This window comes from Rhodospirillales bacterium (assembly GCA_028824295.1).
Taxonomy (GTDB): Bacteria; Pseudomonadota; Alphaproteobacteria; order TMED109; family TMED109; genus VXPW01.
In genome coordinates this window covers 1-48,621 of sequence record JAPPED010000012.1, presented here as the reverse complement: position 1 = coordinate 48,621, position 48,621 = coordinate 1, and the positions used below count along the sequence as shown (strand labels likewise).

At 65.0% G+C, this 48,621-nt stretch carries 42 protein-coding genes; 22 read left to right on the top strand and 20 right to left on the bottom strand.

The window, feature by feature from the left end; genetic code table 11:
* The 3 genes from OXH60_06095 to OXH60_06085 form a co-directional block, all read left to right on the top strand.
* On the top strand, positions 1 to 1,921 hold a 1,921-nt coding region (locus tag OXH60_06095; protein MDE0711688.1), incomplete at its 5' end, for a glutamate synthase-related protein.
* Between the two features lies 1 nt (position 1,922).
* Positions 1,923 to 3,341 (top strand): glutamate synthase subunit beta, encoded by a 1,419-nt coding sequence (locus OXH60_06090; protein MDE0711687.1) that lies wholly within the window; start codon positions 1,923 to 1,925, stop codon positions 3,339 to 3,341.
* 60 nt (positions 3,342 to 3,401) lie between these two features.
* The gene (locus tag OXH60_06085; protein ID MDE0711686.1) at positions 3,402 to 4,256 is read left to right on the top strand and encodes an alpha/beta hydrolase; all 855 of its coding nucleotides are present in this window, start codon (positions 3,402 to 3,404) and stop codon (positions 4,254 to 4,256) included.
* A gap of 78 nt (positions 4,257 to 4,334) precedes the next feature.
* Here OXH60_06085 and OXH60_06080 read toward each other — a convergent pair whose 3' ends face one another.
* Entirely contained in the window at positions 4,335 to 4,751 is a 417-nt protein-coding gene (locus OXH60_06080; GenBank protein ID MDE0711685.1) for a HEPN domain-containing protein, read from the bottom strand.
* Positions 4,752 to 4,753: 2 nt separating this feature from the next.
* A complete protein-coding gene (locus tag OXH60_06075; protein MDE0711684.1) occupies positions 4,754 to 5,317 on the bottom strand; it encodes a nucleotidyltransferase domain-containing protein in 564 nt (187 codons plus the stop codon).
* Between the two features lie 307 nt (positions 5,318 to 5,624).
* Here OXH60_06075 and OXH60_06070 point away from each other — a divergent pair, with 307 nt between their 5' ends.
* The gene (locus OXH60_06070) at positions 5,625 to 6,380 is read left to right on the top strand and encodes an SDR family oxidoreductase (protein ID MDE0711683.1); all 756 of its coding nucleotides are present in this window, start codon (positions 5,625 to 5,627) and stop codon (positions 6,378 to 6,380) included.
* 222 nt (positions 6,381 to 6,602) lie between these two features.
* On the opposite strand, the gene OXH60_06065 is transcribed toward OXH60_06070, so the two are convergent.
* From OXH60_06065 to OXH60_06055, 3 genes are read right to left on the bottom strand one after another with little or no spacing between them, the layout of a single operon-like run.
* Positions 6,603 to 6,803, bottom strand: a complete 201-nt coding sequence (locus OXH60_06065; GenBank protein MDE0711682.1) for a hypothetical protein — start codon at positions 6,801 to 6,803, stop codon at positions 6,603 to 6,605.
* Positions 6,800 to 8,797 carry a TRAP transporter permease gene (locus OXH60_06060; GenBank protein ID MDE0711681.1) on the bottom strand — a complete coding sequence of 666 codons (1,998 nt, stop codon included), beginning with the start codon at positions 8,795 to 8,797 and terminating at the stop codon, positions 6,800 to 6,802. Before OXH60_06060 ends, OXH60_06065 begins: the two co-directional genes overlap by 4 nt.
* 15 nt (positions 8,798 to 8,812) lie before the next feature.
* Complete coding sequence (locus tag OXH60_06055; protein ID MDE0711680.1) at positions 8,813 to 9,772, bottom strand: TAXI family TRAP transporter solute-binding subunit; 960 nt, start codon at positions 9,770 to 9,772, stop codon at positions 8,813 to 8,815.
* Positions 9,773 to 10,064: 292 nt separating this feature from the next.
* On the opposite strand from OXH60_06055, the gene OXH60_06050 reads away from it, so the two are divergent.
* From OXH60_06050 to tolB, 16 genes are all read left to right on the top strand, one after another.
* Positions 10,065 to 12,014, top strand: a complete 1,950-nt coding sequence (locus OXH60_06050) for an AMP-binding protein (protein ID MDE0711679.1) — start codon at positions 10,065 to 10,067, stop codon at positions 12,012 to 12,014.
* Entirely contained in the window at positions 12,011 to 12,808 is a 798-nt protein-coding gene (locus OXH60_06045; GenBank protein ID MDE0711678.1) for an ABC transporter ATP-binding protein, read from the top strand. Before OXH60_06050 ends, OXH60_06045 begins: the two co-directional genes overlap by 4 nt.
* 13 nt (positions 12,809 to 12,821) lie before the next feature.
* Positions 12,822 to 13,712: a branched-chain amino acid ABC transporter permease gene (locus OXH60_06040; protein MDE0711677.1), complete on the top strand. Its 891-nt coding sequence runs from the start codon at positions 12,822 to 12,824 to the stop codon at positions 13,710 to 13,712.
* 10 nt (positions 13,713 to 13,722) lie between these two features.
* The gene (locus OXH60_06035; GenBank protein MDE0711676.1) at positions 13,723 to 14,787 is read left to right on the top strand and encodes a branched-chain amino acid ABC transporter permease; all 1,065 of its coding nucleotides are present in this window, start codon (positions 13,723 to 13,725) and stop codon (positions 14,785 to 14,787) included.
* A 22-nt stretch (positions 14,788 to 14,809) separates the two neighbouring features.
* Positions 14,810 to 16,135 carry an ABC transporter substrate-binding protein gene (locus tag OXH60_06030; protein ID MDE0711675.1) on the top strand — a complete coding sequence of 442 codons (1,326 nt, stop codon included), beginning with the start codon at positions 14,810 to 14,812 and terminating at the stop codon, positions 16,133 to 16,135.
* Positions 16,135 to 16,977, top strand: a complete 843-nt coding sequence (locus OXH60_06025; protein MDE0711674.1) for an ABC transporter ATP-binding protein — start codon at positions 16,135 to 16,137, stop codon at positions 16,975 to 16,977. The genes OXH60_06030 and OXH60_06025 overlap by 1 nt, the downstream gene beginning before the upstream one ends.
* 184 nt (positions 16,978 to 17,161) lie before the next feature.
* Positions 17,162 to 19,477 (top strand): 4Fe-4S binding protein, encoded by a 2,316-nt coding sequence (locus tag OXH60_06020; GenBank protein MDE0711673.1) that lies wholly within the window; start codon positions 17,162 to 17,164, stop codon positions 19,475 to 19,477.
* Positions 19,478 to 19,861: 384 nt separating this feature from the next.
* Positions 19,862 to 20,617 carry a YebC/PmpR family DNA-binding transcriptional regulator gene (locus OXH60_06015; protein MDE0711672.1) on the top strand — a complete coding sequence of 252 codons (756 nt, stop codon included), beginning with the start codon at positions 19,862 to 19,864 and terminating at the stop codon, positions 20,615 to 20,617.
* A 32-nt stretch (positions 20,618 to 20,649) separates the two neighbouring features.
* Complete coding sequence (gene ruvC / locus OXH60_06010) at positions 20,650 to 21,165, top strand: crossover junction endodeoxyribonuclease RuvC (protein ID MDE0711671.1); 516 nt, start codon at positions 20,650 to 20,652, stop codon at positions 21,163 to 21,165.
* On the top strand, positions 21,162 to 21,752 hold the full coding sequence (ruvA, locus tag OXH60_06005; GenBank protein MDE0711670.1) for a Holliday junction branch migration protein RuvA: 591 nt from the start codon (positions 21,162 to 21,164) through the stop codon (positions 21,750 to 21,752). The genes ruvC and ruvA overlap by 4 nt, the downstream gene beginning before the upstream one ends.
* Positions 21,749 to 22,825, top strand: coding sequence for a Holliday junction branch migration DNA helicase RuvB (gene ruvB / locus OXH60_06000; GenBank protein ID MDE0711669.1), 1,077 nt, complete (start codon positions 21,749 to 21,751; stop codon positions 22,823 to 22,825). Before ruvA ends, ruvB begins: the two co-directional genes overlap by 4 nt.
* Positions 22,815 to 23,261 carry a tol-pal system-associated acyl-CoA thioesterase gene (gene ybgC, locus OXH60_05995; protein MDE0711668.1) on the top strand — a complete coding sequence of 149 codons (447 nt, stop codon included), beginning with the start codon at positions 22,815 to 22,817 and terminating at the stop codon, positions 23,259 to 23,261. The genes ruvB and ybgC overlap by 11 nt, the downstream gene beginning before the upstream one ends.
* A 20-nt stretch (positions 23,262 to 23,281) precedes the next feature.
* Positions 23,282 to 23,992: a protein TolQ gene (tolQ, locus tag OXH60_05990; GenBank protein ID MDE0711667.1), complete on the top strand. Its 711-nt coding sequence runs from the start codon at positions 23,282 to 23,284 to the stop codon at positions 23,990 to 23,992.
* Positions 23,989 to 24,432, top strand: coding sequence for a biopolymer transporter ExbD (locus OXH60_05985; GenBank protein MDE0711666.1), 444 nt, complete (start codon positions 23,989 to 23,991; stop codon positions 24,430 to 24,432). Before tolQ ends, OXH60_05985 begins: the two co-directional genes overlap by 4 nt.
* Before the next feature lie 4 nt (positions 24,433 to 24,436).
* On the top strand, positions 24,437 to 25,402 hold the full coding sequence (locus OXH60_05980; protein MDE0711665.1) for a cell envelope integrity protein TolA: 966 nt from the start codon (positions 24,437 to 24,439) through the stop codon (positions 25,400 to 25,402).
* A 26-nt stretch (positions 25,403 to 25,428) separates the two neighbouring features.
* Complete coding sequence (gene tolB / locus OXH60_05975) at positions 25,429 to 26,763, top strand: Tol-Pal system beta propeller repeat protein TolB (protein ID MDE0711664.1); 1,335 nt, start codon at positions 25,429 to 25,431, stop codon at positions 26,761 to 26,763.
* A gap of 478 nt (positions 26,764 to 27,241) precedes the next feature.
* Here the strand turns inward: tolB and OXH60_05970 are convergent, their stop codons facing one another.
* Positions 27,242 to 27,523, bottom strand: coding sequence for a HigA family addiction module antitoxin (locus OXH60_05970; protein ID MDE0711663.1), 282 nt, complete (start codon positions 27,521 to 27,523; stop codon positions 27,242 to 27,244).
* Positions 27,524 to 27,546: 23 nt separating this feature from the next.
* Positions 27,547 to 27,807: a type II toxin-antitoxin system RelE/ParE family toxin gene (locus OXH60_05965; protein ID MDE0711662.1), complete on the bottom strand. Its 261-nt coding sequence runs from the start codon at positions 27,805 to 27,807 to the stop codon at positions 27,547 to 27,549.
* 365 nt (positions 27,808 to 28,172) lie between these two features.
* On the opposite strand from OXH60_05965, the gene OXH60_05960 reads away from it, so the two are divergent.
* Positions 28,173 to 29,828 carry a BCCT family transporter gene (locus tag OXH60_05960; protein ID MDE0711661.1) on the top strand — a complete coding sequence of 552 codons (1,656 nt, stop codon included), beginning with the start codon at positions 28,173 to 28,175 and terminating at the stop codon, positions 29,826 to 29,828.
* A 394-nt stretch (positions 29,829 to 30,222) separates the two neighbouring features.
* Here OXH60_05960 and OXH60_05955 read toward each other — a convergent pair whose 3' ends face one another.
* The 12 genes from OXH60_05955 to OXH60_05900 all read right to left on the bottom strand — a co-directional run bounded on the left by OXH60_05955 (position 30,223) and on the right by OXH60_05900 (position 45,296).
* Positions 30,223 to 31,605, bottom strand: coding sequence for a branched-chain amino acid ABC transporter permease (locus OXH60_05955; protein MDE0711660.1), 1,383 nt, complete (start codon positions 31,603 to 31,605; stop codon positions 30,223 to 30,225).
* Positions 31,602 to 32,618, bottom strand: a complete 1,017-nt coding sequence (locus OXH60_05950) for a branched-chain amino acid ABC transporter permease (protein ID MDE0711659.1) — start codon at positions 32,616 to 32,618, stop codon at positions 31,602 to 31,604. The genes OXH60_05955 and OXH60_05950 overlap by 4 nt, the downstream gene beginning before the upstream one ends.
* A 6-nt stretch (positions 32,619 to 32,624) precedes the next feature.
* Positions 32,625 to 33,329: an ABC transporter ATP-binding protein gene (locus OXH60_05945; GenBank protein ID MDE0711658.1), complete on the bottom strand. Its 705-nt coding sequence runs from the start codon at positions 33,327 to 33,329 to the stop codon at positions 32,625 to 32,627.
* Complete coding sequence (locus OXH60_05940) at positions 33,326 to 34,117, bottom strand: ABC transporter ATP-binding protein (protein ID MDE0711657.1); 792 nt, start codon at positions 34,115 to 34,117, stop codon at positions 33,326 to 33,328. Before OXH60_05940 ends, OXH60_05945 begins: the two co-directional genes overlap by 4 nt.
* A 95-nt stretch (positions 34,118 to 34,212) precedes the next feature.
* Positions 34,213 to 35,394 carry an ABC transporter substrate-binding protein gene (locus OXH60_05935; GenBank protein MDE0711656.1) on the bottom strand — a complete coding sequence of 394 codons (1,182 nt, stop codon included), beginning with the start codon at positions 35,392 to 35,394 and terminating at the stop codon, positions 34,213 to 34,215.
* A gap of 728 nt (positions 35,395 to 36,122) precedes the next feature.
* Positions 36,123 to 37,841 (bottom strand): gamma-glutamyltransferase, encoded by a 1,719-nt coding sequence (locus OXH60_05930; GenBank protein ID MDE0711655.1) that lies wholly within the window; start codon positions 37,839 to 37,841, stop codon positions 36,123 to 36,125.
* Positions 37,842 to 38,253: 412 nt separating this feature from the next.
* Positions 38,254 to 38,586, bottom strand: coding sequence for a hypothetical protein (locus OXH60_05925; protein MDE0711654.1), 333 nt, complete (start codon positions 38,584 to 38,586; stop codon positions 38,254 to 38,256).
* Positions 38,587 to 38,761: 175 nt separating this feature from the next.
* Positions 38,762 to 40,435, bottom strand: a complete 1,674-nt coding sequence (locus OXH60_05920) for a thiamine pyrophosphate-binding protein (protein MDE0711653.1) — start codon at positions 40,433 to 40,435, stop codon at positions 38,762 to 38,764.
* 411 nt (positions 40,436 to 40,846) lie between these two features.
* Complete coding sequence (locus OXH60_05915) at positions 40,847 to 41,161, bottom strand: hypothetical protein (protein MDE0711652.1); 315 nt, start codon at positions 41,159 to 41,161, stop codon at positions 40,847 to 40,849.
* A 561-nt stretch (positions 41,162 to 41,722) separates the two neighbouring features.
* Positions 41,723 to 42,625: a MurR/RpiR family transcriptional regulator gene (locus OXH60_05910; GenBank protein MDE0711651.1), complete on the bottom strand. Its 903-nt coding sequence runs from the start codon at positions 42,623 to 42,625 to the stop codon at positions 41,723 to 41,725.
* A gap of 387 nt (positions 42,626 to 43,012) precedes the next feature.
* Complete coding sequence (locus OXH60_05905; protein ID MDE0711650.1) at positions 43,013 to 44,395, bottom strand: UDP-glucose/GDP-mannose dehydrogenase family protein; 1,383 nt, start codon at positions 44,393 to 44,395, stop codon at positions 43,013 to 43,015.
* Between the two features lie 580 nt (positions 44,396 to 44,975).
* Positions 44,976 to 45,296: a cupin domain-containing protein gene (locus tag OXH60_05900; GenBank protein ID MDE0711649.1), complete on the bottom strand. Its 321-nt coding sequence runs from the start codon at positions 45,294 to 45,296 to the stop codon at positions 44,976 to 44,978.
* Between the two features lie 205 nt (positions 45,297 to 45,501).
* On the opposite strand from OXH60_05900, the gene OXH60_05895 reads away from it, so the two are divergent.
* The gene (locus OXH60_05895) at positions 45,502 to 45,999 is read left to right on the top strand and encodes an SRPBCC domain-containing protein (protein MDE0711648.1); all 498 of its coding nucleotides are present in this window, start codon (positions 45,502 to 45,504) and stop codon (positions 45,997 to 45,999) included.
* Positions 46,000 to 47,199: 1,200 nt separating this feature from the next.
* On the opposite strand, the gene OXH60_05890 is transcribed toward OXH60_05895, so the two are convergent.
* The coding region (locus OXH60_05890; protein ID MDE0711647.1) for a rhodanese-like domain-containing protein at positions 47,200 to 48,621 on the bottom strand (1,422 nt) is incomplete at its 5' end.

The following is a 48,621-nucleotide window of genomic DNA, read 5'->3' as shown; positions in this document are numbered from 1 at the left end:
GCTGGCCATCGCCATGAACCGCATCGGCGGCAAGTCCAACACCGGCGAGGGCGGGGAGGAAGTCGACCGGTTCGTGGTCCGGCCCGACGGTGACTCGATGCGCTCGGCGATCAAGCAGGTCGCGTCAGGGCGGTTCGGGGTGACCACCGAGTACTTGGTCAACTCCGACGACATTCAGATCAAGATCGCCCAGGGCGCGAAGCCGGGTGAAGGCGGTCAGCTTCCGGGCCACAAGGTCGATGCCGTGATCGCCAAGGTGCGGCATTCGACGCCCGGCGTGGGGCTGATCTCGCCGCCACCGCACCACGACATCTACTCGATCGAGGATCTCGCGCAGCTGATTTTCGATCTCAAGAACGTCAATCCGGGTGCGCGGATCAGCGTGAAGCTGGTGGCCGAGGTGGGTGTTGGGACCGTGGCCGCCGGCGTGTCCAAGGCCCGGGCCGATCACGTGACGATCGCCGGGTACGACGGCGGCACCGGCGCCAGTCCCCTCACGTCCATCAAGCATGCCGGGTCCCCTTGGGAGATCGGCCTTGCGGAAACCCAGCAGACGCTGGTCCTCAACGGCCTGCGCGGCCGCATCGCGGTGCAGGTAGACGGCGGCCTGAAGACCGGACGCGACGTCGTGATCGGCGCCATCTTGGGCGCCGACGAGTTCGGCTTCTCGACGGCTCCGCTCATCGCCGCCGGCTGCGTGATGATGCGGAAATGCCACCTGAACACCTGCCCCGTGGGGATCGCGACCCAGAACCCGACCCTGCGCCGCCGCTTCACCGGCACGCCCGAGCACGTGATTCGGTATTTCTGGTTTGTGGCCGAAGAGGTCCGCCAGATCATGGCCCAGCTCGGAATTCGACGGTTCCACGACCTGATTGGCCGCACCGACCTTCTCGATACGGCGCGCGCGCTCGATCACTGGAAGGCGAACGGTTTCGATTTCACGCGGCTCTTCCACCGCCCCGACGTGGGGCCCGAAATCGCGCGCTGGAACTCGGAGACCCAGGACCATCCGATCGACGACATCCTCGATCGCCGTCTCCTCGAGGCCGCCGCCGACACCATTGAGCATGGGACCCCGGCCGAACTCGAGTTTCCCATTCGGAACACGGACCGTACGACCGGCGCCATGCTGTCAGGCAGGATTGCCGCCAGGCACGGCCATGCGGGCATGCGGGAGAACACGCTCTCGGTCCGCTTCCGCGGCACCGCCGGGCAGAGCTTCGGCGCCTTTCTCGCGCGCGGGGTGGCGTTCGAGTTGCAGGGCGACACCAACGACTACACCGGCAAGGGGCTCTCCGGCGGCCGGCTTGCGATCTATCCCGCCCCGGACAGCGGCGTCGTGCCGGAGGAGAGCATCGTGGTCGGAAACACGGTGCTCTACGGTGCGATTTCTGGCGAGTGCTATTTCCGCGGTATTGCCGGGGAGCGGTTCGCGGTCCGCAACTCCGGCGCCGTAGCCGTCGTCGAGGGCGTAGGGGACCACGGCTGCGAGTACATGACCGGCGGCGTGATCGTTTGCCTTGGAGCGACGGGATGGAATTTCGCCGCAGGGATGTCGGGCGGCCTCGCCTACGTGCTTGATGAAGACGGGAGGTTTGCCGACAGGTGCAATCAGAGCATGGTGGAGTTGGGGCCGGTGCCGCGTGATTCCGGGACGGTTCTCGCGGACGGGAACGGTCTTGAGCTGGAACCCGTGCTGGCCGACATGCTGGCTGACGACGAGCGTCGCCTGTACACGCTGATCGCACGCCATCGACACTTCACCAACAGCGCACGCGCGGCGCACCTGCTTGCGAACTGGGATGACGTGATCGGCAAGTTCGTCAAGGTGCTTCCGGTCGACTTCCGGGCGGCTCTGACCCAGGCCAGGGCGGCAGACCAGGCCGCTGCCGGGACGCAACCCGCGGAACGGCTCTGACATGGGAAAGGTTACCGGCTTCCTAGAGTTCGAACGGCGCGAACGGGCCTATCGGCCGGTCACCGAGCGGATCGGACACTTCCGCGAATTCGTGGAGCCGCTCGTGGATTCGGAGCTGCAAGTCCAGGGTGGCCGGTGCATGGACTGTGGGATCCCTTACTGCCACCAGGGATGTCCGGTCAACAACATTATCCCGGACTGGAACGATCTCGTGTACCGGGGCGACTGGAAGCAGGCGGCAGACGTGCTGCACTCGACCAACAACTTCCCCGAGTTCACGGGGCGAATCTGCCCGGCGCCATGTGAGGAATCGTGCACGCTGAACATTCAGGACGTGCCGGTCACCATCAAGACGATCGAATGCGCGATCGCGGACCGGGCCTGGGAAGAGGGCTGGATCGAACCCCAGCCAGCCATCGTTCGGACCGGGCGGACTGTGGCGGTCGTGGGTTCGGGCCCGGCCGGGCTGGCTGCCGCGCAGCAGCTTGCCAGAGCAGGCCACGCGGTGACCGTCTTCGAAAAGAACGAGCGGCCGGGCGGGCTACTCCGTTACGGCATTCCCGACTTCAAGATGGAAAAGTCGCATATCGACCGTCGGATCGAGCAGATGGAAGCGGAGGGCGTGGAGTTCCGCTGCGGTGTTCATGTGGGACACGACGAGACAGCCTCGGTCCTCGCCGCGACCTTCGACGCAGTCCTGCTGGCGGGCGGCGCTGAACACCCGCGCGACCTGGAAGTCCCGGGCCGCGACCTCGACGGTGTGCATTTCGCGATGGACTTCCTGACGCAGCAGAACCGCCGGATCGGCAGCGACCCGCGCAACTGGCAACGAGACATCCTGGCCGCCGGGCGCCGCGTCATCGTCATCGGTGGCGGGGATACCGGGTCGGACTGCATCGGCACCTCGTTCCGCCAGGGGGCGGCATCGGTGACGCAGCTCGAAATCCTCCCGATGCCGCCGGAGCATCCTGACAAGGGTGCAACGTGGCCGCATTGGCCGCTGCGGCTGCGCACGTCGTCGTCGCAGGCCGAAGGGGCGGAGCGAGACTGGTCGGTCCAGACGCGCGCGCTGGCCGGTGCTGACGGTCGGGTTCGCGGTCTGCAATGCGTGCGGGTGGACGAGCGCTTTCAGCCGGTGGCCGGGACCGAGTTCGAACTCGAGGCCGACCTCGTACTGCTGGCCATGGGCTTTCTCGGCCCGGTGCAAAAGGGCATGCTGGATGAGCTGGACGTCGACCTCGACGCACGCGGCAACGTCAAGGCTGACACCGAGAGCTACCAGAGTTCGATCGGCAACGTGTTCGCGGCAGGCGACATGCGTCGCGGGCAATCTCTGGTGGTCTGGGCCATTCGCGAGGGACGGCAGGCGGCCCGGTCGATCGACCAGTTCCTGATCGGGCGCACTGACCTGCCGAGGTAACGCCAGCCCGAAGCTTCCCGCTCGGCGGCCCGTTCTGCACCGCCCTCAGGATCCGCCGGCATGAACGGCAGCAATGTTAGTTTCGCTCGTCGAACGGTGCTGCCGCTGGTCGGCACCGGTTTTGCCGTATTCGTTGGGGTGTGCGCGGTGCTCTATCTGCTGCAGGAGCGGCTGATTTTCTTGCGGGCGCCGCTGCTGGAGGGCGATCGCCGGGCCGTGGCGCTCCTGTCGGACACCGAAGAGATAGAGATCGAGGCGGAGGACGGTACCCGGCTTCACGGCTGGCTCCGGCACACGACGGGCGATGCGCAGCCTCGCGGCCTGGTGCTCTATTTCGGCGGAAACGCGGAGGAGGTGTCTGGGCAGTTCCACGATGCCGAAGCGCTCGCGCCGTGGTCGTTCGCCGCCATCAACTACCGCGGGTACGGGCTCAGCGAAGGACGCCCGAGCGAGGTGTCGCTGACGGCCGATGCCCGGGTCATCTTCGACTGGTTGGCAAAGCTGGACGGTGTCGATCCGAACCGGATCGTGGTGTTCGGACGCAGCCTCGGCACCGGGGTCGCGGTGCAGCTCGCTGCCGACCGTCCGGTGCAAGCTGCTGTCCTGGTCTCCCCGTTCGACAGTCTCCGCAGCATCGCGCAAAGCCACTACCCGTTTGTGCCGGTGTCCCTGCTCCTCAAACACCCGTTCGATTCGCTGGCCCGCGCACCCGCCATCCCGACGCCCGCGCTGGTGCTGGTGGGCGCCGACGACCGACTGGTCCCGCCCCGGTTGTCGCAGCGCCTGTACGACGCCTGGGGCGGCCCGAAGCAATGGATCAGCGTCCCCGACGCGGACCACAACGACCTCCACGTTCAGCCTGGCTACTGGCCCGCAATTCACGCATTCCTGAACGCCCATTCGTCCGGGCGTTGACCTGTCGTCCGTTTGATGGGGATCGGGCGCCGCCGTGAAGGTCGGTGCTCCCGGTCGGAGGTCCGGTACGAGCCGGTATCAGTCCGGCGTGCCGAACACCGAGGCAACGGTGTCGACGACGAAGCGCGCACCGGCGAGCGCCCGGCAGGCGTCCTGTTTCCCGTAGAACTCGGAGGGGACGAGGTCCTCCGCGCCGTAGAATGCGAGTTCTCGGTCGCGGCGCAGGTCGCGGGAAATCGCGGCCATCCTGTCGACGTGCGCATGGACGGATTCGGGTAGACGTTGGCGTTCGCTGGCCAATATGGCCGAGACATCGTGAAGGCGCGGCGGTTCGATGCCGGAACTACGCAGCAGCCCCTTCAACGCGAGCTCAACCGCTTCCTGCGATTCGCGTACGACATCGGCCCAGCTACCGGCACCGTGCAGTACCTCAATTGCCTGAACGCGAACGACGGCACGCCGAACATAATCCGCTGCAAGTCCCCGGTTACGCATCGTCAAGCGACCTCCGTCCAATACCCTTGTCCGTGCACGGTTCGTCGGCGGAGCCGCCCTGCCGCCAGCACGCGTCTCACTGCCGCCAGGTGTGCGGAAAGGCGGAGTTCACGTTCGATCAGCACCATGCCGTCGATCGCCACCTCGGCCCACAGCGCGGACGGTGGCCGTCGGCCGGTCGGCAATCGGGTGAAATGCGGGTCGACGGGCCGTCCTTCCCACCTGACCGGCTTTTCATCCCACTTCCGGTACAAGGTGCGGGCGATCGGGACGTTCTCGTCGGCCACGACCAGCACATCGACATCCGAGGCGTCGGTGGGTTCGCCGCGGGCCCAGGATCCAAAGACTGCCATTCCAATCAGCGCACCCCCGATCACGTCGTTCGCGCGCTGAAGCGCTGCAGAGGCCGCCGGGAAGTCGAGGAGCATGCCCATGGGGTGGGCGAGGCGCCGCGCGCAAAAAGCGTTGAGCGAGAGCCCGTGTGCGGCCGCTGCCTGCCGCAGGGCGGCATGCAGAGATGGATCAATACGGAGCAGGAACCGTCCTGAGCATGCATCGTGGGCCATGACAGTCTCGTATGATATCACCTGACCTGAGGGATGATACTACCAGTTCGACTGGACCATGTCAGGGCTGCGGTTACAAATCTGCCGGGCGGGCGTTCAATCCCGTGAACGGACGCTGTCACAGCGAATGTCGCGGGGCGATCCCGTCGGGAGCCAACAGCACCGGACTCGTGCGGTTACGGCTCCTATAGTGCGCGGTCGAACCGCCCGCTGAGGCAGGAGCCAGCCCTGACCGCTCGGGACGCGACCACGTCGGCGCGGGCACGAATCCGGGGCGGCGAGGCCGACACGATCGAAAGGAACCGCCATGGCAACGAAGGAATTTGAGGGACGTACGGCGCTCGTCACGGGCGGGTCCCGCGGGATCGGCCGAGCGACTTGCGTGCGGCTGGCACAGGAAGGCGCACGGGTCGCCATCAACTATGTCGGCCGGGAGGATGCCGCAGCGGAGACCCGTCGGTTGGTGGAAGCGGAGGGGGTGGCGGCGATGACCGTCCAGGCTGACGTGTCAGACCCGGCGCAGGTCGAGGCCATGGTGAGGTCTGTGGAAGCAGACCTCGGGCCGGTCGATCTCCTGGTCGCCAACGCCGGGATCGCCGATTCGGTTCCGCATACCAAGCTCACGTACGACATCTGGAAGCGGACCATGGCCGTCAACGTGGACGGCGTGTTTCTGTCCGTCATGGCGGTCAAGGACGGCATGCTGGAGCGCGGATACGGGCGGATTGTGTGCATCGCGTCGATCGCCGGGCTATTTAGTCGACCGATGATGATTGACTACGCGGTATCCAAGGCGGCAGTCGTCGGTATCGTCCGCAATTTCTCGGGCGCCCTGGCGCCCGCGGTGCGGATCAACGCGGTGGCGCCGGGTCTCACGGACACGGACATGGTGGCGGGTTCAGATCCTGTCTGGCGGCAATCGGTGATCGACAATACCCCGATGCAGCGCATGGGCACGGCCGACGAAATTGCACAGATGATCTTGTTCCAGTTGTCCGACCGGTCGAGTTTCTCCACCGGGCAGACGATGGTCGCGAGCGGGGGGCGCATCACCCTGCCGTAGCGCTGCGGCAGGGAGGCCGATCCGCACCGGGGTGTGTCAGCCGATCGCAGGACCCTGCCGCACGGCCTGCTGCGGGGCGGTCGGGTCTGTGGATGTCGGCTGGTGGCAGGACCGCCTGGTCTTCCAGCTGGTTGGTGCTGGTCGGGGCGTGCCGAAGACCGTGTCGGGCAGGGTGTGCGTGCTCGTCGTACGAAGGGCGTTCTCTGCCCGGCCGGATCCCGGTCAGGTGTCAAAGGGCTCGCGCGTGACGCGTTCTCCCTTGCGATAAGTCGCCAGGATGATGACCACCGTCACTACGGCCAGCCCGAGCAGCACGCAGATGAACACGATGAATTCTCGAACGTGGATCTTCGCGTAACCCAGGTAGGCGAGGACCGCGAGGATTCCCGCCCAGAGCAGCCAGTACAGCAGGGCGCGCCTCATGGCGATGGTGCCGAGCGCAGGAGCCCGCGCCTCCTCCCCAGGGCCACGAGGACCAGAACCGTTCCCCCGATTGCCACCAGCCACCACGCCGGCAGGCCTGCGATCACCGCCTGTGGCGGCAGGAAGAGCAGTCCGCCGGTGACGACCAACACGATTCGCAGCGCGGGCGGGAGCGGCCCGCGGTACCATCCTTCCAGCGCCAGGGACAGGGACCAGACTCCGGCCAGCGCAAGCGGCAGGGATATTGCGGTCATCCAGACCGGTCCTTCCAGAAGCAGCGACGGGTTGTACACGAATGCGAACGGCACCAGGTACTTGGCGATTCCGATACGGGCGGATTCGACCGCGGTCGCCATCGGCGGTGCGCCGGCGACCGCGGCTGCAGCGAAGGAGGCCAGCGCCACGGGTGGTGTAATGGAGGATACGACGCCGAAGTAAAGGGCGAAGAAGTGCGCGGCGATGGGCACGACGCCGATTTCGATGAGGGCGGGAACAACCAGGGCGGCGACGGTGATGTAGACCGCCGTGGTGGTCATGCCCATGCCGAGGATGATCGCGCCGACAGCGGTGAGGAACAGGAGAATCGGCAGGCTCCCCCCGGCCAGGTCGATCACGGAATAGGTGAACTTCAGGCCCAGTCCCGACGTGAAGATCGAACCGATGATGATTCCGGCGCAGGCACACGCGATGGTCACCGGCACGGTGTTCCGCACGCCGGTTTCCAGGGCCGCGAACAGGTCCACGGCTGTCATGGCCGTGTCACGCCGGAGAAAGCTCAGGCCGACCAGCGCGATGATCGACCAGAACGCCGCAAGCATCGGCGTGTAGCCAGCGAACAGGAGGCCAAGGAGGACACCCAGGGCCAGCAGCAGGTGCCATCCCCGGGCGAGGACCTCACGGAACTTCGGCAGCTGGTCGCGATCGATGCGACCAATCCCGTGCTGCTCGGCCTCCAGATGCACCATGAAATACACGGTTGTGAAGTAGAGAACCGTCGGAATGATCGCGGCGACGATGACCCAGAGGTAGCTGATGTGCAGGAACTCGGCGACTAGGAACGCAGCTGCGCCCATGATCGGTGGTGTGATCTGGCCGCCGGACGACGCGCAGGCCTCCACCGCCCCGGCAAACCGGGGTCGGTAGCCGATCTGCTTCATGAGGGGGATCGTGAACGGCCCGGTCGTCACGACGTTGGCAACGGCGGATCCGGAGACCGTCCCCAGGCAGCTGCTCGCCACCACGGACGCCTTGGCGGGGCCGCCGATTCGGTGGCCGGTCAACGACACCGCGAAATCGATGAAGAACCGGCCCGCGCCCGAGCGCAGCAGGATCGCGCCAAAGAGGATGAACAGGAGGATGTACGTGGACGCCACGTAGATGGGGATCCCGAAGATCCCCTCGGTGCGCATGAAGACGAAGTCGACGAACTTTCGGAACGAGGTCGGTGGCCCGTACAGGAAGCCGGGAAAGTGGGGCGTGTACAGGGCGTGTGCCACGAAGAAGCCTGCTACCGCCACCATGGCCAACCCGACCATCCGGCGGGTCGCTTCGAGCACCAGGATGACCATCAGCGTGCCCACGGCCATGTCGGTGTCGGTGATGTCCCCCTGACGCATGAGGAACGCCTCGAGATCGAACAGGGTGTAGACCTGCACGAAGATGCCGAGAGCGGCGAGGGAGAGATCGGCGGCGAACCCCATCATCCGGCGCGTGTTGCCCGGATCGCCCGGCACCACGACCGGATCAAGCGGCGAGGCGCGGCCGAGCGGCCGCAGGAGGAACGCGAGCACCAGCATGACCACCAGGTGGGTGGAGCGGAAGGCTCGCGATTCCGGAGTTCCGAACAGCGCGCAAAAAAGGTGGAACAACGCCAGCGCGATGCTGAGCGCTGCCACCGTGCAGGCGACCGTCCGGGCAAGGTTGGCGCCCGGGTGTCGGAGCGCCTGTTCAAGAAGTGACAGGTTGTCGGGGCCGGAGCGTTCCCGTCCGCTCATGGTGTGCCGGCCCTGCTAGGGGAGCAGGCCGTGTTCCGTGTAGTAGCGTTCCGCCCCGGGATGGAGCGGGATGATCGCTGCCTGCAGGGCATCTTCCCGCCTGGCGTTTTTCCAGGTCGGACTCACGGCAGCGAGATCCGCATGACGTTCCCACAGCAGGCGGGTCACGCCGTAGACCACCTCTTCGGGAACATCCTTGTTGACGATGAGGACGGTCGTGGCCCCTACGGTCGGCACGTCGCCGGACTGGTCCTCATATGCCTCCTGCGGGATCACGCTGTCGACGTATCCGGGATTCTCGGCGAGAAAACGCGTACGAACGTCATCCTCGACTGGCAGGAACCGGATTCCCACGCTGAAATTGAGATCGATGAAGGACGCCTGCGGGACGCTGGTGAGGCCGGAGAAGGCGTCGATGTGCCCGTCGCGCATCAGCGCCACGGAATCGCTGTACGACACGTGGTGCACCGTGCCGCCGTTGGCGCGAACGTCGTCAACTCCGAACCCGTAATAGGAAAGGAGCAGCTGCACGGCCTCGAAACCGGACCAGCGGGCCTTGCCGGGGCTGATATTGCGATCCTGTAGATCGAAGTAGGACACAATGTCGGAGTCGGCCGGCACCGCGGTTTGCAGGGCGGCGGGATACAGCGTCGCGACGAACCGGAGGTTGGGGTGCTCCTTGCCGGAGCGGTCAACGCCGGAGAAGGCGCGGTAGACGGTGTGCCCGTAACTGAAGCCGATCTCGGCGTCGCCGCGGTTGATGTCCTGCACGTTGGCCCCGCCGCCGCCAGGGGCATTGGACGTCACCACTTGGTCAAGGCCGGTACCGACGATTTCCATGAGCTTGGCGCCGAGGGGGTACCAGTTCCCGCCAGCCGGCCCCGAGACCATGCGAAGAAACGTGTCGGCCGCCCAGGCTGGGCCGGTTGCGACGGCCACGCCCACCAGTAGGAGGGCGGCGAAGAAGCGGGTCATGGAAGCGGGACCCTCCGGTTCAGGGCAGCGATGCTCGCGCAGACCGCACGCAAGTGCAAGCTACAGTGTTTTCGCCCGCATGACGGGCTCTATCCGTGGAAAACCAAGGGCCTGTGTGGTAGACACATACGCTGGCTGTGGCATCGCCATCTGGGCTGATTCCGGGCCGGCCCCCACCGAGCCCAAGCATTCCGCCACGGGTCCGGGCCACAACTTCGCGGGCCAACGAGAATCGTGTTCCTGCAGTGCCATCGCCACTGCAGGCCTCTCCCCCTCGCACGACGCAGAGACTATGGCTGGAAAACCCGCTGCAAACACATTCCCGAGGCTTCTGCGGGCGAACGCCGAACACCTGGGTGATCGGCCCGCCTACCGCGAGAAGGAATTCGGGATCTGGCAGACATGGACGTGGTCCGAGGTTGCCGAGGAGGTGCGGCACCTGGCGCTCGGGCTCCGCTCTCTTGGCCTCGATCGCGGCGACCGCTTTGCGATCATCGGGGACAACCGGCCGCACCTCTACTGGTCGTTCACTGCCGGTCAGACCATCGGTGCCATACCCGTTCCGTGTTACCAGGATTCGGTCGCCGAAGAGATTGCCTATGTTTGCGAACATGCCGGCGTGCGGATTGCCGTGGTCGAGGATCAGGAGCAGGTCGACAAGCTCATTGAGGTCCGTGACCGCCTCCCCGAATTGCGGGCGATCGTCTACACCGACCCGCGTGGTCTTGAGCGGTACGACGAGGTCGAAGGACTGGTTAACCTAGCTGCCGTCGCCGAGGCCGGGAAGGGTCTGCATGGCCGGGACCCCGAAGACTACGAGCGGGAAGTCGCCCGCGGCCGCCCCACGGATATCGCGGCCATCCTCTACACGTCCGGCACCACCGGCCGACCCAAAGGGGTGCTGCTCACGCACGCCAACCTGATCGAGCCGGCCCGGCGCGCGGTCAAGTTCGACAGCTTGACCCACAGCGACGAGGTGCTGGCCTACCTGCCAATGGCATGGGTGGGTGATTTCGTGTTTTCGATCGCGCAGTGCCATATCGCCGGGTTCTGCGTGAACTGCCCCGAGTCGCCGGAGACCGTGCTGACCGATCTGCGCGAAATCGGCCCGACCTACTACTTCGCCCCACCGCGCATCTTCGAGAACATGCTGACTTCCCTCATGGTCCGCATGGAGAATGCCGCCCTGGTCAAGCGTCGCCTGTTTTCCTACTTCCTGGGCGTGGCCCGGCGCGTTGGCTGCGACATTCTTGACGGGAACCGGGTCAACCCGCTGCAGAGACTGCAGTATGCGGTGGGCGATCTGCTGATCTACGCACCGCTCCGCGACGTACTCGGATTGGGCCGCATCCGCGTGGCCTACACCGCCGGCGAGGCGATCGGGCCTGATGTGTTCCGTTTCTTCCGGTCGCTGGGGATCAACCTCAAGCAGCTGTACGGCCAGACCGAAGCCTCGGTCTACGTGACGATTCAGGCCGATGCGGAAGCGCGGGCCGACACGGTCGGCGCCACGTTCCCCGGGGTCGAGGTCCGAATCCAGGACCAGGAGGTTCAGTTCCGCGGCGATGGCGTGTTCCAGGGTTACTACCGGGACGACGATGCGACGGCGAAGTCAATGACCGAGGACGGCTTCGTGCGAACCGGGGATGCGGGGTACTTCGACGAAGCCGGGCACCTGCGGATCGTCGACCGGGCCAAGGACGTGGGAGCGCTCACCGACGGTACGCTGTTCGCACCCAAGTTCATCGAGAACAAGCTCAAGTTCCACCCGTGGATCCGCGAGGCGGTGGCCTTCGGGCACGAGCGCGACATGGCCTGCTGCATGATCAACATCGACCTTGAGGCGGTGGGCGACTGGGCTGAGCGCCGCGGTATCGCGTACTCGGGATACACCGATCTTGCACGGCAAAAGGAGGTGTATGAGCTGGTGCGCGGTGCGATCCGCGAGGTAAACGCCGACCTCGGCGCGGATCCGGCGCTGCGCGGCTCCCAGATTCGACGCTTTCTCGTCCTCCACAAGGAACTCGACGCCGACGACGGCGAACTCACCCGAACCCGAAAGGTCCGTCGGACCGTGATCGGTCAAAACTATGGCGAGCTCGTGGAAGCCTTGTACGCGGGTCGGGACTCTTGCCGCGTAGCGGCCGAGGTCACCTTCGAGGACGGCCGGCGGGGGACGATTGAGGCCGACGTGCAGATCTGGGACGTGGATGAAGCCGCTCCCGTGGCGGCGGCGGCATGAAACGCGAGATCGGCAGCGGCCCTCCGGTCACTGCGCTCGAGAACATTCACCTTTCCTTCGGCGGCCTGCGGGCACTGCAGGATGTGAGCGTGGCGGTCCAGCCGCGCGAACGGCTCGCAATTATCGGGCCGAACGGCGCCGGCAAGAGCTCGCTATTCAACATCATCAGCGGCATCTACACCGCTTCTTCCGGTGTCGTTCGCCACAAGGGCGAGGAACGGCCACCACGCATGAAACCGTATGAGGTCGCCCGTCTCGGTATTGCGAGGACCTTCCAGAACATCGCGCTGTTCCCGGGCATGTCGGCGCTCGACAACATCATGACGGGGCGCAACAGCCTGATGCGCCGCGGCATCCTCAGCGAGGCCTTGCAGCTGGGGTGGGCGCGCCGACAGGAAATCGAGCATCGGCGCCGGGCCGAGGAAATCATCGACTTCCTGGAGATTCCCTCGGTCCGGAGAACTCCCGTCGGCGAGCTCCCCTACGGGATGCAGAAGCGGGTGGAGCTCGGCCGGGCCTTGGCGGCGGAACCGGAGCTCCTGCTGCTCGATGAACCGATGGCCGGCATGAACCTCGAAGAGAAGGAGGACATGTGCCGGTTCATCCTGGACGTCAACGAGATTCATGGCACGACCCTGATCCTCGTCGAGCACGACATGGGCGTCGTGATGGATATTTCCGACCGGGTGGCCGTGTTCGACTACGGCCGCAAGATTGCCGACGCCGCTCCCGACGACGTGCGCCGTGACCAGACGGTGATTGACGCGTACCTCGGAACTGCGCACGAGCACTGAGACCGGACGCGTGATGGACGAGCTTTACTTCTTCCTCGAGGTGCTGATTGGCGGCCTGCTGTCGGGCACGCTGTACTCGCTTGTCGCCCTCGGTTTCGTGCTGATCTACAAGGCATCAGGCATCTTCAACTTTGCCCAAGGCACCATGGTGCTGTTTGCGGCGCTGACCTTCGTGGGCGTGCTGGAGCTGGGTGCGCCGATGCTGCTGGCAGCCGTGATCACGCTGGCCGTGATGGTGGTGCTCGCCTTCGCCGTGGAACGTTTTGTGTTCCGACACATGGTGAACCAACCCCAGGTCATCCTGTTCATGGCGACCATCGGGCTGGCCTACTTCCTGGAGGGCCTTGGCCAGACCGTCTGGGGTACGGAAGTGCACGTCCTCGATCTCGGAATTCCCGATCGGGGTTTGTGGCTGGGGCCCATTCTGGTCAGCCACTTCGATTTGGTCGCCGCCGCCGTCGTGGCCCTCCTCGTGGCCGGGCTGGGCGTGTTCTTCCGCACCACCACGATGGGGCGGGCGCTTCGCGGCGTGGCGGATGACCATCAGGCGGCCCTGTCGATCGGCATCCCCCTGCATCACGTTTGGGTCGCAGTCTGGTCCGTGGCGGGGTTCGTGGCCCTCGTGGCCGGCCTCGTGTGGGGCTCCAAGCTCGGCGTGCAGTTCTCCATCTCACTGGTGGCGCTCAAGGCGATCCCGGTGATGATCATCGGCGGCTTCACCTCGATCCCGGGCGCAATCGTGGGCGGCCTGATCGTGGGGGCCAGCGAGAAGCTGGCCGAGGTGTACTTGGGCCCGTTCGTGGGTGGCGGGCTGGAAAACTGGTTCCCGTACATGCTGGCGATGCTCGTGCTGATGGTGCGGCCCGAGGGCCTCTTCGGCGAAAAGATCATCGAACGCGTGTGAGGATCTGAACGTGTTTTACCGCGAGACCGGCCAGTACAAGACGACCTACGCCGCTGATCGCGCCATCTTCCCGATCCGCCAGGACCGGATCGGGATTGCCATTCTCCTGGTGGTGGCGTTCGTGGTGATTCCACTCTTCGCCAACGAGTACTGGCTGCGTTCCGTGCTGACGCCTGTCCTGGTGTTTTCGCTGGCCGCGATCGGCTTGAACATCCTGACCGGATATACCGGGCAGCTGTCGCTGGGAACCGCGGCGTTCATGGCCGTGGGCGCCTTTGCAGCGTACAACCTCGAGGTACGCGTGCCGGAGGTGCCGTTCCTGGTGTCCTTCGTCGTAGCGGGGCTGGCCGCGGCCGGGGTCGGAATCCTGTTTGGACTCCCGTCCCTCCGCATCAAGGGGTTTTACCTGGCGGTCGCCACCCTAGCCGCCCAATTCTTCATCGAATGGCTGTTCACGCACGTCGGCTGGTTTACCAACTACTCCACTTCGGGCGTGATCACCGCGCCGCCAATGACCCTGCTCGGCTACAGCTTCGAGAGCGCGGTGTCCCGCTATCTGCTGACTCTCTGCATCGTGGCCGGGATGGCGATCATGGCCAAGAACATGGTTCGCAGCGAACTGGGGCGGGCCTGGATGGCAGTGCGCGACATGGACGTCGCGGCCGAAGCCATCGGAATCAACCTCATGGCAACGAAGCTCACCGCGTTCGCGGTCAGTTCGTTCTATTGCGGCGTGGCGGGTGCGCTCTGGGCGTACGTCTATCTCGGGACCGTCGAGCCGCAGGCATTCGACGTGCTGCGTTCGTTCGAGATTCTGTTCATGGTGATCATCGGCGGGCTCGGCAGCATTCTCGGCTCATTCCTCGGCGCGGCGTTCATCGTGCTGCTCCCAATCTTCATCGCCAACGCGAGCGGCGTGTTCGGTAGCGCGCTTTCCGCGGAAACCATTGCCCATCTTGAGTTCGTCATCTTCGGCGGCCTGATCATCCTGTTCCTTGTCGTCGAGCCTCTCGGCCTGGCGCGGCTGTGGCAAATCGTCAAGGAAAAGCTCAGACTCTGGCCGTTCCCTTACTGATTGAGAAAATCGGGAGTAAGCCATGCACAAGTGCATGTTTGTTGCCTTGGCCGCCTTGGTCTTGGCGGCGCCGGTGCCGGCAGTGGCGCAAGATCAGTCCGGCGACGGCGCCGAGCAGTTCATCCCCATCACCAGTTACCGGACGGGTCCGTATGCGGTCGGTGGAATCCCGTTTCAGGACGGGTTCGTCGATTACCTGAAGATGATCAACGCCCGTGACGGCGGTATCGAGGGGGTGCGGATCGCCTGGGAGGAGTGCGAGACCGCTTACAAGCCGGACCGCTTTGTCGAGTGCTACGAGCGGTTGAAGAATCGGGGCGAGCGCGGCGCGTCAGTCTTCAACCCGCTGGGCACGCCGCTGACTTACGCGGTCATCGACCGGTTGCCGGCCGACAAGATCCCGCTCATTACTCTCGGATACGGCCGCACCGACGCAAGCGACGGACGGGTATTCCCGTACGTGTTTCCGCTGATGGTGAACTACTGGAGCCAGAACACCGCCAAGATCCGTTACATCGCGAGCCTGGAGGGCGGCTTCGAGAACCTGGACGGGCTGAAGATCGCCAACGTCCACCACGACTCGGCCTACGGCAAGGAGACGGCGCCGGTCCTGGCGAAGCAGGCCGAGCGCTACGGCTTCGAGGTGCAGCATTTCCCGGTCGTGCACCCCGGCATCGACCAGAAGGCCGTCTGGCTGAACGTGCGGCGCTATCGGCCGGACTACGTGATTCTCCGCGGTTGGGGGGTCATGAACCAGACCGCCCTGAAGGAGGCTGCCCGCGTTGGGGTACCCGCCGACAAGATCGTCGGCGTCTGGTGGTCCTGCGCCGAGCAGGACACGGTTCCGGCTGGTGACGCGGCCGTCGGCTACACGTGTTCGACCTTCCACAACAACGGGACCGACTTCCAGTTGATGCAGGACATCATCACGCACGTGCACGATGCCGGCGACGGCACGGGTCCTCGCGAGGCGGTCGGCACCGGCTTCTACAACCGCGGGGTCATCAATGCCTTCGTGACCGTTGAGGCCATTCGCACGGCGATGGGCGAGTTCGGTGCCCGGGCGCTCAGCGGTGAGGAGGTACGCTGGGGGATCGAGAACATGGACCTCACCGACGCCGACATAGCGGCCGCCGGCGCCACCAACCTGGTGCCGCCGATCAGCGTGAGCTGCGCCGACCACGAGGGTGGCGGCAAGGTCCTGTTCGTGCGATGGACGGGTGAGTCCTTCGAAACGGCGTCCGACTGGCTGGAGCCCGATCGTGACCTGGTGCGCGGGATGATCGAGGAGTCGGCCGCGAAGTACGCCGCCGAGAAGGGCATCACGCCGCGGACCTGCGAGTCCTGATGACCGACGCCGCGACAGCGACGGGCCCGGATGACGCGTCCGGCCCGCTGCTGTCGGCCAACAACATCGAGGTCGTCTACAACCGGGTGATCCTCGTGCTCAAGGGTGTGTCCCTGAGCGTGCCCCGCGGCGGGATCACGGCACTGCTCGGCGCCAACGGCGCCGGCAAGACCACGACGCTGAAGGCCATCTCCCACATCCTGAAGGGGGAGAGGGGTGAGGTCACCCGGGGCAGCATCGTGTACGACGGCACGGAGACGGACTCGCTCACCCCGTCCGATCTCGTGCGGAAAGGCCTCGTGCAGGTCATGGAAGGCCGCCACTGCTTCGAGCACCTGACGGTCGAGGAGAACCTCCTGTTGGGGGCGTACACCCGCAGCGAAAGTCGGGCGGAACGACGGGAGCAGTTGGACAAGACCTACGCCTATTTTCCGCGGCTCCGAGACCGCCGGCACACGCAAGCGGGCTACATCTCGGGCGGCGAGCAGCAGATGACTGCGATCGGCCGGGCGCTCATGGCGCGCCCGCGGATGATCCTGCTCGACGAACCGTCCATGGGGTTGGCGCCGCAGTTACTGGCCGAGATCTTCGGCATCGTCGACCGTCTCAACCGGGAGGAGAAGGTGAGCTTTCTCCTTGCCGAGCAGAATACCCATGCCGCGCTCAAGCATTCGGACTACGGTTACATCCTCGAGAACGGCCGGGTCGTCATGGAAGGCGCGTCCGAGGAGCTCACCGAGAACTCCGATGTGAAAGAGTTTTACCTGGGCCTTGGCGAGTCGGGCCGGCGAGGGTTCCGGGACGCCAAGCACTATCGCCGCCGGAAGCGCTGGCTGTCATAGACGATTGCCGGCGGGTCGAGAAAGCGGTAACGCCGGAGCTAGGACCGCAAGCGGGCCCACTGAGGCTATATTCTGGTGCGAGGCCGAGTCGTCTTGGAACGCGCATCCAGACAGCTGTCCGACATCTCCTGCACGAAGGAGTTTGCTCTCGGCCTTGCAGGATCCGACAAGAGGGGGTTCGGGGATGCCAGGTACTACTGTTGCCGGACACGGCGGCTGCCGTGGGCGACTGCTTGCGGGCGCGGGCTTGCTCCTCCTCGTGCTGCTGCACGCTTGGCCGGCGTCGGCGCAAGGTCCCACGATCCTGCAACAGGCCAAGGAGGACGAGCCCGAAGAGGCCACGACCGCGCCCGGCACGGACTCGTTTCTTGCGACCTACCTGAACGACGAAACGATCCAGTACGTGTTCCCAGGTGCAGATTCGTTCGAACTCGTTCCGGGCGATTTTCCAAGTGCAGACGTCTACCAGGGCGGCCAACTCGTGGGGTACGTGTTCGAGACGTATGACACGGTGCGCGGATTGGGCTACTCGCGGCGGCCATTTCATCTCATGGTCGGCGTGCGGAAGGACGGCGTGCTCTCGGGCGTGCGGCTGCTCGCCCACGTGGAGCCGATCGCCATCCTCGGCCGGACGGACGAGGACTTTCACCAGTACCTGACGCAGTACACCGAGATCGACACCGCCCGCGGGATCAGCATGCGGCTCGGGCTGTCGGATTCGGTCCTGGAAGGCGAGGCGATCGCCATGCGCGAGACCGCCGGCGACACGTCGGATCTCGTGCCTGTCGACGCCATCTCCCGGATCACGACCTCGTCGCTTCTGTTCATGGACGCCATCATGCGTGGTTCACGCAAGGTCATGCGTGACCGGGGGTCCGTCCTGTCCGCGGATGACCTGGGTCGGGTGCTTGATCTCGAGCAGATGACGGCACAGCCGTGGGCGTCGCTGTTGGAGGACAGCTCCATAGCCTCCCGCACGGTTACGGTCGGGGAACTCGAGGCTGCGCTTGAAGGAGACGCCAACACGGCGCTCCCGAGGTCGGTCCGATACGCCGGCGCAGATGAGCCGGTTGCCGAGGTCTATGCGGCGTTCGTTACCCCGGCCGGTATCGGCATCAACATCCTTGACCGTCGTTGGTACGACCAGTACGTGTCCGCGGGCCGTTCGGTCGGGGACGTGGTCATCTGGGTCGGCTTCCGCGGGCCGATTGGTTTCCGGGACACGCGCGCCACTGCCGTCGCGCCGGAGGTGTACGACAACCTCCGCATTCGCCAGGATGATCGCACGATCGCGCTGACGCCGGAACTCTTCAAGGCGCTTCCCTTCCACCACATCGCCGAGGCTCCCACCCTGGACGACCAGGGATTGTTTTATTTCGCTCCCGGGACCGGGCCGGATCCCACACGACCATGGAGCCTGGAGTACGTGGTCGACGGTGACCTGGCCCGGGGGGCGCCGGAAGACGCCGTGCCGGCGTCCGCGGTCTTCCCGGTCACCTACGCCATCCCGGCCCGTTACGTGCGTGCCGAACCGCTGCCGCTGCCACCGGTGGAGACCGCTGCGGCTGCGCTGGACAGCGGACTGGACTGGCAGGGCATCTGGCGTGACCAGCCCGTGACCGTGGCGCTGGGGTTTGCGACGGCGCTCGCGGTCATCCTGACACTCACCTTCCAGCGCTTAATCGTGCGCAACCGCACCCTCTATCGGGTCATCCGGATCGGTCTCCTCGTCTGGATCGTCGGCTGGCTCGGGATCGTGGCGGGAGGGCAGCTCACGGTCCTCCACCTCATGAACGTCGTCCAGGTTCCGTTCTACGGCGGCGGGTTCGCCGGATTTCTCGCGGAGCCACTGATCACGATCGTTGGCATTGCGGCACTGGTGACCCTGCCATTCTGGGGTCGCTCGCTCTTCTGCGGCTGGCTGTGTCCCTACGGAGCCATGCAGGAACTGCTGGGTCGTCTCGCGCGGACGTTCCGGGTCCGGCGGCCGCACATACCGCCGCTCTGGACCAAGCGACTCTCCGGCGTGAAGTACGCGGTTCTGGCCGTCCTCCTTGTGCTTACGTTCGTGGATTTCGAGTGGGCGGCGTGGGCGGCCGGCATCGAGCCGTTCAAGACCGCGATCACGCTCCGCTTCGACGCGCCGACGGCGGCGGTGCTGTGGGCGGGCGGGCTCCTGATTCTCGCGCTGTTCGTGGAGCGCGCCTTCTGCCGCTTCTTGTGTCCCCTTGGTGCCGGCCTCGCGATCCTCGGCCGGATCCGGGTGTTCTCGTTCCTCCGGCGCCGCCCCGAGTGCGGCAGTCCCTGCCAGGCCTGCGGGCCCGTCTGTCCCACCGGCGCCATCGACCGGTCCGGCAAGATCAACATGAGCGAATGCTTCTACTGCCTGGACTGCCAGGTCCTGCACGACGACAAGACCCGTTGCCCACCACTCGTCGCGCAACTGAAGGCGCGAGCCGCCCGGCAGGACACCCCGAGACCGGCCCACGCGCCGGCCTAGCTGGCGGGCCTCGCTGGATCGACGGGTGACCGGCGGTCCGGATCGGCAGCGAGCATGGCTGGCGAACGACCGGAAGCTCGAGAGCGGCGACGCCGTCCACCTGACTGACGGCCTCTGCCATAACGCGGGGCGAGACCTCCGGCGAGCGCGCGGTGCGCTGCATTCGTTCCACGAGTGCGGCGCCGCCTTTCTTGGCGGGCGATTGTCAGGGCAGGGAGGGGACGCCGGAACGGGGGAACGCCCGAAGCGGGCCAGGTATCGGACCGCGGGTCCGAGGCAGCGGACCGATGGCAGGTCCATGGCGCTTCGTGAGGCCCGTGGCCAATGGTCGTATGATAAATTTCGTCGTTGACGTCAGCATTGCAGGAACTTGTCGAAAAGCTCATGGCCGGTCATTCGCAATTCAAGAACATCATGTATCGCAAGGGCGCGCAGGACGCCAAGCGGTCCAAGATCTTTTCGAAGCTCTCGCGCGAGATCACGGTCGCCGCCCGGTCCGGACTCCCGGATCCCGACAAGAATCCCCGGCTCCGCACCGCGGTGCTGGCCGCTCGGGCGGAGAACATGCCGAAGGACCGCATCGAGCGGTCGATTCAGAAGGCGCAGGGTCCGGCGGCGGGAAGTGACTACCAGGAGGTCCGGTACGAGGGCCATGCCACGGGCGGTGTGGCCGTCATCGTCGAGGCCCTGACCGACAACCGGAACCGAACGGTCTCGGAGGTGCGCGCGGCCTTCGGAAAGCATGGGGGCACGCTCGGGGAGACCGGCAGCGTCGGTTTCGCCTTTTCGCGTCAGGGAGTGATCCGTTACGCGGCCGACACGGCCGATGCTGACAGCATGCTGGAAGCCGCGGCCGAGGCCGGTGCCGACGATGTGATTTCCGGCGCCGACATGCACGAGGTTCGGACCGAGTCGGACACGTTCGGCGCGGTTAGGGATGCCCTGAGCGAGCAGTTCGGAACCCCGACCAGCGCTCGTCTGGAGTGGGTCCCGCACACGATGGTGCCGGTGGATGAGCATCAGGCGCGGACGCTCTTCCGCATGATCGAGGTGCTGGAAGACAATGACGACGTGCAGTCCGTCTCCGCCAACCTGGAAGTGTCCGACGAGGTCCTCGAGAAACTGCGAGAATCCACCTGACTCGGGCGCGCACAACGGATCCCTGACGCGCTGTGCCCGAGCCTATGCGTTTGATCGGTCTGGATCCGAGTCTGACCCGTACCGGCTGGGGGATCATCGATGTGAAGGGCCGGAACTTCGCCTTTGTGGCGTCGGGGGCAGTCCGGACCAACCCGAAGCAGACGATGGCCGAACGCCTGGGGCACCTCGATTGCGAGCTCGGCAAGGTGCTCGAGGCGCACGGCCCCTCGGAGGCCGCACTCGAGCAGATCTTCGTCAACCGCAACCCGCGGTCGACACTGGCACTCGGGTTGGCGCGCGGCGCCGTGTTCGTGTCCGTAGCCCGGCGCCAGATGCCCGTGCACGAATACGCGCCGGCCACGGTCAAGCGGGTTGTGACCGGACAGGGCAATGCGAGCAAGGAGCGGGTGGCCGCACTGGTCCGGGCATTGCTGCCAAAGGCCACCCTGGAGACCCATGACGCGTCGGACGCCCTGGCGGTCGCGATCTGCCACGCGAGCCACGCCCGGTCGCACGCGAGGCTTGTCATCACGGGTGGCTGCCCGTGATCGCCAAGCTGCGGGGCATTCTGGATTCGACGGGGGACGGCTGGGCCTTGATCGACGTGGGCGGAGTCGGTTACCAGGTGACGTGCACCCGCCGCACGCTAGGCTGGCTGCTCAGTGCCCGGCCGGAGGCGGAAGTCCTGGTGCATACGAGTGCCCGCGACAATGCGGTCGAGCTCTTCGGGTTTCGGAACGATGCCGAGCGAAGCTGGTTCCGGGCCCTGCTTACCGTCCAGGGGATTGGTGCCAAGACCGCGCTGGCGACACTTGACGCGCTGGCGCCTGCCGAGCTCGAACAGGCCGTGGCCGCGAGCGACGCCAAGGCCATCGCGCGGGCCGAAGGGATCGGCGCCAAGGCCGCCTCGCGCATCCTCTCGGAACTCAAGCACCGCGTCGGCACCCTTCCGACCGCTCCCGACGCTGGCCCGGGCTCCGATGCAAACGCCTACCGCGATGCCGTCGAGGCTCTCGTTGCCCTCGGGTACGGGCGACTTGAGGCGGTGGGGGCGCTGTCGAGTGCGCAGGCGCAGCATCCCGATGTCAGTGCGGAGGTTCTCGTCAGGCATGCGCTCCAGGCAATAGCCCGATGAGCGGGGGCGAGCCTGTCGACGCGGTGCGGGTGGTGGCTGGCGGACCGCGACAGTCCGCAGACCGAGCGCTCCGGCCCACCCGGTTCGATGAATTTGTCGGGCAGGAACGCAATCTCGCGAACCTTCGAGTGTTCATCCAGGCGGCAAGCACGCGCGGCGAGGCACTCGACCATGTCCTGCTGTACGGGCCGCCGGGTCTCGGCAAGACGACCCTCGCGCACATCATCGCGGAGGAGCTCGGGACCGGCATCCTGGCGACGTCAGGTACGGCACTCGGGCGGCCGGGCGACCTCGCCGCGATCCTGACCAACCTCGACCCGCGCGACGTCCTGTTCATCGACGAGATTCACCGGCTGCCCGTCACCGTGGAGGAAACCCTCTATCCGGCCCTTGAGGATTTCCGCCTCGACATCATGATCGGACGCGGCCCGAGCGCCCGCACCATGCGAATCGAGCTGCCGCCGTTCACGGTCGTCGGTGCCACCACCCGCGTCGGGCGCGTCTCAAACCCGATGCGTGAACGGTTCGGCATTCCGTTTCACGTCAACTTCTACAGACCGGAGGAACTGCAGCAGATCGTTGCCCGCGGCGCCGCGCTCCTCGGCTTGGACCTTGCCCCGGATGCCGCCGCCGAAATCGCCAGACGGGCACGCGGTACGCCTCGGGTGGCCGCGCGGCTGCTCCGCCGCGTCCGGGACTTCGCGACGGTCCGGGGCGCAAATGCGGTCGTCAAGGACGATGCCGAATCCGCACTGGAGCAGCTTCACATCGACGCCGACGGGCTGGATGCCTTGGACCGCCGCTACCTCGACTGCCTGGTCCGAAGCTACGAAGGCGGGCCGGTCGGGATCGAATCGCTGGCCGCAGCGCTCTCGGAGGAAGTCGAGACGCTTCAGGACGTGGTGGAGCCGTTTCTCCTGCAGGCAGGCTTTGTCCAGCGGACCGCAGCCGGACGTGTCGCGGCCGGATTGGCCTGGAGGCGGTTGGGCCTGAAACCGCCCCGTCCGGGGACCATTCCCGGATTGTTCCCGGCGGATGCTGCCGCCGAAACTGGCTCTGCCGATGACGGATGATGCTGTTCCGACAAGCGGTTGCTTTCGGAACGGTACGCATATCCTGCCGATCAGGGTCTATTTTGAAGATACCGACGCAGGTGGCATCGTTTATCATGCGGGCTACCTCCGCTACGCGGAGAGGGCCCGGACGGAGATGTTGCGCTGCCTCGGCATCGAGCACACGCTCATGCTGGCCGAGCTCGGCGTGTTTTTTGTCGTTCGCGAGATGCATGTGCAATTTCACGCCCCGGCTCGCCTTGACGACGCGCTCGAAGTGCATACCAGAACGGATTCCGCAAGCGGGGCCAGGCTGCGGCTTTCGCAAACCGTTTGTAGTCGAGACGTGGTGCTGGTGGAGTTCGCGCTGACCTTGGCCTGCGTGACAAGGGAAGGGCGCCCGCGTCGCTGGCCCGCTCGCGTAGCAGCGGCAATTGCCAACTTGACCCGACCGTAATTCCGGACATCTTCAGGTACATGGACGAATTTCTCACCACCACGGGTGACATCGATCTGACGATCTGGGGCTTGGTGCTGCAGGCCGACATCGTGGTAAAGGCCGTACTGGTCGTGCTGGTCCTGGCCTCGGTCTGGAGCTGGGCGGTGATCATTCAGAAGATGGGCCGACTGCGAATTCTCAAGCGCAAGGCCAATCAGTTCGAGCAGACGTTTTGGTCAGGGGGCTCGTTGGAGGAGCTGCACCGGCATCTCCAGAGCCGCCCCGATCACCCGCTGGCCGCGGTGTTCGTGTCCGGCATGAACGAGTGGCAGCGGTCGGTCACGCAGACCGAGCGCCAACGGACCATTGCGGCGGGCCTGAGTGAACGGATTGGACAGGTGATGCACGTTACCGTCACCCGGGAGATGGACGCCCTCGAAAGAAACGTCGGCTTCCTCGCGACGGTCGGCTCGACGGCACCGTTCGTCGGTCTCTTCGGGACGGTCTGGGGGATCATGAACAGCTTCCAGTCGATCGCCGTGAGCCAGGACACGTCGCTGGCCGTGGTGGCTCCAGGCATCGCCGAGGCCCTGTTTGCAACGGCGCTCGGACTGTTGGCCGCCATCCCGGCGGTGGTGGCGTACAACAAGATCTCGAGCGATCTGAATCGCTATGCCGCACGTCTCGAAACGTTTGCGAGTGAACTCGGCGCGCTGCTGTCGCGACACATTGACGAGAACGAAACTTGAACATTGATCCGGTTCAGCACAAGGCGCGTCTCGGGCGGGGCACCCGGGCCCCCATGTCGGAGATCAACGTCACCCCGCTCGTCGACGTGATGCTCGTCTTGCTCGTCGTATTCATGATCACCGCACCGCTGCTGACCACGGGTGTGAGCGTCAACCTCCCCGAGGCAGATGCGGAACCCATCCCCGGCAACGATGAACCCATCGTCGTGACGGTACAGGCCGACGGGCGGGTGCTGCTGCTCGATACACCGATTGAGATCGAGACCTTGGCGGCCAAGCTGGCCGCCATTCAGGAGGCCCGGTCCGGTCAGCGGGTGTTCGTACGCGGCGACCGGGATGTAGACTACGGACGGATCATGGAAGTGATCGGACTCATTTCGGCGTCAGGCCGGCATCGCGTGGCACTGGTCACGGTCCCGCCCAATTCCGACGGGCCCTGACGCCGTGGGCCGGAGTGTCTTTCTATCGGTCCTGTTGCACGCTCTATTCGTGACCTTGGCAGTGGTGGGCCTGCCAACGTTGTCGCGGCCGATCGTGCTGCCGCCCTCGATCGACGTGGAGGTGGCGCAGGCTCTCGAACCCGTGCTGGAGCCGGCAGAGGCGCCGCCTCCGCCGGCGATGCCGCAGCGGGAACAGAATCCGGCGGATCCGGCGCCCGCACGACCGCCGGAACCGGTCGCAGCGGCCAGCCCGCCGGAACCCGAAGCCGTCGAGGCGCCCGTTGACGACACCCCGCCGCCGCCGCCCAAACCAGCACCGGTAGCGGTGGCGCCTCCTGCTCCCCCGCCGCCCAGCCCCGAACCGCCAGCTTCGGAATCGGCGCCACCGCCACCCGCGCCCACGATGGTCGAGCCGGAACCCGTAGAACCCGAACTCCCGGAACCCATGCCCCCGCAGGTGGCGCAGGCTGATCCTCCCCCCGCGCCGGCTGCGCCACCCCCGCCATCGCGTTTCGACGACATGCTCCGTGACCTTTCCGAACGAGAACCTTCACCGCCGGAAGCCGGGGAGGCCGAGACCAATCTGGAGGAAACGCTGGAGCGCCTCGCGGCACTCGAACCGGTGCCACGGCCGGTCGCGCGCGACACACCCGAAGACCGCTTCGCACGGGCCCGGATTTACGGCTTGATTCAGAGGCAGATCCAGGCCAACTGGAGGCGCCCTCCGGCACTGCAGGAGGTCGACGACATGGTCGTGAGCCTGGACTTCCAGCTGCAGCCGGACGGCACCATCCACGATCTTCACATTTCGGATGCGGAACTCGACCGGATCGATCGGAATGCGCTCCTGCGGCCGCTGCTTGACAGTGCCCAGGCCGCGATCCTGAGGACTGGCAAGATCACCGGGCTGCCGCCCGAGGAGTACCCACTGTGGCGGCGCGTGCGGTTAAACTTCCGTCCACCGCGCTAGCCCGCCAGGTGTTCTCGATGCCACGCATGTCAGCTTTTTTCCGTTTCACGGCGCCGTTCGCCGTCCTGCTTGTTGCCGGCCACTCTGTGCTGGCGCAGGAAGGGCCGCTGGAAATCGATATCACCGAGGGGCGGATCGAGCCCGTTCCTTTCGCCCTGACACTCGATGTGGAAGGAAATCTGTTGGCGACGGATGCCGGCGACATCGGTGATGTCGTCGTCAACGACCTCCAGAGTTCGGCTCTTTTTCGGCAGATCAATCCGGAAGCGTACATGCAAAGCGCGGCGGACGCGGCAGAGCAGCCGCGGTTCCGCGACTGGCGGATCATCGATGCTCAGGTGCTCATCGCCGGGTCGGTTCGCGATCGGGGTGACGGGACGATCGAGGTGGCGGTCCGGGCTTGGGACGTCTATGGCGGCCGGGAGATGGTCGGTGTCCGCCTGAATGGACCCTTGGCGCTCGCACGCCGGATGGCGCACGTGCTGGCTGATCGAATCTATACCCGTGTCACGGGTGAGCCCGGGTACTTCGATACGCGCATCCTGTACGTGGCCGAGTCGGGGCCGGCGACGGAGCGCGTCAAGAGGCTCGCGATCATGGATCAGGACGGGGCCAACCACGAATACCTCACAGATGGATCGCATCTGGTTTTGACGCCGCGCTTCTCGCCCGACGGAAATGGAGCGCTGTACTTCAGCTACCAGGGCCGGGAGCCGAGCGTGTTTCGATACGATCTGGATGCCCGCAGAAGCGAGGAACTGGGGCAATTCTCCGGCATGTCATTCGCGCCCCGGTTCCACCCGGAGGGCACTGAGGTTGCCATGTCGTTGGCACGCGAGGGTGTGACCAACGTCTTCACATTGGATTTGGCAACCGGTGATCTTCTGCAGCTGACCCGCGGCCGCGCGATCGACACGTCGCCGAGCTATAGCCCCGATGGAGACAGGATCGTCTTCAGTTCCGACCGATCGGGGCGACCACATCTGTTCGTGATGGATTCCGGAGGCGGTGTGGCCCGCCGGATCAGTTTCGGAGAGGGAAGCTATACCACTCCGGTCTGGTCTCCCCGCGGCGACTACATTGCGTTTACGAAGTCGGTGAAGGGACGCTTCTATATCGGACTCATGCACCCGGACGGCACCGGCGAGCGGCTGATCGCGGACGGCTTTCTGGTGGAGGGTCCCAGCTGGGCGCCCAATGGACGTTTGCTGGCGTTTGCGCGAACTGAACCGGCTCCGGGCAGCGCCGACACGATTCGGATCTACACGATCGACATCACGGGCAACCGGGAACGCGAACTCCCGACCCCCACTGATGCTTCAGACCCCTCCTGGGGCCCCTATCAGGCGACCAGGTCGTAAAGCACCACTTGGCCAAGGCTCGCGCGGCTCGAAGCCAACCGATCAGCCTCCTATCGCCTGTCATCCGCTTGACGGTGTCACGTGTAACGGCGCCCGTCATGAGTACGGCTCCGTGGCGCGGGCGGGTGACCGAAATCGAAACCGCGCCGAAGGTCCGGGGGTCTTGGACGGAAAAGCGGTGCGCACCGTCCGAAGGTTGAGCAAATTGCCGCGGGTCCGCTCGGAAGAGGCAATATGTGTGCGGATGCTGTCGCCAACGCGAGACCCTGACTCTCTCACCGAGTCGGTCACGAGGTGCGCGTAGCGTTTGGCCTGAGGTGACGTCGTTCGGACCAGCGTGGTTGGCCAACTGCCCGGCAAGCGGGGCAGGCAGCATCAACTCGCGCTATGCGATGGCAACGAAGCTGCGCACCAGATCGTCTGGCGCGCAATGCCCGATCGGCATGACGATGACGGCAATGCCGGCTGCGGGTACGCCCTAGGCGGCAGCGATGCGCTCGACCTGGATCGTCCGTTCGAGATCGCGTGACTGCGCGAGGTCGAAGGCCAGCTGCATCCCAAGCCAGGTTTCCGGTGTGGACCCGAACGCTTTCGACAGGCGGTAGGCCATCTCGACTGAGACCGAAGCCTTCTCGTTCACCAGATTGGATAGCGTTTGCCGCCCGACACCGAGCCGCCGTGCCCCTTCCGTGACCGACAGACCCAGAGGCTTCAGGCAATCCTCACGCACGATGGCTCCGGGATGGACAGGGTCGCTCATTGCCATGGCAGAACCTCCTAGTGCTAATCCACATAGTCGACATCCACGACATCGCCGTCATCAAACCGAAAGGTCACCTGCCAATTGGCGGAGACCGCCACCGCATGGTGACCGCGGAGGCGGTGCAGGCGATAGCCCGGAAGATCCATCGCTTCCGGGTTCGTGCTTCGGTCCAAAGCAGTCACGATTCGCAAGAGTTTCGCGAGGTGCTCGGGCGCCACTTTGCTTGACTGCCCGCGCTCATATAGTTCCTTCAGTCCGCGATGTCGAAACGACCGGATCATGTTTCAATTGTACGTTGTCCATCGACAGTACTCAATTAAGGGAGGTCAGCCGAGCGAGCACCTGGAGGACGAGCGGCGCTAGCTGCGGCGGCGTTGAGCGGGCGCTGCGGCCAAACCGGCCAGGCGGCGTGGCCAGCGGATGGGTCCCCGCACCGGCAGGCCGTGCACACCGGGTTCGATGGGACCACGTCTTCGTCGTGACCTGTCTCGGGCTTGCTCGAAAGAAGCAATATCGCTGCCGATGCGATTCCGCCAAGCGCCATGGGCAGTGGCCCCAGGTCTGCGGGAGAAGCTCCGCCTGCGGATGATTCCTTGGTTCCGCCGCGGCCGACGATGTACTGTGTCGACGGAAGTGGAGCGTGGACATGACGACACACCGAAGTCTGGTAGCCCAAGCGGGCATCTTCAAGGGACTGCACGGCGGGATGGGGCTGGCATCCAAGGGCATGGTGATCGCCTTCGTGGTCTTTACCGCCCTCAACGTGGAATTCGCCAACAGCATTTATTCGGCCGTGCGCGGATGGATCGAGTCGGCGCTCAACTGGTACTACGTGTCGGTGCTGCTGATTACGCTCTTCGTCTGCGTGTACCTGATGTTCAGCCGGTTTGGAAAGATCAGGCTCGGTAGCGATGACAGCCGGCCCGAGTTCTCCAACTTCTCGTGGTTCGCGATGCTGTTCTCGGCAGGCGTGGGTATCGGCATTCTGTTCTTCGGCATCGCCGAGCCGATGTTCTATTTCGACAATTCGGAGCCGTGGGGCTATCCCAACAACCCGTTTGCCGACATAGCCGGCTTTACCCAGATGAGCGAGCAGCGCGCAGTCGCTGCGATGCGCGTGACCTATTTCCACTGGGGGTTCCACGCCTGGTCGCTCTACGTGATCGTTGGCCTTTGTCTGGCCTACTTCGGTTTCCGCAAGAAATTGCCACTGACGCTGCGCAGCGCGCTGCACCCGGTCATCGGCGACCGGATTTACGGGCCGGCTGGCCACGCGGTCGATCTGCTGGCCGTGTTCGGCACCGTGTTCGGTGTGGCCACCTCGCTGGGCCTCGGCGTGTCGCAAATGGCGGCCGGGCTCAACTACTTGTTCGGAATCGATCCGGGGATCGTCACGAAGATTGTCCTGATCGCCGTGATCTCGGCCGTTGCAACCCTTTCGGCCGTCTCAGGGGTCGGAAAGGGAATCCGCATCATCTCTGAGTGGAACATCTGGCTGAGCATCGCGCTGCTGGCCTTCTTCCTGTTCGGCGGTCCGTTCAAGTGGCTGATGGGTTTCTTTGTCACGACGGCGGGTGATTACCTGTGGAACTTCATTCCGATGGGCTTCCAGACCTTCAACGATCAGGGGACTGCAGCGTGGCAGGGGGGCTGGACCATCTTCTACTGGGGATGGTGGATTTCCTGGGCTCCCTTCGTCGGCATGTTCATCGCACGCATCAGCCGCGGCCGAACCATCCGCGAGTTCATGCTGGGCGTGATGTTCGTGCCGACCACGATCGCCTTCTTCTGGCTGTGCATCTTCGGCGGTTCCGCCATCTATCTCGAGCTGAACGCCCAAGGAGGCGTCGGCACCGCCGGTATCGCCGATCTGGTGCGCAATTGGGACCTGCCCGGGGCACTCTACGGCACGATCGACAAGGTGACGTCCGTCAGCTGGCTCAACTGGATCATGGCGGCCCTGGCGACCTTCCTGCTGGCGACTTGGTTCATCACCTCGTCGGATTCCGGGACACTGGTGATCACGACCATGCTTTCCATGGGCGACGATCACCCGCCGCAGCACTTCCGCATCGTCTGGGGTCTGGGTGAAGGTCTGGTCGCCGCCATCCTGTTGCTCGCCGGCGGACTGGTGGCGCTGCAGACGGCGTCCATCGCCGCGGCCCTGCCGGTCAGCGTGGTCCTGCTGCTGATGACCTACGGAATCGTCAAGTCGCTCCACGAGGACCCGAGCGAGGTCAAGACGCCATCCGGGGAACGTGCCGCCGACGGCACGCGCATGGCCCAGGAACTGCACGCTTGACGAGGCGAATGGAGTTGATCGACCCAGCGTAGCCTCAGACCCGTATCGCGGTCCTCGACGTCAGGCACCAAGGAGCGCCCCGCAGCCGGCCAACGGTGTGGGGCGCCCGGGGTCCCTCGGCAGATCCGGTCACGCGTGCTCTTTGTGCCGGATCCGACCACAGACGGCTTGGGCTCAGGCCCCCATGTGCCGGTTGGCCGTCGGCCAGCCTCGGGACACCGGTGGCAGTGTCGGGGAACGCATGATGGGTCGCAACCCGGATAACAGCGGGCGTGGCCGACGTGCTCGGGCTGCAGCCAGGACCGGTTGGTGCCCGGATTGTCGCGCGTGGGAGCGGAGCGTTTCGGCGTCAGGCCTCTCCTCGCGACGGTCCGTTCGGTAGGCGCGAGGATGTTCAGGAAGAAAGAGGTCGTTGACGGCCCACCGTTTCCGGCACGACGCCACGCGGGGTGAAACGCATCACGAGCAGCAGGATCACGCCCATCAAGATGGGCCGAACATGCGCCGCGGCCTCGACCAGGTGGACGCGGAAAGGATCGTCCGGCGCCATCGCTGCCGTCAGGGTCGCGACCGCCCACAGTGCGACCGGCTCGGCTTCGATCCAGCTCAACCAGACGATGAACCCGCCAAGCACCGCGCCGAGATTGTTGCCGGATCCCCCGACGATCACCATCACCCAGATCAGGAAAGTGAACCGCAACGGGATGTAGCTGGTGGGCGTGAATTGGCCATCAAGAGTCACCAGCATTGCGCCTGCAACGCCAACCACGGCTGAGCCAAGCACAAAGACCTGCATGTGGCGCCGGTAGACATCCTTTCCCAGCGCCTCGGCGGCAGTCTCGTTGTCGCGGATCGCGCGCATCATCCGTCCCCACGGTGAACGGAGTGCCCGCTCGCTGAGCAGCAGCACGACCAGGAGGACGGCGGCGAACAATCCCGCGTAACAGAGCTTGACGAAGATGCCGGAGGCCTCGACCACCAGTTCGCGCAGCAGGGCGGCGGATTCCGACTCGGTCAATGCGGCGAGCCTGTCCCGGTTTAGCGAGTGCACCAGGTCCTGGAACCAGTCCGCTCGCTGGAGGCCGATTTCATAGGGTACCGGGCGGTCGAGCCCGGTGACGTTCTTCACCCCCCGGGCGAGCCAGTCCTCGTTCTTCAGTACCGCGATCACGATCTCGGAGATCCCGAGCGTGGCGATCGCGAAATAGTCCGCGCGTAGGCCCAGCGCCACGCGGCCGATCGCCCAGGCGGCGCTCCCGGCAAACAACCCGCCCACTGCCCACGACATGACAATGGGAAGACCGAGCCCGCCGAGATAGCCGGTGGAAGACGGGTCGATGGCTTCGATCGCCTCCACCGCCGGATTGAAGAAGGCGCTGATCGAGAAGTATCCGACGAGGGCCGCCACCGCCACTGCGGCGGTGCGGAGGGCGCCGGCCGGCAGCCGTTGGCAGGCAAGCCAGATCAGCGCCACCGTCAGACACGCCACTCCGGCGGCGAGCAGCAGGCTCGCGCCGCCCGCCGAAACGGCCTCATGGACCGGCGGCTGCGAGACCACCACCGCGGCCAGACCCCCCAATGCGGCGAACGCCATCGTCCCCACGTTGAACAATCCGGCGTAGCCCCATTGGATATTGACGCCAAGCGCCATCACCGCCGAGATCAGGCATAGGTTGAGCACCGCCAGACTGACCGACCAGGACTGGCCCAGGCCGATGGACAGGAGCGCCGCCGCGACCACGCCGAAACCGATGGCGGCGCGAGCGTTCCCGCTCATGAGCTACGCCCCCGAAACAGCCCAGTCGGCCGCCACAGTAGAACCACGACCAGGATCACGAATGAGACCGAGAGCTTGTAGTCGGTGGAGAGGAGTTGCACGAGGCCAACGGGACGCATGTCGTCAGGGAGGAGATAACCCAGGAACTTCTTGTAGGGGTAGGTGAGCGCGATTTCGGAGAAGGCGACCAGAAAGCCGCCCGCAATCGCACCGTGCGGCTGTCCGATTCCACCCACGATCGCGGCAGCAAACATGGGAAGCAGGAGCTGAAAGTAGGTAAACGGCTGAAAGCTCTTGTCGAGCCCGTAGAGTGTGCCGGCAACCGCGGCAAGCGAGGCCGCGATGGCCCAGGTCAGCAGGACCACCCGGTCCGGTTCGACGCCCGAAAGAAGGGCCAGGTCCTCGTTGTCGGAGTAGGCGCGCATCGCCTTGCCGGCGCGGGTACGGCGCAGGAACCAGAACAGCGCCGTGACCGCGATGACTGCCAGGGCCAGGGTCAGGACCTGGGATGTGCGGATCGATAGCCCCTCGGCAAGGCCTGTCAGAGTCTTGAACTCGCGCGCGTTGATCAGGTAGCGAGCGCCGTCCGAAAAGGATCGGTCATCCGGGCCGATGACCACCCGGACGACACCGTTGAGGACGAACATCACACCAACCGAGGCAATGGCCAGCACCATCGGCGCGCTGCGTCTCAGACGATAGAACCGGAAGACCGCCCGGTCGGCGGCCAGGCCGACGGCGATGGTCGCGGCGATGCCAAGGGGAAGGGCCAGCAATGCGGTCGGCAGGAGGCCCAGCCCGACGTCCCACGCCTGCAGCTGCCACGTCAGCATGATCACGACCATCGTGCCGAACGCCATCAGGTCCCCATGGGAAAAGTTGGCGAAGCGCAGTATCCCGTAGACGAGCGTGATCCCGAGCGCGCCCAGCGCGAGCTGTGATCCATAGGCAAGCGCTGGAACGACGACGAAATTCGCCAACAGGACCATCGCATTGACGACGTCGACGCCCATCGCCGGTCATCCGCCGAGAAACGAGCGTCGTACTTCCGGGTTGGCCAGCAGGGCCCGGCCGCTGTCGGTAAACCGGTTCTCGCCGGTCACCAGCACGAACCCGCGATCCGCGATCGCCAGCGCCTGACGGGCGTTCTGTTCCACCATGAGCACGGCGATGCCCGCCTGCCGGATTTCGAGAATCCGGTCGAACAGCTCGTCCATAACGATTGGAGCCACGCCGGCAGTGGGCTCGTCAAGCATGAGCACGGCCGGTTGCGTCATCAGCGCGCGGCCGATTGCCACCTGCTGGCGCTGGCCGCCGGACAATTCCCCGGCCGACTGGCGACGCTTCTCCCCGAGAGCGGGAAACAGTCCGAACACGCGTTCCATGCTTTCCGAGATGTCGTCGCGGCGCAAGAAGGCGCCCATCTCCAGGTTCTCCTCAACCGTCATGGTCGTGAAGATGTTGCCGGTCTGCGGAACAAACGCCATTCCCCGCTTCACGCGACTCTGCGGCGAGAGACTGGTGATGGCTTGACCGGCCAGTCGAACCTCCCCCTGGCGGAGCCGCACCATCCCGAACAGGGCCTTCATGGCTGTCGACTTGCCGGCGCCGTTCGGGCCCACCATCACCACGATCTCGCCCTTGTCGACCGCTACTGTGCAGCCCCGCAGTATGTCGCCGCCGCCGTACCCGCCATACATGTCGGTGCCGGTCAGGAAGCTCATGCGGGACCAGCCGCCCCGGGACCGCCGGTTCGCGACCTGGAGCCCAGGTAGGCTTCGATGACCCGATCGTCGGACCGAACATCCATGGGGGAACCTTCGACGAGGACCTTCCCCTCCGCCAGCACGATCACCGGGTCGCAGAGCAGCGAGACCAAGTCCATGTCGTGCTCGATCAGACAGAACGTGTATCCGTGATGGATATTGAGCCGCAGAATGGCCCCCGAGATGGAACGCAGCAGCGTTCGGTTGACCCCGGCCCCGATCTCGTCGAGCAGGACTACCTTGGCGCCGGTCATCATCACGCGGGCGAGTTCCAGAAGCTTCTTCTGGCCGCCCGAGAGTTCACCGGCCGGCGTATCGGCGACCTCTCCGAGGTTCAGGAACTCGATCACTTCCTCCGCCCGGCCTCGAAGCCTCGCTTCCTCCTCCCGCACGCGGCCCCGGTGCAGCCACGCCCCGACAAGGCTTTCGCCGGTCTGGTTGCCGACCGACGCCATCAGGTTCTCGACGACGGTTAACGTGGTGAACTCATGCGCAATCTGGAACGTGCGCACCACGCCCCTGCGATAGAGCTGATGCGGGCGGAGGCCCGTGATGTCCTCCTCGGCCAGAAAGACGCGGCCAGAGGTGGGCGGGTAGACCCCGGCGATGACGTTGAAGAGGGTGGTCTTGCCCGCACCATTCGGCCCGATCAGGCCGGTGATCGCCCCTTCCCCGATGTTCAGGCTCGCCCCGTCGACCGCCCGCACGCCACCGAAATGCTTGTGCAGGTCCACCACGCGGATCATGCGGGTGCCCGTCCCGGTGTACGCGTTAGATCAGCAACGAGGCCGGGGCGCCGCTGAGACGGGAATCGCCCGAGGGTCCCGTGCCTCGCGATCGGTCAATGGACCCGCACGGTAGTGAACTCTCCGTCCATGACCTCATATTCCTTGTAGGGGCTCGACGCGTCGCCTTCCGCCGTCAGCTCGACGTCCGTCGCACCCTGGTAATCGATCGCCTTGCCCTCGGCGAGCAGGCTCAGACCCCTGGCCAACTCGGCCGGACCGATTTGCTCGCCTGGCGCGTTGCTGACTTCAAGAATCTTTGACTGGATTGCCGCCCGATCCGTCGACCCCGCCGCTTGGGCGGCGAGGATGATCAGCGCCGCTGCGTCATAGCTCTCTCCGGAAAACGGTTTGGAACCGTCGACGCCGGCCTGTGCCGCGGCCGCCTGGAACTTCTTGGCGTTCGGGGAATCGGAACCGGGTGCGGTCGCCACGGACCCGTTCAGTGCCTCCCCTATGGCTTCAACCAGGGAATCGCCGACCATGCCGTCTGCGAGCAGGAACGTGTCGAAGGCGCCGGCGTCAAGCGATGCCTGGATGATCCCCTTGCCGCCCTTGTCGATGTAGCCGAACACGGCGAGATGCTCTGCGCCGGACGCGGCAAGCGCGCCGACCTCCGCCGCGTAGTCGGCCTTGCTGTCCTCGTGCGCCACTGTCAGCACGACCGCACCGCCGGCCGCCTTGAAGGCGTTTGAGAACGAGTCTGCCAGACCCTTCCCGTAGTCGTTGTTGGTGTAGGTCACCGCAATACTCTCGATGCCGCGTGCCTTGGCGACCTGAGCCAGCACCTTGCCCTGTCTCGCATCTGACGGGGCGGTGCGGAAGAAATAGCCCTGATCGTCGAGCGTGGTGAGTGCCGGCGATGTGGCCGACGGCGAGATCATGGTGACGCCGTTCGGTACGCCCACGTTGTTCGCCACGGCAATGGTCACGCCGGAACAGTCGGCGCCCACGATGGCCGCGACCTTGTCTGACGTCACCAGACGCTCGGCCGTGGTGGTCGCCGCTGCGGCATCGATGCAGGTGGAGTCGCCGCGCGCAGGGATGACCTGCTTCCCGCCCAGGAATGCACCGGACTCCGTGGCTTCCTGCATGGCAAGTTCGGCTGCCGCTGCGATGTTGGGTGCAAGGGACTCGATCGGCCCTGTGAAACCCATCAGGACGCCGACCTTCATGTCCGCTTGCGCCGCCGATGTCGCCATCGTCAAGGCCGCGGCCGCCATCACAAACCGTCTCATCTGCCGTCTCCTTCAGTTGCCCATGCTCATGGTCTGCCGGGAGTATCTCCGCTTTCGTGTCAATCCGGACGTTGAGCAGGTCATCCGGGACAAGGCACCAGGCAGAGTCACAGTCCGGAATTGTACCGAACGCGCCAGACAACCCATAGAAATCGCTGCAATGCGCAGGTACGTGAGCTTGGTGCGCATCAGGAAGCACATCCCGACTTCGGCGCGCTGAACAGGAACTTCAAGCTACGTTGCCAAATCAATCAGGACGTAAGTCCATCAGTACGGCGGACTGCTATTGGCAACAGGCGGTGCCGCGGCCCAACCGGCTCCACGCGAAGAAACGCTTGCAGCGCAGGCAACCTGATGGGGCGTTCTTGACCCGCGCAGCGGGCTCGGACCGCGGGCTTGCCGAAACCTTGGGGTCGGCTGCGGCTCCAGCATCGGCTGCAGCGTTCGACATGGAGGTTCCGCCGTGGCGCGGGTGACTTGATCATCGATCCCGTTCGGCCGATGACCCCTATCCCGAGATGCGCCGGCTGCAGTGCTCAAATTCGCTGCACCGACTTGGTGCCGTGGTAAGCCGATCGCACGTGTTCGGCCGATCGATGCCGGGTAGTCCGCCCCCGGCCTCGCATTCGAGAAGCCGTTTCCGTTCTCCCGCTCCTGGGTTTGAATACCGACTTTTGCGGCGGGGCGCCCTGACCTGATAGACGCGAGAACCCACACGCCCGGTGTTGTCACCAGCCCATCGCTCGGCTACAGCGCCGCGGATCAGCGGCACCTTCGATCGCACCCGTTGCGAGGTCCTTCCGAACCGCGCATACCCCGCCTGCCCAATGGGTCCAATCCGCAAGGCGTTCGATGCGGTGTCCGCGTGCGGTGAGACGGTCACATGCCGTCTCGTCGACCCGCCCTTCGACTGTCAGCAGTCCGGGCTGGGCCGTGTGAGGGGCGAACGTGTCGGGATGGCTGTGGGTGACGAGGCGGGGCGCTTCGACCGCGTCCTGGATCGGCATTCCAAAGGACAGATGATTGAGGAGCGATTGCAGGTTCGCTTGGATCTGGACGTCTCCGCCCGGAGTGCCGAACGGCATGACCCATCGTCCAGGAGAAAGGACGAGGCAAGGGCTCGGGGTGAGGCGGGGACGCTTCCCGGGCGCAATGCAAGAGGGATGACCGGGCACCGCCCACGACTGCGCCCCGCGCGCCGACACCGCGAAGCCTGTACCGGGCACCACCGGCGTGTCCCAGCTCGTGTCCGACGGGGTGGAGCAGAGCGCATTTCCCTCGCCGTCGATGACGCAGACGATCGAGGTGTCAGGCGGCGGTCCAGCCGGCGCCTCGCCGGCGGCACATGGGGGAACGTAGGCCGTACGGCCAGGGATGCTGCCGGGCAGCGGCATGCCGGGGGACGCGGCCTCGGGATCGATGGCTTTGCGTCGCTCGGAGGCGTAGGCGTTCCCGATCAGCGTGTTCAGAGGCACGTCCACGAAATCCGGGTCGCCCAGGTAGCCTTCGCGATCCGCCAGTGTCAGCTTGAGGATCTCGGCGATGGCATGCAGGTAGGCATCGGAGCCGTGTTCCATGTCCGGTATTCCGGCCGCCTCCGCGATGGAGAGCGCCTCGAGCAGGAACGGTCCCTGGCACCAAGCGCCACCGGTGTGGACTTCGACCTCCTCACCGTTGAGTCGGAACCGGCGGAACACCGAAGGAACCACCTGGCAGCGAAACGATTCCAGGTCTTCGGCCGCCAGAAGGCCGTCATGCGTCCGCTGGTGCGCAAGAATCTGACTGGCGATGTCGCCACGGTAGAACGCCCGGCGTACCGCCGCGAGCCCGGACCTGCGGTCACCGCCGGCGGCACGCTCTTCGTCACAGAGGAACTGGAGCACGCGGCCGAGGTCGGCCTGCACCAGCCGATCACCGGGTTCGGGCACCTCACCGCCAGGCATCCAGATGGCGACGTTGTCCGGCCAGTGACGCATGTCGTCGCTGTACTGGCGCAGGTAGTCGAGCATGACGGGATGGCGGGCGAAGCCCATGGAAGCGTAGTGCACGGCGCGCCGAGCCACATCCCGGAACGTCATGGTTCCCCACCGTTCCAGCGCCTGGAGGCAGGCATCGGGCGCGGCCGGCACGACAGTGCGCCGCACACCGAGCGGAATGTTGCCCCGGTGCCGCGCGATGAACGCGTCGACGTCGAGCGCGCGCGGCCAGCCTCCGACTCCCGCGATCGTGATCACCTCTCCGGTTTCGGCCAGGCGGATGATCATTGGCGCGACCCCCGCAACGCTCACCTGCTCGCTGTAGACCACTTCGAGGGCCAGGATCGCGGCGACCCCCGCATCGATGGCGTTGCCGCCGTTGTCGAGCACTTCAAACGCGGCGAGTGACGCGAGTTCGTGCCCGGAGCTGACGACGTAATGGTGACCACGGGTGACGGCCATTACGGACATGGCGGCCTCCGACGGAAGGTGACGGGCAAAGTGGCTGTGTGCAGTGTAGACACCACCCGTTCCAGGTCGGACATCCGAGAGCTGACCGGCCATCGAAGCCGACGTCGGGTTCGGCTGGCTTTCACGCTGAGTTCGGTGGCCACCTGTTGCCATGCAGCCGGGCCGGGACCGACCGCCAAAGGTGCCGTGGAAATCAACGCCGTGGCCGAGGGGGTATCCGCTTCAGTTGGGCCGGCGACTCCGAGATCTAAAGTTCTTCAACAACGATGCCGAACTTCGCGCGCGGATCCGCCTCCGCGATCAAGCGCCAGGCTGTCATCTCGCTGGCAGTCCGGCTGCCTGTGCCCGGGAAGCGCAGTACTCATGAACAGCGCCCCATGGGCCAACGACCGGCGGGCTGGCGGGCGTATGCTCAGCGAGCCTGACGCCGCCGCGTCGCTCGAGGTCGTGCCTTGCGCAGGGCTCGCGAAAAATAATTGATCGGCGGCTTGGAGAGGTAGCTCAGCGGCGAGTGGTCCCCGGTGTGGGGATGGACTTCCGCCGGCATGGCGGGGCTGAGCGCAATGAGGCTTGCGTGCGCCGGCCGGCCGGGGCCGGCATCGCAGGCAACGGGTTCGAGCGTGGCTTCCGTCACCACAACGTTGGCAGGTTCGTGTGTTCGCGGGAGTCGTTCGCGGGCCGCGGGCAATGCGCCGGCAGCCGATCTGGTGATCACATTTCCGGCCTCGCCGACGCGATCCGGCATGGAAGCATCTCCCTGCGACCCGGTCGCGGCGCCGATCGCCACTTCGATCTCGTACCAGGACAGACCGTTGCGCTGGGCGGCCGTGCCCGCTTTTATCCATCGCGACACCGGTCGGCGGAAACAAGTGAGCGCCGCTTTGGTCGCCCCGCGTGCGGCGATAGCATTCAGGCCGGTCCTACCGTCCTTCGTTCCCGAACCCGTCGTCGACCATAACGTCAAGCAGCGTCGGCTGGTTGCACCGGGTCGACTCGGCGATGGCGGGCGCGATGTCGTCGGGGTCCGTGATCGACTGAGCGTACACCCCCATTGAGCGGGCCAGCCCGGTGAAGTCGATTGGCGGGTCCTTGAACTCCATGCCGGTGTAGCGCTCGACGCCGTGAAACGACTTCAGCCGCTCCTTGATGATCCTGTAGCCGCCGTTGTTGGCGATGACGTACGTGATCGGGAGCTTGGCGTTGGCAGCGGTCCAGAGGGCCTGGATGCTGTACATGGCACTGCCGTCGCCGACGATGGCGACGACGGGACGATCGGGAAGGGCGAGCTGCACACCGACCGCCCCGGCCATCGCGAACCCGATGCCGCCGCTGCCCAGACCAAAGAGCGCCTTCGCGTCGCGGAACGGATAGAGCGAGGGGAGGGAGCGGGTACTCAGGATCCCTTCGTCGACGATGACCGCGTCGTCGGGCAGGGCATCCACGATCCGAAGCATGGCCAGCGACGGCGGCATGGGCGTTGCGCCGGCACCCTTCAGGGCATCGATCCGAACGGCTTCGCGCTTCGCCGACCAGTTGGATGGGCCGAGCGCTGCAAGCGCCGCTGCCGCCTTCCGGGCGCCGGCCGGGCCTTGCTTGCGTTGGATCGCGCCGGCTAGGGCGGCGAGGCCTTCCTTCACGTCGGCCCGCAACGCGATATCCGCGGGGTAGTTCTTGCCCATCTCCCAGTCGCGAAGCCCCAGCTGGACCACGACCATGCCGTCGGGCATCGGGTCAGTCTCGCTGAACACGGACATGCGCAACACGTCGGAGCCGACGCAGAACATCAGGTCGTGAGGAGCAAGCGTGTCGCGAACCTGTCGCTGGTCGCGGGTCAGTGCGCCCATGAAAGCCGGATGCTCGGAGAGGAAATGGGCGCCGTCGCACACCGTCTGTTGGTACACCGGTGCACCGAGCAACTCGGCGAGGGTAGCCGCTTCCCCGAGGGCATCGGCGGTCGCGATCTCGTGTCCGGCGATGATGACCGGGTGCCGCGCCGCGAGCAGCCGGTCTGCCAGCCGCCCGAGCCCAGCATCGCTCGGGCGACCGGACGTATCGACCCGGGTGGGCCGGCCAAGCTCCAGCGCATCTTGCTCATTGAGGATGTCGCCGGGCAGCGAGATGAACACCGGTCCGGTCGGCGGGGTCATCGCGACCTTGGCCGCCCGGTGCACGATCCGCGGCAGGTCCTGAAGCCGGTTGACCTCGACCGCCCATTTCACAAGCGGCTGCGCAATCGGCACTAGGGAGTCATAGAGCATCGGCTCGGTGAGCCCGTGCCCCTGCTCCTGCTGGCCGGCCGTGACGATGATCGGCGACCCCATCCACTTTGCGTTGTAAAGCGACCCCATGGCGTTGCCCAGGCCGGGCGCGACGTGAACGTTGCAGGCGCTGAGGTCGCCGGATGCGCGCGAGTAGCCGTCCGCCATGGCCACCACGAGCGCCTCTTGGAGCGCCATGACATAGTTGATCGCCGGCCGATCGGGCAGTGCGGCCATGATCGGGAGTTCGGTGGTGCCGGGGTTTCCGAATAGATGGGACACGCCTTCGCTTTCGAGCAGCGCGAGAAAGGCTTCGCGACCGAAGATGCTGTTCATGTTGGGCGTGGTGCCTCTCTGGGGACGTAGCGGAGCCAAGGGGGACGATACCGATTTCTCGATCGCTTGGTCTTGGGGCGAGGGATGGTCGATCCGGGCACAGCCGCAGCCATGCGGCTTCGTCGAATCTCCGCACCATCGGAAGGCCATTTCAGCCGAAAGGCGGCGAGACGTCAGGCGGCGCGCCAGGGTCGGGGTGCCGGCCATCCCATCGGACGGAACGACTGGGACTGCTCATCCGCACAAAGCGAACTATGCCGACGAGGCCGGTGACCGGTCTGGGGAACCGGTTGCAGAACATTCAGCGGCTGGATACTGCGGGGCACTCCTGACTGCGGGCACGACATCGGCGCTGCCGTAGTCAGCCTGAATTACTACCTGGAACGTGGTGACGTCCGGTTCGGCGACCGGTCAAATTTCGCATGCATCGCCATTGCATCCGACTTTGTTCCGCCCCGCCATCCTCAAAATGGGAGGTAGGAACAGGACTAGGCCCAACGGCAGCAGCAAGGGAATCTGCAGGCACACTTTGCGGGTCGCAAAAGGCCCGGTGAAGACCCGCTTGCTGTCTTTGTCGACCACAACGATTTCGCCGACCGGTACTTCCCCCACGGGCGATTCGTCGGTTCGCGCTTCAACGCGGTTCAGCCAGTCCAGGCGACATGTGCGGGCCGCCTGCCGGGTACAACGGGGACAATCCGCATTGTAAAACAGCACGATCCCCATATCACCTTCTCGTTCTTCTCGGGGCTTCCGGTGTTGCCCGGTGTACCCGCATTTCAGCATCATCGCGGGTACTGCCCCGCATTGGGGTAGCACGATGATACGCGGGCGGAACCAAGGAGCTTCCCGGATCACGGCCTAGTCTGGTCGTGCAGGCTAGGAGCGAAAGACCATCGAGGGATTGGTCGGAATGCCCCGCTGTGCCGGCTCGGTGGTCGACGCCTGCACCAACCATCCGCGCAACGTCCATGTCCGGGGCCCGGTACTCTCCGAGTTGCGTTTGAGCTGCGTCCCGCTAGCCGCCACGATCGGATCTGCATCTGACACGGTGCTGTGCCCTGTCATCCGGATGGACGACGATGATGCCTCGAAGCCCGGGGGGGAGACAGGCAACGCTGGTCGGGGTGGCCGGTCGCAGTACGGCCAGGTTCAAGCCAGCAGCATGTACTCGGTTTTGACGGACCAATCCTTACTGCGTCGGACCAGGTACCAAGGTGCTGGGGAGGCATCCAGGATATGGCGGCGAATCCTGTGGAAACCAGGGGCAGTCCGCGCGGTCGAAGGTTATTCGTCGGCGAATCTGCGGCGGTCGGCCTCAATTCTTTCAATGCGGTCCGTCGCCCTCTCTTCCGCGCCGAGCACGATGAACCCGACCAGCATCTCCACAATCGCGAGTGCGCTGACATGGGAGCGGAAGAAGGACGGACTCTGGACAGGGACGATCAGCAGGCGGTCGGACACGGCGGCCAACGGGGTTGTTCGGCTTTCCGTGATCCCCACGATGAGCGCGCCGCGTTCCTGCGCGAGCTCAGCCACGCGGATCGTGCCCCCGGATGGCATCGTCGCGGCCAGGCAGATCACCGCATCCCGTCCCGTGATGTCGACGAGACCGTCGCTGACGCTGCCGGTCTCGCGTCCGACCAGGCGGAATGACGGCGCCACCATGTTGCCCAGGGACTGAAGGTATCTCGCCACGTGCTGTGATGCGTGAGCGGCGGCGAGGTAGATCCTGTCGCGGGAGCGCAGTTCGTCGGCAAGTTCAGCGATCAGGGCGGAATCGACGTTCTCGAACGTGGCAGCGAGGTTACCGAGGGCCGTCTGACGGAACTGGTGCCAAAGTTCCTCTGGCCGGCGGTCGGCGCCCTCAAGGGCGGCGACGTGATCCGGAATAGAATCCCCCACCGGTTTTCCGGTATGGATTCGATGGCGATAGACGGCCCGCAGCCCGCTGTAGCCGGCAAAGCCCACCCGTTGTGCAAGCCGAGAGAAGTTGGGTGCCGCAACATTCGCCGCGCGGGCGATTTCGCGCATTGACATCGTGACGACATCAGCCGGGTGGTCCAGCATGTAAGCTGCTGCCCGACCGAGTGTTGGCGACAAGGTCGGCCGCACTCTCGTCAAGCGCTCCCGGACACGCTCGTACTCGTCTTTTGCATCGCCTGCGGCCGCGCGCAGTGCTGCGCTCACGTTGGCTGGCATCTCATCTATCAAGCCGGCGCCAGGTGAAGGGTGCCATTCAGTCTACTATCAAGGATTGCGCAAGTATTGAACCGTTTTCCCCATGCGTCGTCGCGATATCGCGGTGCCGACTGCGATTCCAAGTCAACCAGGGAGAGCGGGCGCTTCGAGAAGTTGATAGTTAACCCTATGAAATCGCTGGATTTACGGCGGTGTGCTGCCGTGCATTTGGCTGGTTCCTCTCGAAGCTAGGGTCCGGTTGCGGTCGGCCAACCGGGACCCGGCTGGCCCCACAGCTTCGCAGCCTCGGCGGACTCCGTAGCCCGCATTTCGATGTGGATCGGAGCTTCAGCAGAGCCATCCTTCGGTTCTCACGTACAGGAATTCGAAGCGAGATCAGTCTGGCTTTCGGCCACGGCCAGGATGGAGTGCGGGGGTCGGCTGAACCCGGCCGCGTCCGACCCCGTAGTAACGCAGGCCGGCACTCTGCAGGACCTGCGGATCCAGTGCATTCCGAAGGTCGACGACGATGGGCTCGCGGAGGAGTGCTGCCATCCGTTGTGCGGACAGGCTGCGGAACTCGTCCCATTCTGTGAGCACCACCACCGCGTCAGCTTCCCTCATGGCCGCCTCGGCGGACTCAGCCCAGAGTACGCCTCGAAACGCTGGCACGGAGCGAGCGTTGGCGGAGGCAGCAGGATCGTACGCGGCGACCGATGCTCCCATCGCTATCAGCTCGGGGACGATCACGAGGCTGGGAGCTTCGCGGAGGTCATCGGTGTTCGGTTTGAAGGTCACCCCCAGGACCGCAATCCGTTTGCCCGCAACGCTGCCCCCCATCACCGCACGAACGCGATCCGCCATGGCATGTTTTCGCGCGTCATTCACACGAATGGTTGCCTCGACCAGTTGGGCATCGACGCCATAGTCTCGGGCGATCGCGACGAGTGCGTCCGCGTCCTTCGGGAAACAGCTGCCTCCGAACCCGGGGCCGGCACGCAAGAACCTAGGCCCGATGCGTTGATCGAGCCCCAATCCGAGCGCCAAGTCCTGCACGTCCGCGTTGCACTGTTCGCACAGGTCCGCCATCTCGTTGATGAACGATACTTTCATGGCAAGAAACGAATTGGACGTCAGCTTGATGAGTTCCGCGGTTGCGCGGTCGGTGAACATCATCGGCGTACCGCGAACGATGAGAGGGGCGTAGAGGTCCCGAAGTACACGCTCCGCGTGCGCGTCCTCGGTTCCGCAAATGACGCGGTCGGGATGCATGAAATCCTCGATCGCCGATCCCTCCCGCAGGAACTCGGGGTTCGAGGCGACGTCGAAGTCGTGTCCGGGCCTCAATTCCGGCCTGGCTGCGACGACGAGTTTCTCAATGGACCTTGCCGTGCCGACCGGTACCGTTGATTTGGTCACGATGACGGTTCGGCCCTGCTTCGGGTCGAGGCGTTCCGCGATGCCTCGGGTCGCATGGTTCACGAAGCTGAGATCGGCTGCTTGACTGTCGCGCCGCGTTGGGGTGCCCACCGCAATGAAGACCGCGTCAGCCCGCGCGATCTCGTCACCGAGGTCGTCACGGAAGATCAGTCGTCCTGCTCCCGCGTTTCGCCCGACAAGCTCCTTGAGGCCGGGCTCAAAGATCGGGATATGACCTTCTTGCAGCTGGTGAATGCGTTCGGCGTTGGAATCGACGCACGCCACATTGATACCGGCCTCAGCAAAACAGGCGCTGGAAACCAATCCGACATAGCCGGCGCCCACGATCACAATTTGCATGGTTCGCTCCGACCGCATTCGTTTGGGGCCGCGCACCGGCGTGGCGGCGGCGGAAACGCGCTTGCTGCTCGATCCACGACTCGTCGGTTGAGCCGTTGAAGCCACACTAACGCAAATGACTGTTGCGATTTCGCGGCAGTCGGATTCACTTCCGAGAGACCATCCGGCCATGGGATCACGCGAACAACGGCTGGCTCCCGACTGGACCGGCGGGGATGGAGAATTCGATTCTGCAGAACTGGGCCATTTGTGGACAACGGTGCGACGGGCCCCCGAGTTTGTCATGGAAACGCACGGTCGCGTGGCATCGCGGCGCCCACGGTGCCATGAAGCTTCGCCGATGGCTGCGAGTGAACGGTTTGATGGGGACAATCGCGCGATTGGGTGCGCTGGAAGGAAACCCGTACCGTGTTCGGACGACCCAGGCTGTATGCCGGAATTCGAAAGTTGCTGATTAAAGAGCGATCTACGGCGGGACCTGGTCCACAGCTGGCCGGCACAGGCTCCAACCGGCGATCTGGCTAGCCACAGCTAGGCGCGCCGCGCTACAGGCCGGCGCATGTCGCCGAGAGAATCCCGGTCACCCGGAGGCATCCTCGAAGTGGCCGTAGCCATAGTACCAGACGCTGCCTGCCTGATACGACGTCCGCAACGTATGTACGGCGCCCGCCGGAATCCGCACGAGATCTCCGGGCAAACAACGGGCGACGTCTCCCGCCACTTCAATCTCGAGCTCGCCTTCAGCCACGACAACGAACTCGTCGGTGCCGTGAACAAAATCTGCCCAGACCTGTCCCGGCGGATCTCGGAAGACGCCGAAGGAGAAATCTGGATGATCAGCCCTTACCGTGTCGCGCGAGACAGGAACGGTATAAGCACCGTGCCGAAAGAAATCGTGCATCCCCGGTTCCTTTCCGAGCGGCAGTTGCTGGGACCGGCCGCAACTGATCATCGACGGTCGAATTTGACGTCGCCTGTGGCCTTGTCGCCCTCTCCAACCCGGAGAAGTCATGATAGTTCCTACCTCGATCTGTCGCGATGCAAAGGGAGCGCAGCTCGAACACCGGTGACTGCAGCTCATCGCTCAAGGGAGAGAACCAGTGTTGATGAAGTGGATTGTCGGGATCGTGGTCTCGCTCGCGGTCGTCCTTGTGATCCTGTTTCTTCTTGGTCGCAAGACGTTTCACGCCGAGATCACCATAGAGGCCACGCCGGAGGAGGTCTGGTCGGTGCTGACTGACGTCTCCAACTATGCGGCATGGAACCCCCTGCTTGTCCCGATCAGTGGCGAAATCCGCGAGGGCGCAGAGGTCGAGTACCGAATGACCCAGCCCGACGGCACGCAGTCCGTCATGAAATCCAGAATCGAAAAGGTGGTCGCCCCGAAGGAACTCCATCAGCACGCTGGAATACCGGGCATCCTGACTGCCCACCACAGCTATCGGCTGGAACCGACGCAGGGTGGAACACGCCTGATCCAGCATGAAGTCGACAATGGTGTCGCCATGCTGTTCTGGGATTCGAGCTGGGTCCAACCGACCTATGAAGAGGTCAACCAGGCGCTCAAGCTCCGTGTCGAAGGGCTGAGAGAGTCTCCGAAATAGTCGGTTTTCGGGCGCCGGACGGCTCGGAGACAGTTCCGGCGGCTCAGAAACTCACCGAAGCCAGTCGGTCGACCGCGAGGGCGGCAAGACAGCCCGGAACCGGAGGCAACGGCCGGCGGACGCGCCCCCGAAATGAACGAAGAAGTTTTCGAGCCGCTCACGTAGTTCTGGCTACCAGCCCTCCGATGGCGCCTTTCCGCTGCCTTCCATCGTGTTCGGCGTTCCTGTAACGACGTTCGGACAAGTCTTCGGCCAGCATTGTGAAGCGGGCTGCGAGGCTCAGGCCAGTTTCTGCGCCTGTCCAGGGGCTTCCTGTCATGTAGGCGGGGACAACAGCGACGCCGGTCTTTGTCACAGGAACGTCCTAGGCTGGTGACGAAGCTTCCAGCCGGCTGAATCGCCAAGTACCGGTTCGGTTCCCAGGGATCGAGTGCCGGGAGTTCAATCGGTTGCCCAAGGATTCGATGGAAGATCGCCTCGTGTGGTCACGACAATCCACACAACCGTAAGCATCACTAAGGGCTCGTGGAACGGTGGCCAGGGCGACCGGCAAGAAACTCCTCGGCCCTTGGCTGCCGAGAAGGTCTCCAGGCTCCGGCGCCTCGGGTCGCGGCATGTTCGACTGGTGCGTGGCCGCGCACGGCGGATCGGCAGTAGTGATAGCTTCACATCCGAAGGGATGGGGTAACGAAATGGCTGCAGGAGTGCTTCTCGAAGTTTAGGCGAAGCCCGGCACCGGGGATGAGCTGGTTGCATTCTTCAGGACAATCCTGCCGGAAACACGTGCTCATGATGGCTGTACCAGCGTCCAGACACTGCGAAACAGCGACGATCCCGACCACGTGGTAGTGGTGGAACTGTGGGAATCCCGCGAGCGATACGAGAAATACTTGGCTTGGCAGCGGGACAGGGGTACCAGCGCACGTCTCATCGGGCGCCTTGCCGAGTCGCCGAGCATCCGGCATTTCGAATTGACCGACGCCTGATGCGAGATCGGGGCAGTTGGGGGGCCAGGCACAGGTATTGCCGCAAGACTGGCCAGATCTCGCTTTTCCACGCGCCTATGGCGTGGATGTTCAGGTCCCAGAGCGTGAACCGGATGCCTGGTCGGGAACGATCGACGATCTCAACGTTTCGCCCCAATGCCATGCGCCCTAACCTGGCCATACGGCCTGGTCACGAGACGCCCGGCTGGAAGCACTAGCTGTAGTCGCGAAATGCCACTGTGGGATCACGCTTGATTTGCTCGAGCAGTGCTACTTCCCAGGCCAGGTAGTCCCGGGCGTGCCTCTCGTAATCCTCCGCACGCTGGTAGGGCCGGTACCAAATGTCATCCAGCGTCGTGGTGATTCGATCGGTACCGGTCTCGAACGGCAGGCCCGCATCAAGCCAGCCGGAGTTGCCGCCCTTCAGCACCCGAATGGTCGAAGATTGCCAGAGTTCCGCTGCTTCCGGCGCCGCGTAGTGTGCGAGCACTGCATCGGGAGAGGTAAGCACCAGGCGCTTCGCCACCGGCAGGGTCGCGTAGGCCTCTTCAAGGCGGGATCGCACTCCCCACCACGCCCCTGGGATGTGACCATTCCGAAAGCTGAGGCTGCTGGAAAGGTCGATCACCGCGACCTCGTCACTGCCCAGCATCTGCTGAAGTTCATCTGCTTGCAGCGTTGGCCAACTTGAGAACCTCAGGCGCGCCCGCCGGCATTGACCGCGCTCCGTCGCACAGCCGGCAAATCCGTCATCGCCTTCAGGTTTCATGACATACACATCCTTCAGTCCCATTTGGTTGAGCCAGGAGGCCGTTAACACGGAACGGACCCCCGTTGGGTCGATCAGCACAATCCTGGCGTTGCGCACCCCGATGTATTCGTCAGTCGCCTGAACCAGCTGCCCGCCCGGCGCATGGCGTGAGCCGGCAATTCGGCCGGCTTCGAATTCCTCCCGCGTGCGTACGTCCAGGAGAAAGAGTGTGCGTGTGGTGTCATGCTGCCAGGCACGAACGATCTCACCGCCGACGAACTCGACCCTGAAGTGCTTGGCAATCCGGTCTGCTCCTGCCACTGCCATGGAATATCCGCGCGCGGACGGAGGAGCAGCCACACGTGTTGCGCCCCGCTCGCAGCCTAAGCCGGCAATCTCCCATCCCATGGTTCCGTTCGTCAGAGCCGCCACGCGGTTGGGAACGCCCGCGTTCCGCAGCGACTGGCAACCGATAATGCTTCGCGTACGGCCGGCGCAATTCACGACCACGAGCGGATCGGTGTCGGGCAAGAGATCATGTACCCGGTACACGAGTTCCGCCCCGGGCACGTCAGTGCTGCCCGGAATGGTCATTCGGTGATATTCGTCGTAGGGACGCGAGTCGAGGACCACGACCGGTTCGCCGCAATCGAGCATCGCTTTGAGTTCCTCGGGACCGATTGCCGGCGTTTGGAAGCGATGCTCGATGTATTCACCAAACGCCTTCGACGGCACGTTCACGCCGCTGAATAGCTCCCCAGCGCTCGCCTCCCACCCGGTGCATCCGCCTTCGAGCACCGAGAGATCGGCGTACCCCGCGTCGGCCAGCCTGCCCGCCGCCCGATCGGCAAGGCCTTCGTCGCCACTGTCGAACAGGACGACCGG

Coding starts and splice junctions, on each gene's coding strand:
- OXH60_05905 (MDE0711650.1), bottom strand. CDS start 44,395: ATGCAAATTGTGATCGTGGGCGCCGGCTATGTCGGATTGGTTTCCAGC.
- OXH60_05970 (MDE0711663.1), bottom strand. CDS start 27,523: ATGAGCGACCCTGTCCATCCCGGAGCCATCGTGCGTGAGGATTGCCTG.
- OXH60_06030 (MDE0711675.1), top strand. CDS start 14,810: ATGCACAAGTGCATGTTTGTTGCCTTGGCCGCCTTGGTCTTGGCGGCG.
- OXH60_06085 (MDE0711686.1), top strand. CDS start 3,402: ATGAACGGCAGCAATGTTAGTTTCGCTCGTCGAACGGTGCTGCCGCTG.
- OXH60_06015 (MDE0711672.1), top strand. CDS start 19,862: ATGGCCGGTCATTCGCAATTCAAGAACATCATGTATCGCAAGGGCGCG.
- OXH60_06060 (MDE0711681.1), bottom strand. CDS start 8,797: ATGAGCGGACGGGAACGCTCCGGCCCCGACAACCTGTCACTTCTTGAA.
- OXH60_06065 (MDE0711682.1), bottom strand. CDS start 6,803: ATGAGGCGCGCCCTGCTGTACTGGCTGCTCTGGGCGGGAATCCTCGCG.
- OXH60_05965 (MDE0711662.1), bottom strand. CDS start 27,807: ATGATCCGGTCGTTTCGACATCGCGGACTGAAGGAACTATATGAGCGC.
- tolQ (MDE0711667.1), top strand. CDS start 23,282: ATGGACGAATTTCTCACCACCACGGGTGACATCGATCTGACGATCTGG.
- OXH60_05920 (MDE0711653.1), bottom strand. CDS start 40,435: ATGAACAGCATCTTCGGTCGCGAAGCCTTTCTCGCGCTGCTCGAAAGC.
- OXH60_05955 (MDE0711660.1), bottom strand. CDS start 31,605: ATGAGCGGGAACGCTCGCGCCGCCATCGGTTTCGGCGTGGTCGCGGCG.
- OXH60_06080 (MDE0711685.1), bottom strand. CDS start 4,751: ATGCGTAACCGGGGACTTGCAGCGGATTATGTTCGGCGTGCCGTCGTT.
- OXH60_06075 (MDE0711684.1), bottom strand. CDS start 5,317: ATGGCCCACGATGCATGCTCAGGACGGTTCCTGCTCCGTATTGATCCA.
- OXH60_05915 (MDE0711652.1), bottom strand. CDS start 41,161: ATGGGGATCGTGCTGTTTTACAATGCGGATTGTCCCCGTTGTACCCGG.
- OXH60_05960 (MDE0711661.1), top strand. CDS start 28,173: ATGACGACACACCGAAGTCTGGTAGCCCAAGCGGGCATCTTCAAGGGA.
- OXH60_05925 (MDE0711654.1), bottom strand. CDS start 38,586: ATGCCGGATCGCGTCGGCGAGGCCGGAAATGTGATCACCAGATCGGCT.
- OXH60_05940 (MDE0711657.1), bottom strand. CDS start 34,117: ATGATCCGCGTGGTGGACCTGCACAAGCATTTCGGTGGCGTGCGGGCG.
- OXH60_05930 (MDE0711655.1), bottom strand. CDS start 37,841: ATGTCCGTAATGGCCGTCACCCGTGGTCACCATTACGTCGTCAGCTCC.
- OXH60_06070 (MDE0711683.1), top strand. CDS start 5,625: ATGGCAACGAAGGAATTTGAGGGACGTACGGCGCTCGTCACGGGCGGG.
- OXH60_05895 (MDE0711648.1), top strand. CDS start 45,502: ATGAAGTGGATTGTCGGGATCGTGGTCTCGCTCGCGGTCGTCCTTGTG.
- OXH60_06020 (MDE0711673.1), top strand. CDS start 17,162: ATGCCAGGTACTACTGTTGCCGGACACGGCGGCTGCCGTGGGCGACTG.
- OXH60_05900 (MDE0711649.1), bottom strand. CDS start 45,296: ATGCACGATTTCTTTCGGCACGGTGCTTATACCGTTCCTGTCTCGCGC.
- OXH60_06045 (MDE0711678.1), top strand. CDS start 12,011: ATGAAACGCGAGATCGGCAGCGGCCCTCCGGTCACTGCGCTCGAGAAC.
- OXH60_06090 (MDE0711687.1), top strand. CDS start 1,923: ATGGGAAAGGTTACCGGCTTCCTAGAGTTCGAACGGCGCGAACGGGCC.
- OXH60_06050 (MDE0711679.1), top strand. CDS start 10,065: ATGGCTGGAAAACCCGCTGCAAACACATTCCCGAGGCTTCTGCGGGCG.
- ybgC (MDE0711668.1), top strand. CDS start 22,815: ATGACGGATGATGCTGTTCCGACAAGCGGTTGCTTTCGGAACGGTACG.
- OXH60_06025 (MDE0711674.1), top strand. CDS start 16,135: ATGACCGACGCCGCGACAGCGACGGGCCCGGATGACGCGTCCGGCCCG.
- OXH60_05945 (MDE0711658.1), bottom strand. CDS start 33,329: ATGAGCTTCCTGACCGGCACCGACATGTATGGCGGGTACGGCGGCGGC.
- OXH60_06055 (MDE0711680.1), bottom strand. CDS start 9,772: ATGACCCGCTTCTTCGCCGCCCTCCTACTGGTGGGCGTGGCCGTCGCA.
- OXH60_05950 (MDE0711659.1), bottom strand. CDS start 32,618: ATGGGCGTCGACGTCGTCAATGCGATGGTCCTGTTGGCGAATTTCGTC.
- ruvB (MDE0711669.1), top strand. CDS start 21,749: ATGAGCGGGGGCGAGCCTGTCGACGCGGTGCGGGTGGTGGCTGGCGGA.
- OXH60_06040 (MDE0711677.1), top strand. CDS start 12,822: ATGGACGAGCTTTACTTCTTCCTCGAGGTGCTGATTGGCGGCCTGCTG.
- OXH60_05935 (MDE0711656.1), bottom strand. CDS start 35,394: ATGAGACGGTTTGTGATGGCGGCCGCGGCCTTGACGATGGCGACATCG.
- tolB (MDE0711664.1), top strand. CDS start 25,429: ATGTCAGCTTTTTTCCGTTTCACGGCGCCGTTCGCCGTCCTGCTTGTT.